Origin of the sequence: Bacillus sp. FSL R5-0286 (genome assembly GCF_038593245.1) — a bacterium.
GTDB lineage: Bacteria > Bacillota > Bacilli > Bacillales > Bacillaceae > Bacillus > Bacillus altitudinis.
Map to the genome: position 1 here is coordinate 2757001 of NZ_CP151977.1, position 56401 is coordinate 2813401.

Genomic DNA, 56401 nt, shown 5'->3' on the forward strand with positions numbered 1-56401 from the left:
ATCAAGGAATGGAACACGAAGCTCAAGAGAATTCGCCATTGTCATCTTATCTGCTTTCAGCAGGATATCCCCGCGCATCCACGTATGGATATCAACATATTGCATTTTGTTAATATCACTGTAGCCTGCACTTTCCTCGAAGTATGTTTTCGTCACGTCACGATACGTGATGTTCGGATCATACTGCTTTAAGAGGTTTTTCTTCACTGGCTCTTCAAAGATTTTCGCATTGCCGATATAACGTTCCTCCAATGGCGTACAGCCGCGAACGATAAAGCTTTTCCCTTTCATTCCTTCTGGCATTAAACGAGCCAGACGAAGAAGAAGCTTTTTCAGCATGGATGGTACAGATTCAAAAGGCTTTAGAGATAGCGGCTCACGGTAAATATTATATCCACCGAATAGCTCGTCTGCTCCCTCACCTGAAAGAACAACTGTGACTTGTTTTTTCGCTTCTTTTGCTACGAAATACAATGGAATCGCCGCTGGATCAGCCAAAGGATCATCTAAATGCCAGACGATCTTCGGAAGCTCATTCATATATTCCTCAGGAGAAATCACAGCACTAAAGTTTTGCAATCCCAGCTTATCAGCTGTTTCTTTTGCTACATCCACTTCACTGAATCCATCCTGCTGGAAACCAACAGAGAATGTCTTCAGTTCAGGGTGAAATTCCTTTGCGACTGACACGATGAAAGAAGAATCGATCCCGCCTGATAGGAATGAACCAACAGGCACATCACTTCTCATATGGACTTTTACAGAATCATAGATAGCATCACGTACTTCTTCTACTAATTTCTGCTCTTGTGTTTGTTCAGGTTTGAATTGAACTTTCCAGTAAGTCTTAAATGCAATGTCTTGGCCTGGACGCAGTGTAAACTGATGACCTGGCTCAACTTTGTGCACTTTTTGATCAAGTGTATTTGGCTCAGGAACGAACTGAAAAGACATGTACTGCTGCAAAGCAGTCTCATCAAATAAAATGTTCTCATTCACAGCCATTAAGCTTTTGCGTTCAGAAGCAAAGTACACTTGGTCATCCATTTGTGTAAAATAGAGCGGTTTAATGCCGAAAGGATCTCTTGCGCCATATAATAACTGCGCTTCTTTATCCCAAATTAAAAATGCAAACATCCCCCGAAGCTTCGATGCCGCTTCTTCTTTATAGTGGCGATATGTGGCAAGAAGGACTTCCGTATCAGAATCTGTGCTGAACGTATAGCCTTTTTTCACAAGCTCTTCTTTCAGCTCCACATAGTTATAAATTTCTCCGTTGAAAATAATCCAATATTTTTCATCTTCATAAGAAAGCGGCTGCTTTCCGTGTTCAACATCTATAATACTTAAACGTCTAAATCCAAATCCTACATGCTCATCATGAAAGTACCCCTCATCATCCGGACCTCGATGAACGATGAGACGATTCATTTGCTTAATTAACTCTTCCTGCTTAGTAGTTTCGGACAATGGACGGTGATTAAATACACCAACAAACCCACACATATTATTGCCTCCACGTTATGTTATTTCTTAAAAGTAGACCTATAATTAGACAGTATTTTGTCCAATTTTGTTTCACATTTTTACGCTTTTTGTAGAATTTTTTTTAATCAAAAGGAAAACCGCTTAAAATAAGCGGTTTTGTATGTTGTTATTCTCCTAATGCTTCCTTGCGAAGCGTGTCGGCTTTATCCGTTTTTTCCCATGGAAGATCCAAGTCATGACGGCCAAAGTGTCCGTATGCAGCGGTTTGTTTATAGATCGGACGACGTAAGTCAAGCATTTTAATAATGCCAGCTGGACGAAGATCAAAGTTTGCACGTACCACTTCAATTAATTTCTCTTCAGAGGCTTTTCCTGTTCCAAATGTATCAATTGAAATGGAGACAGGCTGTGCAACACCAATTGCATAAGCAAGCTGCACTTCACATGAATCTGCAAGACCAGCTGCTACGATGTTTTTCGCTACATAGCGAGCCGCATATGCTGCCGAACGGTCAACCTTCGTTGCATCCTTACCAGAGAAAGCACCGCCACCGTGACGAGCATACCCGCCATAAGTATCAACGATGATTTTACGTCCAGTTAAACCAGCATCCCCTTGAGGTCCACCGATAACAAAGCGGCCTGTTGGGTTGATGAAGTATTTTGTTTCTTCATCGATCAGTTCACTTGGAACGACAGGGCGGATGACATGCTCTTTTAAGTCGCTTTGAATTTGTTCAAGCGTCACTTCTGGTGCATGCTGTGTAGAAATAACCACCGTATCAATACGAACTGGTTTGTTTTGTTCATCATATTCAACTGTTACTTGAGTTTTTCCGTCTGGACGAAGGTATGCAAGTGTTTCATTCTTGCGTACTTCTGTTAAACGGCGAGATAATTTATGTGCAAGAGAAATCGGCAGTGGCATAAGCTCTTCAGTTTCGTTGTTTGCAAAACCAAACATCAAACCTTGGTCACCTGCACCGATCGCATCAATTTCTTCTTCAGTCATTGTTCCTTCACGTGCTTCAAGCGCTTTGTCTACACCTTGCGCAATATCAGCAGACTGTTCATCAATTGATGTAAGAACCGCACATGTTTCCGCATCAAAACCATATTTCGCACGTGTGTAGCCAATTTCCTTAATCGTGTCACGCACCGTCTTTGGAATGTCGACATAAGTAGACGTTGTAATCTCACCGCTTACTAATACGAGACCGGTTGTTACAGAAGTTTCACAGGCAACACGTGCATTTGGATCTTTCTTTAAAATTTCATCCAAAATGCTGTCTGAAATTTGATCACAGATTTTATCTGGATGTCCTTCGGTCACTGATTCTGAAGTAAATAAACGACGATTTTGACTCATAATGGCTATTTCCTCCTGTACAAGACCACATCATCCCAAGATGAGGCCTCCAATATGATACGGAACTCGTTCCCTCTTATATTTCAACATGTTTATATTAGAGATGTTATTGGCAATTTGTTCATATGATATCCCAAAAATAAAAAAACCATTTCCTTCATTGCGAGGAAAGGGTCTGAGATCGCATGCCTTTCACTCTTATCGCTCAAGGTGTTCTTGTACCTTGCATCAGGTTAGCACCTTGGTTTCTCAGCATGTTCATGCCTTTTTCATAAGAAACCGGTTGCTGGGCTTCATCGGGCCTGTCCCTCCACCAACTCGGGATAAGAGTATCCGTTCAATAAGATATCTTATCTTAAACCCTTGCGTCATGTCAATGGTTCATAGGAATTATCTCCCCTTTTTTTCACCTCATCATTAGCATCACCAAAAAGCATATTTTCATAGCAGAAATGAAAAAACACACACAAAAATGTTTAAATAGTATAGACTATTATTATCAATGTGTTATACTAATCAAAACAAACAAATTCAACGGTAAAGGAAGGGTTTTTTTATGAACTCAGTGGATTTAAAAGAAGATTTGCAGTCATTGCTCTCATTAGAAAATACGCACCAAAATTTATCTGTTCCGAAACTTGTTGAAAAGATTTTGGCACGTAATGAAGGCGTTTTAACTTCAACTGGTGCTGTGCGCGCCACAACGGGTGCCTACACTGGACGTTCGCCTAAAGATAAATTCATCGTAAAAGAAGAAAGCTCTGAACATAAAATTGATTGGGGTCAAGTCAATCAGCCGATCTCGAAAGAGGCATTTGATCGTTTATATACAAAGGTTGTGTCATACTTAAAAGAACGTGATGAACTATTTGTCTTTGATGGTTTTGCCGGTGCTGACGAAAAATACCGTATGCCAATTACAGTTGTAAATGAATTCGCTTGGCACAATCTTTTTGCAAAGCAGCTATTCATCAGACCTGATGGATCAACACCATCATCAAACGAAAAACCTTTCACCATCTTATCTGCACCTCACTTTAAAGCAGATCCTGAAACAGATGGCACAAACTCTGAAACGTTTATTATCGTTTCTTTTGAAAAACGGACGATTCTGATCGGTGGAACAGAATATGCAGGAGAGATGAAAAAATCCATTTTCTCTGTTATGAACTACCTGCTTCCTGAACAAGATATTTTATCAATGCACTGCTCTGCTAACGTCGGTCAAGAAGGCGATGTTGCTTTATTTTTCGGCCTTTCAGGTACTGGAAAAACGACGCTTTCTGCAAGTGCAAGCCGCAAGCTGATTGGAGACGATGAGCACGGTTGGTCTAACACAGGTGTCTTCAATATTGAAGGCGGATGCTATGCAAAATGTGTGAACTTAAGTGAAGAAAAAGAACCACAAATTTACAAAGCTATCAGCTTCGGATCAGTGCTTGAAAATGTAGTACTTGATGAAGAAACACGTGAAGCAGATTATGATGACACATTCTTTACTGAAAATACACGTGCGGCTTACCCAATCGAAATGATTGATAACATCGTGAAACCAAGTATTGCAGGTCACCCATCTGCCATCGTCTTTTTAACAGCTGATGCATTCGGCGTTTTACCTCCAATCAGCCGTTTAACGAAAGAACAAGCCATGTACCACTTCTTGAGCGGTTACACAAGTAAATTAGCGGGAACTGAGCGTGGCGTGACGTCACCAGAAACAACGTTCTCTACTTGCTTTGGTTCACCATTCTTGCCACTTCCTGCTCATGTCTATGCTGAAATGCTTGGTAAAAAAATCGATGAGCACGGCGCAAAAGTATTCCTTGTGAATACAGGCTGGACTGGCGGCGGCTACGGTACGGGCAAACGAATGAATCTTGCTCATACAAGAGCAATGGTGCAGGCAGCGATCGAAGGAGATCTTGACAACGCTGAAATGATCACTGACGACATCTTCGGATTACACATCCCGCTTCATATTCCAGGAGTGCCAGATGAAGTGCTTCAGCCTGCTAAAACATGGGACGATCAAGAGGCTTACAAAGAAAAAGCAAACTTCCTTGCAAATGAATTTAAAAAGAACTTTAAAAAATTCAGCCATGCAGCAAGTGATATTGAAACAAAAGGCGGACCACTCGTCTAACAAAAGGAAAAAGCTGAGGGATTCATTCCCTCAGCTTTTTTAGTTCGTTGAATGCAATGACACAAGACGGTACGTCACCTTCGTGATATTGTCTGTGAGCTCCAGCTTTTCAACATGTGCTGTTCCCGTTTTTTCTCCGTCTTTCGTTTTACGCACCTCAAGCGGAATATTTAATGGATAAATGCGGTACCCTTCCTTCATGAGCTCAAACACATTTTCTTCAATTCTTGTCTCTTTTCCTTTTGTGACAATCATTGTATTAAATTCAACAGGCATTCCCATAATGAAAATCCCCCTACTTTCTATATTTCTTTCTACCGTTTATTTTACCACATTTCCGCCTTTTCGGCTGTGCATCCATGTCGTCAGCCGTCTGACAATCTCCCGGTTATGCTGTGGCGGGAAATAATGATGATATCCGTGAAAATACCATGTTTCCACAGATTTGCCATGCTGACGCAGTGCATCTTCTAATAAATAGGCATGCTCAATGGATACATTCTCATCCAGCTCCCCATGAATGATTAGGACAGGTGCTTCAATTTGGTGCACATGATTCAAAGGCGTTCTAGCCTCATATGCTTCTGGTACCTTATGCGGAGGACCTCCTATCACACGCTTCATCATTCTTCTCATATCCACACGTTCTTCATAGGTGAGCTTCATATCACTTACGCCTCCCCATGTCACAAAGGAAGCGGCCTCATGCTTCATTTCAACAGCGGTCCATATGCCCATAATTCCGCCGCGGGAAAAACCAAAGATATGAATGCGCTCCTGCTTCACCTTTTGATGATGTTTCAACAGCTGAAATGCAGCAAATGCATCTTTCCGGTCTTCTCCGGCAAAATCCTCGTTCCCTTCGCCTCCTTGATTCCCTCGGTAGAAGGGCGCAAAGACGACAAACCCTTGCGCAGCAAATTGCACAATTCGGCCAGGTCTAACCATTCCCACATTTTTAATGCCGCCCCGTAAATATAAAAAACCGTCATAGAGACCTTCTCCGGCCGGTTCAGCGAGCAGCCCCTTCATCCGAAGTCCATCGGCCTCATATGTCACTGTATATAAGTGAATATGCGGATGTGGCGACGGGAACCTTCTCTTTTCCACAATCACTTGAATTCTCTCCTTTTCATTCGGTGTTACGTCAAATGCTTGATAATGGCCTCTGCGACGAGCTGTCCTGATTTTGTCACCATCGGAGTGCCGCCGCCTGGATGACTTGTGCCGCCAACAAACCAAAGTCCTTCAATATCCTTTGATTGATTATTGATGCGAAAAAACGCCTGCTTGAATGAGTTTGACGACATGCCATAAATGGCCCCATGATACGCTCCCGTTTTTTGCTGCAAATCAAGCGGGGTTTGTACCGCTTCAAATTCTACAAGCTGGTCAAGATCAAAGAGACCCTTTTCCTTTAGTTTTGTTTTCATATGCTGGCCATATGTCTCCTTTAGCATGTCCCAATTTTGCTCTTTTGTCACATATGGCGCATTGGCCAATACAAACAAGTTACTTCTTCCTGGTCCTCCGCTTAAAGCTGGCTCTGAATGACCTGAATAACAGATGTAAAGCGTCGGATCATGAGGAAGCTGTTTTTTCTGAAAAATATCCTTGAATTCTTGTTCATAATTCTCTGGAAAAAACACGTTGTGATGAGACAGTTGTTCATAGACTTTAGGGACGCCCAACAAAAGAACAAAACCTGATAACGATGGCTCAATGTTTGCCAGTTTTTGATTTCCAAAGCTCGGGCGGTCTTCTTCATCAATTAATTGGCGATAAACAGTCAGTGCATCTGCCCCCGCAATGACTTGATCTGCTTCATATAACTGCTGATCCGTTTCAACTCCTTGGATTCGCTTATTCTTTACATGAATCTTTTTGACTGATTCATTGAGATGAATTTGGACACCCAATTCCTTTGCCAATGTCTCAAATGCCTCAACTAAACGATACGTACCGCCCTTAATACCATAAATGCCTTTTTCTCCTTCTAAATAAGCCATCATATTAAAAATAGCAGGTGCCTCGTATGGAGAAGAGCCAATGTAAGTCGCATACCGGCCAAACATCGCCAATGTATGAGGATGACGAAAATATTGACGCAGCAAGCGCTGAACAGATGTAAAAGGTTTGACAGCAAGAAGGGCTTTCATTAGCTTGACATCCGCTTTATCCTTCCAGGTCAATAATAAACGATTTAAAAACTGATCCTCTGCCATTTGAAAAAGCTTCTTCGATTCCTGTAAAAATGCCCGGTATTGCTGTGCATCCTCTGGACTAAAAACTGCAATTTGTGATTCCATTTGCTCAATATCTGGCGTAAACTCGACCGTATGTCCATCTGAAAAAACGTTTTTAGTAAGGGGGAAAATCGGATAAAACGTCACATAATCCTCCATTCGTCTATGACAGGAGGTAAATACTTCCTCAAAATACGCCTTCATTGTAATGGTACTCGGTCCTAAATCAAAAGAGTAGCCAGACGCTTGATGGCGTTGTAATTTCCCGCCTAAAGAAGCTTCTTTTTCTAAAATGGTGACCTGGAAACCGCGTGACTGTAAGCGAATCGCAGCCGATAACCCGCCAAGTCCGCCGCCAATAATGATCACTTTTTTCATTCGTACCTTCTTCCTTTCCATTCATAGCCTTCTTTTTTCAGCCCAATTTTCATAGAAGCAAAACCAATGGCAATCAGGCTCATGATACTGACAGGCAATAAAAAGGCCATCGTAGACGTTCTTCCATTTTCGATATCAATGACCGCTTTAATGGATACACCCAGCCCGTAGCAAAGAAGGGCTAAACAGAGATTGACCACATCAAAATGAATCAGTGCGATCATAAAGCAAATAACAGGAACTACATAAAGGACGGAGTATAAACAAAAGACACTGCTTAACAAAGCAATGTTTCGATTCACTCCCGGGAACAAATTTTTCCGATATCCTTCCCATACTTCCTGTCCACTCTCATACATTCTCATGTAGACAAAAGAATGAATACTTGCCAGTGTGAACGGAAAGCCCTTCGCTTTCACTCGTTTAGCCAAAGCCATATCATCCACAAGAGAATCCTTGATCGCTTCATGACCACCTATTTCGTGATAACAGTTCTTTTCAATGGCAATAAAGCCGCCATGTGCTGCGGCAAAAGCAGGATGTTGAGATGTTTTGACCCACTTCACTGGCAGATGACAGCCAATCGTAAACATCATCATAGGAACAACAAGATGCTCAAAAGGCGTTCCCGTTTTTTGCTCTGGGAAACCTGAAAGCATGCCCGTTTTTTGTATGCATAACTGCTTGTACACCGCTTCAATAGCTCCTTGTTTTAAGCGGACATCTGCATCTAAAAATAACAACCAATCAGAAGATGCTGCCTCAGCAAGCTGGGAACAAGCATATGATTTTCCAAGCCACCCGCGCTTCAATACTTGACCTGACTGCACACGAATCCATGGATATGTCTCTGCGAAGCCCTCTGCAATCATTCTCGTCTGATCTGTCGAGTGATCATCCAGCACGATCAACTCTTTCGGATGGAGACGCTGATCAACAATCGACTGAAGGCAGGCTTCCAGCCGTTTTTCTTCATTTCTCGCTGGAATGAGGATCGATAATGAAATGGGTTCATCAGGTGAAAGAGATGCTGGCTTGAGTACAGGAAATTGCTTCATATTCCAAATCGTAAACATCAATTGGCAGAGCAGCAAAACACTGATGACAATTAAGAAGACCGCCATGTTTTCACCCACTTTTTAAAGGAATCAAACGCATCACTAGTTGACCGGCTTGTCCTTGTCACCTGCCTAAATTGTTCGTTTGTTGAAAAATCTGGATCAGCAATAACCTGTGCTTGATGTGCGTTTAACTGTGTTTCAAGCAGGTCTCCAAGTAAACTTGTTACTTCCTTACTGCGAAGTGATCCGCCAGCTACCAGGACATCTTCTCCAAATTCAACCGATACCGTTGGTTTTTGAAATTGATTAAATGTATAATGCAGCGTCACAGGTTTGATGACGACCTGCTCAAATTGCCTGACTAAAAAAGAAGCTCCGCCTTCCAGTTCAAGCGGCCTTATGTCTTGGTGCATAATTTTCCCCTGCGGGAAGAGCCACACAGCCCCGCCAGCCTCCATCTTCTCCTTTGCGGTCATTAATGCCTGCTTGACACTTTTCAGCTTCTCTTTATGAACTGGAAATGCACCAAGTTTTTGAAAAAAAGCATATTGCTTCAACTGCTTCTCTTCCATCATCATGGCATGATCCAGCTCAGACATTTGTTCTATTAAAAGAAAAATGATCAGTCCATCCCACCATGAACTGTGATTAGCAAGATAAAGAACAGGATGCTTCTCCTTTGGGTCAACCGTACCTTTCATCATGACACAGCGAAAATGTTTGTTCAGTAAATATCGTTCAAGATAAAAATAAAAGAGTCGTCTAAACGATCGGTTTTTGTCGCTTTCTTTCAAATCGAACCCTTCCTTCACACAAGATGACAATGATCAGTGCTAAATAAAAAATGACATCCAGCCCGCCCTTTAATGCTAAAAGACCAAAGAAGAACACCATGGCCTGATAAATACGCCCATTCCAGCGCAATGCCTGCTGATCAATTGATATAAGCGGGAACAGAAATGAAAGTCCTGCTCCAATGATACCCCAGCTGACAAAATTCTCAAAAGGGATACCAAAGAAACCTCCGCCGTCATACCACACCCAAAACTTTCGTTCAGCCGCTACCGGATCTAATATGAGATCAAGCAGTACAATCCATATACCCGTTTCGACGGCTCGTTTCCACTTCGATTGTTGTCTTGATAAAAAAAGACTATTTAAAAACACACCAACCCATGCAAAAGCGATCGTCAAAGGCACTCCCGCCACAAGAAATCCAAGTGTCGGATAATAATCATAGGCCCCAAATGGAAAATCAGTTGTGATCCCCACCCATTCAACTGTAAACGTCAACACACCCACAATGGCTGCTCTTACGATCACAAAGCTCCATGCCCCGTAAATATTTCGGCCAATCTCAATGACGCAGCAGGCGTAAAGCACAAGAAAGATACCATTCGCAAACTGAAGCCATGCCGGCACTTCAAAAAAGACCATTAAAATAAGACCTACTACATACCAACCAACAAATACCCAACTCAATCTATACATGAAACCGCTCCTTTTATTTCTGCCAAATTCAAGAAAGCATTCATGCTTCTAGTATAGAAAAAAAGACACGTTCTATAAATAAACAATGCGCTTCTTATTTCATCTAGGCACTCACCAAAAATCCCTTTTGACATACTTTAATTAGTGATCTAGAACAAAGGAGGCGAATTACTCTTGAATCGTTCCATTAAAGTCAGACTGGCATTCATATTCGTTGTCCTGCTCTTTATTCCATTTGTCGCCTGTAAAAAAGACCAAGAGCAGACCGTACAAGTAGCCGAGGTGACCCATTCGGTCTTTTATGCACCGCTTTATGTCGCCCTATCCGAAGGATTTTTCAAAGATGAAGGCTTAGAGGTTGAATTAAAAACCACTTGGGGCGGCGATAAAACAATGACAGCTCTCTTATCCGGCGGCGCTGATATCGCTCTGACCGGATCTGAATCTTCTATTTATGTGGAAGCACAAGACACGAAAGACTCTGTCATGAACTTTGCACAGCTGACACAAACAGACGGTACATTTCTTGTTTCAAGGGAAAAAATCAATCAATTTTCTTGGGATCAATTGAAAGGAAAAGACTTTCTCGGACAACGGAAAGGCGGCATGCCGCAAATGGTCGGTGAATATGTCCTGAAAAAAGAAGGCATTGATTTGAAACAAGATCTTCGCATGATTCAAAATATTGATTTTGCCAACATTTCAGGTGCTTTTTCCTCTGGAACTGGCGATTTTGTGCAGTTATTCGAACCGACAGCTTCCTTAATTGAAAAAGAAGGCAAAGGGTACATTACCGCCTCCTTTGGTGAGGCTTCCGGCAAGGTGCCTTATACCACCTTTATGGCAAAGAAGAGTTACTTAGAAGAAAACAAAGAGACAGCTGAAGCCTTTACCCGTGCCATTTACAAAGCGCAAAAATGGGTCAAAACAAAGAGCCCAGAGGAGATTGCCAAGACAATCCAATCTCAATTTCCTGATACAGACCTTGATGTCTTATCAACAGCTATCAAACGTTACAAACAGCAGAACTCCTATGCAACAGATCCCCTTCTAAATGAAGAGGAATGGAACAAATTACAGGAAATCATGAAGGCAAGTGGTGAACTGCCGGAATTTATCCCGTACAAACAACTTGTCGATTCATCCATTGCCAAGAAGGTCACAGATCACAAATAGAACAGGAGGTAGCACATGTCTTTCCTTCAAATTGACCATGTGACCCACACATACTTCTCTTTAAAAGAAAAAACAACGGCCATACAGCACATCAATATGGAGATCACTCAAGGTGAATTCATCTCATTTATTGGTCCTAGCGGCTGCGGGAAAACAACCTTGCTTTCCATCATCGCAGGCATTACGCCACCCTCTGAAGGTCGAATTTTAATCGAAGGAAAAGAACCGAATCAACAGGAGCATCAAATCGGTTATATGCTCCAGCAAGATTATTTGTTCCCATGGAAAACGATCAAGGAAAATGTCATTCTCGGGTTAAAAATTGCAAAACAAGATTCACATGAAGCCACCTCAGCTGCCCTTAGCTTACTGCCAAAGCTTGGACTCAATGATGTCGAAGAAAAATACCCGAAGGAGCTGTCAGGCGGGATGAGGCAGCGTGCGGCTCTCGCCCGAACGCTTGCAGTTGATCCCGGTCTGCTTCTGCTAGATGAGCCATTTTCAGCACTAGATTACCAGACGAAACTGACATTAGAAGATCTCGTCTTTCACACATTAAAAAACTACCAAAAAACGGCTGTTCTTGTCACGCATGACATCGGCGAAGCCATTGCGATGAGTGATCGTATTTTCTTATTCTCAAAGCATCCCGGCTCTATCCAGCGAATGTTTACCGTTCCCGATGATCTGAGGACGCTCTCTCCTTTTGAAGCGAGACAGACAGCAAGTTTCCAAGAGCTCTTTCAAACGATTTGGAAGGAGCTGAAGACAGTTGAAACACAGTGATCTTTTACATGAAGCCTATCGAAAAAAAGTTCGAATGGAAAAACGCATGACGCGAGTCTACCAGTTGATCATTTTCGCCAGTTTCTTTTCGCTTTGGGAGCTTGCGAGCCATTTCAGACTGATTGACCCGCTCATTTTCAGTTCACCATCTGCCGTCTGCCAATTGTTTGTACAAAAATTATCAGATGGTTCATTAATTAATCATATGAGCATTACGCTATTTGAAACAGTGCTCGGCTTTCTACTTGGTACTTTTTGCGGCATTTTATTAGCCGCCGCCTTATGGTGGTCCACCCGTCTTGCAAATGTACTTGATCCTTATTTGGTTATTTTAAATGCGATGCCGAAAGTCGCTCTCGCCCCCATTTTAATTGTTGCCCTTGGACCAGGCATGATCAGCATTGTCGCGATGGGTGCCATTATCAGTGTGATCATTACCACCATCGTCATTTATACAGCCTTTCAAGAAGTCGATGAGAATTATTTAAAAGTCATGAAAACCTTTGGCGCGAAAAAAAGAACGGTCTTCCGTGAGGTCATTTTACCAGCAAGTATTCCAACGATGATCTCTGCCATTAAGGTCAATGTTGGTCTTTCTTGGGTTGGGGTCATTGTGGGAGAATTCCTTGTTTCCTCAAAAGGACTCGGCTATATGATCATCTATGGCTTTCAAGTCTTCAACTTTACACTCGTGTTCTTAAGTCTTTTCATTATCGCCGTCTTCGCCACCATCATGTATCAGCTTGTTGAATGGCTGGAACGCCGTTTTCTGCAAAAATAAAAAGCGCAGGGTCATTTCCCTACGCTTTTTTTAACGAATCAAACCGTTCTTTTCTAAATAAGCCATACTTTTCCTTAAGACATCATCTTTCATAATAAAACTGAAATTTTTATTTTTTGCGATGGATCTTGGTAAGTCTGCGAAAAGAACGGGTCCTTTCGTTTCAAAATACGTGTCCTGCTTGACGAGCCTTTCAATATCGGCGAAATAAATATTTTTGACAATGACTTTCTCTCTGCCAAGCACCTGATATTGACCAATATACGTTAATTCACGAACAACAGCACCCGTCTCTTCGTGAATCTCTCGTATAGCGGCTTGATCTGCTTCTTCATTTGGCTCTACTTTCCCTCCTGGAAACTCGTAGCCTCGATCCTCATGTTCTGTAAGTAGCCATTTTCCTTGATAGCGGCAAATAGCCCAAACATGCTTAGGATGACTTGAAAAAGGCTGCTCTTCAAAAGAGAGCTTGACCGTATTATGATAATAGTCTTTAAATACATGCATGTGAAATCCCTCATATCCTGTCCTTGCTTCTTGTAAAACATCATACCACAGATCACATTTCTCTGAAGAATTTTTATGAAAAGTGAAACAAACAAGTGCTTCTATCTCGTCTGTATGTAAAATAAGTATTCTTGCTAAAACCTTTTTATCATCTCCATCCTCATCCCATTTTAATCATGAAACCTTTTGCCCATGATGACGTAAATCAATAAGTGTTTGTCCTACACAGACGAGGAGGAAACCAACATGAGCATCACAAATGGATCAAAACAAGAAAATAACAAAGCATGGCCAATGAGGCAACATGAGAAAGAAGACGCTTCTCTTGAGGCAGTGAAGAAACACCTCATGAAAGGACAAAAGTTAGATTTAACAAAAGACAATCCAAATGTAGATCAAATTCATATCGGACTTGGCTGGGACTTATCTGGTCAGCCAATTGATTTAGATACGCAAGTGTTTCTCTTAAATGAAGAGGACAAGCTTCTGTCTCCAAAACACCTGATCTATTATCATCAGCAGCAAAGCTTAGATGGAGCTGTTCGCCATCTAGGTGATCATCAGGTCGGCGGAGGCCATCGGGACAATGAGATCATCATTATGCAGCTGAGCAGAGTCTCACCCGATATTCAGAAAATCGTCGTAACAGCCACGATACATGATGCACACGAGCGGGCACATCATTTTGGACAGGTGACCAATGCCTACTTGCGCCTTTCAGATCAAATCACACAACAGGAGATTTGTACCTTTCAGTTAACAGAGGATTATTCATTTTGTACATCCATCATTTGTGCTGAACTAACGAGAGTTGAGAACGAATGGAAAATCACCGCTACCGGACAAGGTACGACCCTTGATTTAAACGACCTATGCCGCATCTACGGATTCACATCTTGACAAAGAAAAGGAGCTGGCACAAATGGGATTTCATTTCAACACGATCGAAGAACTGACCTTACAAGCAGAAGGCAACGGGATCTTTTTTGCCAAAAAAGGCGCGATGATTGCCGATCAAGGCACATTTCAATACCGTAAACGATTACTTGGGACGAATAAAGGAAATATGGTCAGCCAAGTATTTAATCATATTAGCAGAAAATTAACAGGTGAAAACCTTGAGATGATGGAAGTGAGTGGACAAGGCACTTGCTACTTGGCTGATTCTAGCGAGCATGTGACCGTCATCAATCTTGAGCCGAACGGTCCTTGGCAACATGTTAGCGTGGAAAGTGAAGATTTACTTGCCTTTACTGAAGAATGTCACTATGGCGTGACACCAGTAGGCGTTGGGATTATATCACAGAAAGGGCTATTTACTTCAAAGCTCTCGTATCAAGGTCACGGGGCGCAGGTTGCCATCAAAACAAATGGAAACCCGCTGATTTTAAAAGCACCTTGCCGTGTAGATCCTGACGCCATTGTCGCTTGGACGGGCAAAGCACCGAAAGTCAAATTAGATGTGAACTGGAAAACGTTCATTGGACAAACATCAGGCGAATCCTACTTGTTTGAATTTCATGAACAGGACCAAATTGTGATTATCCAGCCATCTGAACGAACATCTGGAATGCGGATCGGGATAGATGATAACCGGTACAAACCCCAGAGTCAGAGTACCTCACACGAAATCACCAACTCACAGCAGGAAAATAGAGGCGGAATCAGTGATCTAATCGGCGGTATCTTACAGCCTCGAAAATAAAAGCATGTAGAATGTCTCTACATACTTTCAGATCGTTGACAAAAGGCTAAAATGAACTTTCTTTTAGCCTTTTGTCTTCTTTTCAGCGTGATAGAAAACCTTTGCAGTCTAGGAAAAACGAGTACTGGCGCGGAGCGAATTTGACATTCATGAGCACCTGACAAAGAATGCGAGGGTTTGTCTACATGCTTTTTCAATTCATCAGTCCATTGGTCTCAATAAAGTTCTTTGTCTCTTCGTTACCGAGATCATGAATCATGGAGTAAATTTCTTTTCTTTTCCTATCCATTTCGTCGTTTGGACTATCATAATGATATTCAAGAAATGGAACATGCGCCCGAAAAAAACCTTTCCAATCTGTCATATACTGTTCATCAAAATACTCTCTTAACTGCAAGATTTGGTCATCATCTGCCTCTATCTGAAATTGCCAAGCAGCCGCGTCTCTGTGCTGTGAGATTGATCCGTCTTGAACGGATACATAGTATGTGTGTCTCGCCATCTGATTCATCCTTTTTCCTTTAGTATGACCAGATATGAAGAAATTACGGCTTTTTGCGCAATTTATTTTTAATCATGTCTAACACATCAATAAACAACTGTGGAATGGGAATTCCGAGAGCTCTGGCTGTTGAGACAATCTGGTACGATTCATAAATAATATAAAAGATGAGCGCTAAATCCTTAATTGTCCCCCCAGTCTTCAGCATGACATCGAAGAAATGTGCCATGGATATTAAAGAGATCGTCACAACCTTTCGAACAAGCCTGGTCAAAAAACGCTTCATCGTAAGTTGTCCAGTCACAGATTCTCTTAGGCTTGAACAAATTAATTCTATAGCCATGAGTGTCACTAATATCATGAGTAAATATCCTGCTCCACCAAACAGAAAGCCCATTGCCGACAAACTGACTGTAAACAACGAAAAGATGCCTAAATCCTTGCTCACTTGGCATCAACATCCTTTCATAGTGGAACTTCTTACCTCAATAGTATATGCCGCATTTGATGAATAGCTTGGACGACAAAAAATAAAGGCATGGTTAGCTGTTCAAAAAATTCGTGAAGCGCATAAAAAGAGCCGCCGGTGACGGCGGCTTTCTTGGTTAAACTCTGACATCAATAAACGTAGCGTCTGAATCTTTGGGCTGAACAGCTTGAGGCTGCTGCTGCACTTGATCGAGCATCACCATGGCTTGGGCTGTGTTCGTGGCAAGCTGTGAATTCAATAAACTGATATTAAGTGTTTTTTGAATACTCGCCACTTGCTGGCTCATCATTCCTGCAATTGAGGACATCTTCTCCCCTCCCTTCCCTTTTCTCTTCGGCTGAAAGCCCCATCAATTCAATGGGCTGTCTGTCACAAATCCACAAAAAAAGAATGCCGATCTGTTTGATGATCGACATTCCTTTCACATTCGCTTATCCTAAGTATGCTTTTAGCATCCAGTTGTGTTTTTCAATGGATTGATGAATCGCAAGCAGCATATCACCTGTTGTTTCATCGCCAACTTCTGCAGCCAGCTCCATGCCTCGCTTAAGTTCTTCTGCAATATTAGAGAAATCATCATACAGATTTTTCACCATTTGCTCGGCTGATTCATTGCCTTCCGCTTCTTGAATGCTAGAAATTTCTAAGCACTCTTTCATTGTCGCAACAGGTTGTCCATTTAATGCGAGCATACGCTCAGCCAAATCATCGATATAAGTGGCTGTTTCTGTATATAATTCCTCGAATTTTTCATGGAGTGTAAAGAAGTCTTTTCCCTTTACATACCAGTGATAGTTATGTAATTTTACGTAAAGCACAGTCCAATCTGCTACTTGTTTATTGACGACGTTTAATAATTTTTCAGACATGTTGATTCCTCCTTATGTAGTTGCGTTTAGTATGGGATTACCCTTTTTTTATTATACTGAAACCTGCCATCATTTTCTTCTATTTTGACCGCATGAAATATATGTTAATATGGAAATAAGGAGGGAGTTAGATGCTGTTACTTGGGATTATCAGCTTTATCATTATCTCAATCGTTGTCTTTTTATCACTGTGGACGACATCAAAGGCTTATGATTACAAGCATAAAGTCGATTCACCACAGGATGCTGAACCAAACCAACGTCCTAACCCAAAATAAAACCGCTTTCAATGATGTGAGGTATCTTCTTCTTCAGTAGATGAACTCTCTTTTTTCACATCACCTACATGGATGTTTGTCTTCGGCATATTATGCTGCTGTTTAGCTGTCACATGGACTTGTATGATATAAAGGCCATCTTGTTTGAAAGCTGTATGCAATTCATATACACCTTTCTCCTTTTTCTTTGGCTGAATCATCTTGCTGTTATCCTTGTCGCCATCTTTCCACACTTCAAATTCAACATCATCTGCATCATCAACAGGCGTATCACCATATGTGACAGCTGCTTTTACGATAACGTTTTCATTTTTCTCTACTTGCTCCGGCCCTGTTAGTTTGACTTCTAATAGCTCAGGCACTTCTCCCTTGTCATTGCTCGCTGCCGAGTTTCCACATGCACTAAGTAATGCGAGCATCAAAATGATTCCTACCATTTTCCGCATTCGTGTATCCCCCTTTTTTTACTGACATGTCCATTTTAACAAATATCCCCTATTTTAACAGCTCTCGTTTCATTTCATATAAAAAACCGGACATTCAATATGTCCGGTTCATCATCTTACTGATTATCCAAATACTTTTAATAGCTCTTCTTGATCCTGAGACAGCCAGAAACGCATTAAACGTTTTGCTCCTTCAAGATCATGAAGCTTCGCTTGACCGCACTGCTCTTCATTTGCAGCAGGAATTTCTGTTACTTCCACTGCATCTTTGAATGTTGCATCAAGCAGTTCAACGATCTCTCTTGGTGTCGGTGCACCGCTGACAACTAAATAGTAGCCAGTCTGGCAGCCCATTGGAGAAATATCGATGATATCAAAATGATCGTATTTCTCTGAGTGTGTTCTAATATTAAACGCAAGTAAATGCTCTAATGTATGAATCGTATCAGGTTTCATTGCCTGCTTGTTTGGCTGACAAAAACGGATATCAAATTTGTTCACTTCCCCATCTGATCCCACTTTATGAACGCCGCAATGACGAACGTAAGGTGCTTTTACAGCATTATGGTCAAGTTCAAAGCTTTCGACTGAAGGCATTAATCACCACTCCTATAATTGCAATTTCCTATATTATAACATATTGTTCCGACCAGTTTAGTTTATAAAACTTCCCTTCCTTGTCCTTTTTTCTTATACTGTGAAAAGACAGACAAGGAGGAACCTCTATGAAACAAATTTTTATCGGCATCATTCGCTTTTATCAAAAATGCATTTCCCCTCTAACACCACCGAGCTGCAGGTTTTACCCCACTTGCTCAAACTACGGGCTAGAGGCGATCAAAACGCATGGCGCTTTAAAAGGCGGCTGGCTCACGATTAAACGAATTTTAAAATGTCACCCGCTGCATCCTGGAGGCATGGATCCGGTCCCGCCTAAAAAGGAAAAATAACTTACTTTTCTTCATAACCATTGACAACTAAGTCAAGCTTACCTGTTCCAGGATCAATGACAAGACCATGTACAGGCACATCAGATGGAAGAAGCGGATGATTTTTAACGACAGATACACTGTCTTTCACACTTTCTTCAACTGAGCTAAAGCTTTTGAGCCACTGTTGAAAATCGATTCCTGAGTATTCCAGTACTTCAATCCGTTTTTCTGGAATACCACGCTCAATGGCTTTATTTAAGAGTGTTTCGCTGTCTATTTTACTCATACCACAATCGTGATGCCCAATGACGTACACCTCGTCAGCATTCAATTCATAAACAGCCACTAAAATGCTTCGCATAATACTTCCAAATGGGTGAGAAACAAGAGCGCCAGCACTTTTGACAATTTTAATATCGCCATTTTTCATGTTCATGGCGCGTGGAAGCAGTTCAACAAGTCTTGTATCCATACATGATAGAATGACAGCTTTTTTCTGTGGAAACTTCGTTGTTGTAAACTCTTCATATCGCTTCTCTTCAATAAATTGTTGGTTATATTCGATGATTTCGTCTAAAAGTTTCATAAGTTTGTCCATTCCTTTTTCTTTTTTTAAAAATAAATATAGCACAATGTTTTAAATTTCGTCACGTTTTGACGTCTATTTTTTTAGAGGAAACATCTTCTGATGAAAATTTTTTATTTTCCTCTTTTCAAATCGTAATTATTACGATACAATAACTCAGGACATTAAATCGTAATCATTTCTATCTAATAGGTTGAGAGGAGACATTCTTAGATGAAAAAAATCTTTTTTATTTTAACAGCTGCTTTATTAGCGGTCGGTCTTGCCGCTTGCTCAAGCAGTGCGGGGACAAATGCTTCAAAAGGAAAAGCAGATGGGAAATTAACCATTTACACGACGATCTTCCCTATTCAAGATTTCACTGAAAAAATTGGCGGCTCTCACGTGAACGCTCAAAGTGTGTACCCTGCCAATGCAGATGCACACAGCTTTGAACCAAGTTCAAAAACGATGGTTGAAATGGCCGAAGGAGATGCCTTTATTTACAGCGGAACAGGTGCTGAAGCATTTGCTGATAAAACGGCTTCTACGTTAAAAGACCAAGGCGTGAAAACAGTGAAAGCAGCCGAAGGCATCAAGCTATTATCAACACAAGAAGAACATGCTCATGAAGAAGGTGAGGACCATGATCACGATCATGAAGGTGAAGATCATGACCATGATGGACACGACCACGGAGATAAAGATCCCCATGCATGGCTAGACCCTGTTTATGCACAGCAAATGGCAAAAAATATTAAAGACACACTCGTTTCACTAGATCCAGATCATAAAGACGAATACACAAAAAACTATGAATCACTAAAAAAAGAATTACAATCGTTAGATCAGGAATTCAAAACAACGTTATCTAAAGCAGAACATAAAGAAATTCTCGTTTCCCACGCTGCATACGGCTACTGGGAAAAACGCTATGGCATTGAGCAAATCAGTGTACTAGGACTCTCTGCTTCTGAAGAGCCTTCCCAAAAACAGCTTGAAAATATCGTACAACAGGCAGAAAAGCATCACATCAAGTATGTCATTTTTGAAAATAACGTCAGCAGTAAAGTATCAGATACGATTCGCAGTGAAATTGGGGCAAAAAGCCTTACACTGAAAAATCTAGAATCCATTACAGAAGATGATGCTAAAAATGGCGAAAGCTATGTCAGCTTAATGAAACAAAATTTAAACACATTAAAAACAGCTTTAAATGTTGAATGAATTCATGAACCCCGTGCGATCAGCCGGGGTTTTTTACTGCACAAAAAAACACACCATGATCAGGTGTGTTTCTTTGTCTACATTTGATATTTTTTCTTAAACTGCTCCGCTCTGCCGCCTTTTTCTCCGAATTTCTGGCGTCCTGTATAAAATGGATGCGTATCAGAGCTTGTCTCTACTTTAATGACAGGATAAGTCTTCCCATCTTCCCACTCTACGGTCTCATGTGATGTCTTTGTTGATCTACTTAAGAAGCGGTAACCGCTGTTTACGTCCATAAATACAACTTCATGTGAGGTTGGATGAATATCTCTTTTCAATGTCAAAACTCCCTTCATCATTAAAACGTAATGATTACGTTTTATAATTATATTCTACTCCCTCTTTTACAACTTGTCAAAGAACAAGCTTTCTTAGTCAGGAAGAATAATCTAAAAATGGTGGAGAATAATAAACACCATCAAAAGAGATGCGATAAGAAAGGCGGAGAAAAAATTGACTGATCTCGTTTTAGCTAGAAGTCTGTTCGGCACAACAATGGGCTTCCATATTATTTATGCCTCGCTTGGCGTAGGCATCCCGCTAATGATTTTGTTAGCTGAACTCATCTTTCAAAAAACGAAGGACCCGCATTATGCCATCATGGCCAAACGATGGACAAAAGCGCAGGCTGTTCTGTTAGGTGTTGCCATTCCAACCGGTACCATTGCTGGTACGCAGCTTGCCCTTCTATGGCCTGGTTTTATGGAGGTCATCGGAAAAGTCATGTCACTGCCATTTCAAATAGAAATTTATGCTTTCTTTATTGAAGCATTATTTATGTCTATTTATGTGTACGCAGCAGATCGTTTATCACCAGCCATGCGCATCATTACCGTTATTTTCGTTGTCATTGGTGCAGCAGCTTCAGCGATTCTCATTACAAACGTACATGCTTTTGAAGGAACACCCGCTGGCTTTCAAATGGTCAATGGAGAAATAACGAATATCGAACCTTGGAAGGCATTTTTCAATCCTAGTTTTGTTGTAACTGCTACTCACGTAGTACTGTCTGCTTTTACAACAGGCGCTTTTGTCATTGCTTCTGTCGCTGCATTTAAAATGTTGAAAACAAGAAAAAACGAAAAGCTCTATACCTTTCATCGAAAAGCCCTTTTTCTTGGACTGATTGTTGGTGGACTTTTCTCTTTTCTCACAGCCTTAAACGGTCACGAATCAGCTCAGCTTCTATATGAATATCAGCCTGAAAAATTAGCGGGTGCTGAAGGATTATTTGAAACGCAATCACATGCGCCTCTAGCCATTGGCGGTTTTACTGATGCCAATACGCAAGAAATCAAAGGAGCTATCGAAATCCCTTGGGCACTTAGTTTTCTTGCAGGAAATAGCTTTGATACTGTGGTTAAAGGGTTAAATGATTTTCCTAGGGACGAGTGGCCGCCTTTATTTATTCACACATTATTTAACGGAATGGTCATTATCGGCTCATTGCTCATTTTCTTTGCTGTGTTAGCACTGTTTTACCGCAAAATTTTAAAACGCGAACATTATCCAAAATGGCTGCTTGTCCTTTATTTATTTGGCGGGCCCCTTAGTCTCTTGGCGATTGAATTTGGCTGGATCTTTGCCTGTACAGGCCGTCAGCCATGGGTGATTTATCGAATGCTCAAAACCTCTGAAGTCGTCACATCATCAGGATCTATCGGTACACTTTTCATCCTTTTTGCCATTGTCTATCTCATTTTAGGCATCGCAACTGTGATTGTACTGACGTACTACTTTAGAAAACATTCAATTGAAGAAGACTTACGGTTAACAGAATCTTAAAAAAGGAGCGATCTTGATGCAAATGGATGTAACAACTGATGCACTCATTGCAATCACCATCTTATGGGGATTCGTGTTTATCTATGCAGTGATGGCATCAATGGATTTCGGTGCAGGATTTTGGTCAATGATTTACATGAACAAAGAGCAGACAAAGGCCGCAAATATCGCAAATAAGTATCTTTCTCCAACTTGGGAAGTAACAAACGTCTTCATTGTGGCCATCGTCGTTGCCTTGTTTAGCCTGTTTCCAGGTGCAACATTTGTGCTAGGCACTGTTCTATTAATACCTGGCAGCATTATTTTGTTACTCCTTGCACTGCGAAGCGGATTTCTCGTCTTCTCTCATTCACTGCCTAAAAAATATAGAAAAGCCGTGACATATATTTCAGGAATTAGCGGCTTTATTATTCCGTCCATCCTCATCATGGTTCTCCCCATTACACATGGTGGATTCATCTTTCAGGAGAATAATGTCTACTCATTAGATTTAGGATTGGTCTTTACAAGCGCAAATGTCTATTCTTTCGTAGGTTTTGCGATTTTCAGTACCCTTTTCCTCTCATCTTTGCTTTTAGCTGATTTTTCTAATGTTGCAAACGAAGATGAGGCTTATAACATTTATAGAAGAGGAGCACTGATTACAGGTCCACTTTCTCTCATGATGGCTTTCTTTATCATGCTCACACTGAGAAGTGAGGCCAATTGGCTGTTCACAAAAATGATGCAGAACATCCCGATCCTGCTTGTTTCTCTGCTCATGTTTTTGCTTGCAGGTTTGGCTCTATTTTTACCAAACAGCCTCTTTAAACATCGGAAAGGGAGACCACGTTTAGCGGTTATCGCCATTACAATTCAATATTTCTTAGCAAGCTATGTGTATGGACATGCGCATTTGCCCTATATGGCCTATCCTGATATTACCATCATGTCTGGGTTTACAGATCCCGTCACATTTAGGGCATTATTTATTACGTATATTGTAGGGTTTATCATCCTATTCCCTGGGTTCTACTTCTTCTGGAAATTGTTTATGAAAGATAAGCGTTATATTCGTCAGGAAGATTAACATGAATGAACGCCCCTTACTTCGGTTACATTATAGATGAAAGACATACTCAAAAGGAGGTCATCTGTATGAGTCAAAAAATCCTTTGTGAAGTAAACAACTGTTCCTACTGGAATGCTGGAAATCGTTGTGGTGCAGATGCAATTTATGTCGTCAGCCATACAGGAAATACGGCTGAGAAAAGTGAAGAAACTGACTGTAAAACGTTTAAACCTCAAGACCTTTAAGTCTCATTAAAGGAGGCGCTTCGCTTTGAAAAACGATCGGCTTACTCAAACGTTTCTTGAAGAAATTCAGGACGCGGACGAGGCTGCATTTTATCAAGCAGCTCACTCCTTTTTAAATCTTTGGGATTATGAATACGGACATGTTTCCGACATGCCCAATGACATGCATCAGTATATTGGACAGCTTGCTTACGACAGCGGGCTTGTAGAAGAGTAAGAAAGAGCGGATGACCGCTCTTTCTTTTTGTTCAGACAGGAAGGAAAAACTTTCCTCAACTATACAGTGGTTCTATTGATGGTGCAAATGGCGATTCATTCGTTTTCATTTCACAAAATCATGTTTTGTAAACACATCAATTTTATCTGAGAAAGAACGAAGCGCTTGATAATCAACTTCTACACCCATACCTGGAGAACGCGGTACTTCAATAAACCCATTTTCAACTTTAATTTCAGGAAAAATGATATCCTGCTCCCAATATTTCGACGATGCTGAAATATCCCCAGGAATCGTAAATTGCGGAAGTGATGCAAGTGCCACGTTTTGCGCGCGGGAAATGCCTGTTTCAATCATTCCACCGCACCATAACGGAATCTGCTGCTCCTTGCAGAACGCATGAATTTTAAGTGCTTCAGTCAGCCCTCCAACTCGTGAAGGCTTCACATTAATAATCTGACAGCTTCCAAGTTCTACAGCTTTTCTCGCATCATCTAAAGAACAAATACTTTCATCCAAACAGATTGGTGTTTTTAAATGCTTTTGCAAATGCCGATGATCGACAATGTCATCTGCGGCTAAAGGCTGTTCAATCATTAATAAACGAATATCGTCGAGCTGCTTCAGTTTGCTAATATCTTTTAATTCATAAGCAGAGTTTGCATCCGCCATTAACGGGAGGTGAGGGAAAGACTCCCTTATCTTTTGTAGAAGTCCAATATCTTGTCCCGGCTTAATCTTCACTTTCACACGCTGATAGCCTTGATCAACAAATTGCTCGATTTGCTGAATCATATCATCTATTGGTCCTAACCCCGCAACGACACCAGATGGAATTCTATCTCTAGTACCGCCTAAGACGTCACGTAAGGACTTATTTTCTCGCTTCGCATAAATATCCCACACAGCTGCCTCAATTCCCGCTTTGGCCATTCTATTGCCTTTAAAATGGTACAAGCTGTCTGGTATGTCCGAAGGATGTGTAAAAGATCGGGTCAGCACGTTCGGGATAAAGAAAGCCCTGAGCATGTGATAGCAGGTCTCGATGGTTTCTTCTGTATACCACGGAGAAGAGAAGGCAGATACCTCTCCCCATCCAGTTAATCCTGTTTGATCTTTGACCTCGACAATAATAAACTCACGCTCTGAAATGGTCCCAAGGCTCGTTGTAAATGGCTGTTTGAGTTTCATCGTGACATGATATAAGATCACACGTTCAATTTGAATCATCTAAAAACCCCTTTGATTTGAGTCTGTGCCTCTGCAATTTATTCGACGCATTCCTTGGCAGCTCATCCACAAAGTGAAAAGCGGCGGGCCATTTATACTTGGCTAATTGCGACTGACATAAAGCATAGAGCTCATTCTCCGGAATCTGCTCATCTGTCACAAGGAAGGCAGCAGGTACCTCTCCCCATTTTTTATCATATATACCCGTCACTCCGGCTTCCTTTACATTTGGATGTGTTAAAAGAACTGCTTCAATTTCTGCTGGATAAATATTTTCTCCGCCAGAAATAATTAAGTCTGACCGCCGATCAAGCACAAATAAGAATCCGTCCTCATCTACATAGCCAATATCACCCGTTTTCAGCCAGCCCTGCTCAAATGCAGCAGCTGTTGCCTCTTGACGATAAAGGTAGCCTTTCATGACATTTGCACCTTTCACCATGATTTCACCATGCTCAAAAGGACGACACGGACGGTCCTCATCTTGAATCTTTAATTCACACCCAAAAAGGGGTTTTCCCGCTGATCCAAGCTTTTCCACACTAAATTCTGGCGCAAGTGTCACAATTTGCGAGCAGGTCTCCGTCATACCGTACGATTGAAACACAGGAAATCCTTTCTCCTTACTCTCTTGAAGCATCGCATAAGGTGCAGGGCCTCCGCCTAACAGCAGACAGCGCAAAGAAGACGGACATTCTTCAAGTCCACTTAATAAACGGGACAGCATGGTTTGAACAACTGACAACATCGTCACTCGATGCTGTTCAATAGCATTCTTGACTTCATCAACATCAAACTTTTGATGAAGCACGACAGTCATACCGTATATGACAGATTTAAATATAGCGGATAAACCGCTTATATGAAAAAGAGGCAAGGCAATGAGCCAGCGGTCGTCCTCCCTGATCCCTAAATTCAATGCCGAGGAAACAGCACTATGAAAATGATTACCAAACGTTTGCTCCACCCCTTTAGGGCGTCCTGTCGTTCCAGATGTATACATAATCGTCGCCGTCTCATTTAAATCAATATCATGTACGACCTTCTTTTCCATATCATGATCTGCATCAGGTAAAGTCTCTATTGTATAAACAGGTAAATCACCATGATGCTCATTTGCATATGCAGGCTCTGTTAATAAAGCCATGACTTTCGCATCTTCCAGCTGAAAACGTCTCTCTGCTTTTGTTAACCTATTGTTCAATAACACAATCTTGAAGCCTAATAAAAAACAAGCGTGAACAAGCATGACCATATGAGGATGGTTGTTCATTAAAATCGCAACCGTATCCCCTTTTTTAAAAGATGCACGTGTCAGTCGATTCGCAAGTTGGTCTACATCATTCGCTAAATCACGAAATGTCCACTCTTTGTCTTGATAAATGAGTGCGACCCGGTCTGGCGTTAAATACGCACGGTGCAGCAGCCAATTCGGTTGCTTCATCATGACACCTCCTTTTCATAAAAGAAAACAGCTCAGTCTGATGCACTAAGCTGTTTTCATCCATATCATTGAATCAAGGGAAACGAGGGAACTGACCGAAGTCTGGCTTCCGTTTTTCCTTAAAGGAATCGCGTCCTTCTTTTGCTTCATCTGTTGTGTAATAAAGAAGGGTCGCATCTCCTGCAAATTGCTGAATACCAGCTAATCCATCTGTGTCCGCATTAAATGCAGCTTTCAAGAATCGTAAAGCAGTAGGGCTCTTTTCTAGCATGTCCTCACACCACTTCACTGTTTCTTCTTCCAGCTGCTCCAATGGTACAACTGTGTTGACCAGTCCCATATCAAGCGCTTCTTGTGCATTGTATTGACGGCATAAGTACCAGATTTCTCTTGCTTTCTTATGACCCACAATACGTGCAAGATAGCCAGATCCATAACCAGCATCAAAGCTGCCCACTTTTGGTCCTGTTTGTCCAAAAATTGCATTGTCTGCTGCAATGGTCAGGTCACACACGACATGAAGCACATGCCCGCCGCCAATCGCATAGCCCGCAACCATCGCAATAACTGGTTTTGGAATGACACGAATTAAACGCTGTAAGTCTAAGACGTTTAGACGCGGAATTTGATCGTCTCCTACATAGCCGCCATGACCGCGTACTTTTTGGTCTCCACCAGAACAGAATGCTTTACCTCCAGCACCTGCAAGGACAATGACACCAACTTCTGAATTGTCACGAGCACGTGAGAATGCATCAATTAATTCACTTACGGTCTTTGGTGTAAAGGCATTATGTACGTGCGGACGGTTAATGGTGATTTTTGCAATCCCATTATATGTTTCATATAAAATTTCGTCATACTGACGCTCAGTTTGCCATTCAATAGCCATCAATATTTCCTCCTCTAATCTTGCGATAAAATAAACTCACTTACTATTTTACCAAAAAAATGTGGTTGTTCCACATGAACTGTATGCCCGGCATGCTTTGCTACTGTGAATTGACTGTATTCAAGCGCCTGCTGCATACGTTTGGCGATGTGACAAAACTTTTTATCAAGTGTTCCGCAAATGAGTAAAACAGGCTGTTTTATCTGCTTTAATGCTTGCCACATAGACGGCTGTGAACCGGTTCCTATACCTTCTAAGCTGCGAGCCAGCCCGTTAGGATCGGCTTTTAGCCTTCCCTCTCTCAGTTGCGTTAGCCTGTCCGCTGGCAAGGATTTCTGCGAAGCAAACAGCGGAATGTTCTCCCAAAAATCCACAAACTGCGCTAACCCTTCATGTCTGATCTTTTGAGCTAACTGATGATCATGATTCAGCCTCGCCATCCGCTCTTTAAAAGAGTTCAGCCCTGGAGATGTACTCTCAAGAATCAGTTTGTTTACACGTTCTGGATAACGGGAGGCAAATGATAAAGCAATACGCCCTCCCATAGAATATCCGAGAATGTTCACTTTGTGAAGCTTTAATTGATCTAAAATCTCAGCAAGATCTGCCAGCTGTTGGGACATTGCATATCTTCTTATACTCTTTGGTGAGTCTGTGCGACCATGTCCAAGCAAGCTGACCTGAATCAATCTCGTATGTTTTTCTGTATAAGTATTCAAAAAAGCCCAAGAAGCTGCACTCCCTGTAAAGCCATGTAAACATAACGTGGCATTTTCAGCAGATGGATTATGGTCTATCACCTCATACGCCACTCCATCGTGCATTCGTATTATGAGTGAAGGCATTCTTTTTTCACTTCCCTCAATATCTCGTCCATCATTTGGCGATGTTTGCCCACGCGAGAATGCCGGTCAGTTTCAATCTCAATTAAATGAAGCCCTGGTTCTTGGATATGCGCCAAGTACACATCTTTTAACTCTTCTTTCGTTGTTGGCTTCGAATAGGTTCCCCCATATAGCTTTGATGCATACTCAAAATTCAACCCAGTCGGCGTACCAAAGAGCTTTTCATAATACGGTTCATCGGATGCCTGCGGAAGGAAAGAAAAGATTCCTCCACCATCATTGTTTAACAATACAACCGTGAGCGGAATGTCCATTAGCTTAGCTGCAAGAAGACCGTTCATATCATGGTAAAAAGATAAATCGCCGATGACTAAAGTGATGGGTTGTTTCAAGGCTGCATATGTTCCAAGAGCTGTGGACACAACACCATCAATACCATTTGTTCCGCGATTCGCCATCATCCGAAACGGTTTTGACTGCGTTTCAAAAAAGGTATCGACATCTCGAATAGGCATACTATTTCCGATAAAGAGCACACTCTCTTTTGGCAAAAGGTGCTGCAGCTGACGATACACATTTCCCTCAAATGTCAGGTCCTCATCATTGTATTGATTTACATGCATTCTAAAAGAAGAATTGACACTCTGCCAGCGTCGTAAATAAGATGTATCCTGACGCTTTTCCGCTCTCATCAAGACTTCTTCTACAAAAGAGGCTGCATGACTTTCAATCATGTATGATGCGCTTAAACCAGGATCTCGATAACCACCCGCAGCATCGACGACAATCTGCTTCACTTCCGCATGCTTTTCTAGCCACTTAAATAATGGCTTAGACACAGGCATCGGTCCAAAACGAATGACCATTTCAGGCAAGAGATGCTGCTGCAATGCCTCATCTTTTAACAAAGAATCGTATGCATCTATGATGTATTCTTCACTTTCATGTCCATTTCGCAAAAGAGAAAGCGGGTCAGCTAAAATAGGCAGATGCAAAGCTTTTGCAAGACGTAACACTGACGCCTGCTCTTCCGGCGAGTGAAGTTCACCAGCAACAATGATTCCTTTTGCCGCTTTGTTCATGATAGACACTAATTCTGACATAACCCGATCATCCGGACGAGCTTGACCTGCTGCTAAAACTTTGTTCGCAGCTTCTTCTTCTCTATCAAAAGGATCAATAGACAAGTCAGGTAGCAATGGTTCTCTCAGCGGCACATTCACCTGAACTGGTCCCTTTGGCTGCTGCATAGACACATGACTTGCCCTAGCAGCAGTAGTTTGGACATACCGCAGCATCGTTTGGCTTTCTTCTGGCAAGGCTAAGTCTGTGAACCATTTAACAAACTTACCGAATAAGAATTGCTGATCAATCGCTTGAGGTGCCCCAACCTCCCTCAATTCGTGCGGCCGATCAGCAGTTAAAACAATCAATGGTACCCGAGAATAATGTGCCTCGACAACAGCTGGGTAAAAGTTAGCTGCTGCCGTACCTGATGTACAAATGAGTAGCACTGGTGTTTGGCTCGCTTTCGCAAGACCCAGTGCATAAAAAGCAGCAGACCGTTCATCTACTAACACATGGACATTGATTTCTTGATGAGCAAGAGCGAGCATCGCAAGCGGTGTTGAACGGGAGCCAGGACAAACAACTGCCTCATTCACACCACTTTGCACAAATTCATCCATTAATCTGCCAATATATCTTGTCATGATTTGATTATTCAATAGGACGACCTCCAAGAGCAGACAGCATTGGTCTTAATTTCACTTGCGTTTCTTCATACTCTTGTTTTGCAAGGGAATCCTCTACAATTCCACATCCAGCAAACAAACGAACTTGGTCTTCCTCAATAAGACCTGATCGAATGGCGACAGCAAATTCTCCATTGTCCTTAGAATCAATCCATCCCACTGGCGCCGCATACCAACCACGTTTCAACGGTTCGATTTCACGAATCACCTCTACCGCTTTTTCCTTAGGATATCCTCCAAGCGCTGGTGTTGGATGAAGCTGTTCAATTAATGAAAAGAGTGAACAGCTGCTTTTAATTTCTCCCACAATGGGTGTAAATAAATGCTGAATGTTTTTCGTTTTATAAAGACTTGGTTGATTTGGCTTATGCACATGATGGCAGTTTGCTTCAAATGCCTGCTCAATCATATTCACGACAATTTGATGTTCAATCAAATTTTTCTCATCATGAAGCAGTTCCTCACCTAGTGCCTGATCTTCTACTTCATCTTGACCACGTACAATGGAACCTGCCAAACACGATGAAAACACTTCACCACCGCTTTTTTTCACTAAACGTTCAGGCGTCGCCCCGACAAATGCTTGTCTTCCCTGCTCTATAGCAAATACATAACTCGTTGTTTGATGTTTTAGTAATTCTGCTAATAGTGGAGCGAGTTCTATTTGATATTTATAGTGAAGCAAGACTTCTCTTGCTAAAACAACCTTTTCATATTCGTTCACACGAATGTGTTCTGTCGCTTCATGGATTGCTTTCATCCATTCCTGGACATCTAACTCTTCCATATGAACAAGCTCAGCTTGTCCATGATTTCTGACAGGCAATGCATCAAAATTAGAAGCTTTCTGTTCTAACTCTTGAATGAGCTGATGAACATTCCCGTCCACCTCGTTCCATTCATTGATCGTTAGAAACGTGCCTTCTTTTGAAACAGTCAGCATCATCGATGGCACAAAAAAATGAGCCTCGCCAAATGCTTCCCAGTGACGCGCCTTCTCTTCGTATGGATCAAATGAAAATCCTCCAAATAAAAGCGGACCAACTGCCGCTTGCTTTAACTCCTTCTCATCATGAAAATGGAACATATGCTGTTTCAGCTGCTCCCATTCTTGATGGACGATATTGAATCGTTCTTTGCCTTGCTCTGATGATTTAATCACGGCCGCTCTGCCAAGTCCAGAAAATATCATTTGGCTTTCTGGATCAGACCAAAAAAACCGCTCGCCTAAAAAATCCGCTTCGCCGCTTTGGAAAAAGGCAAGAGGATCCAGATCGTCAACTCTTCTGGAGTAGCTTATCAAAACAGCATGGTTGACGTTATTCGCTTCTTCTAATGTCGCAAGCGCTTCCTGCCGGAAAGTACTTTGCACTGTTGTCACCATGATACATTCCTCCAAAATCCATGAAATAACATATAAAAATAAAACCATCATGTAAAAAAATACATGAACATTCGAGTATGTCGAATGACCTGCTTTTCTATTATAAACCTTAACAGATGAACTTAGTAAAGAAAACAGCTTTTAAAACCTCGAATCCTTATTATATCACGCTTTCAAGATTTTTTCGCTCCCGCATATTGAAATGAGAACATCCCTTAAAAAATGGTAAGACCTGTTCGAAGATCAAGCTTTCTCTCTAGATGGGAACGATTAGCAAACATCTTTTTCTTGTTTCATCGCATCAATATATTGACACCTTTTTGAACTTTGCTAAACTGGAATTTGGACGTGTACGTATTTTTTTATTTAAAGGAGTATATTTTATGCAGCATCAATCGATATCAGATCAGCTTTCACCAATTAAGCCTGATAAGAACTGGCGGATTTGGTGGAATTTACTACGACCGCATACATTAACAGCGGCATTTATTCCCGTTACTTTAGGAACTGTCCTAGCACTTCCGAGTGGTCAAATACATGTTGGGCTATTTTTAGCTATGCTATTTGCATCGATGTTTATCCAAATTGCAACGAACATGTTTAATGAGTACTTTGATTATGTTCGCGGATTGGACAATGAGAAATCTGTCGGTATCGGCGGAGCGATCGTGAGAAACGGTGTAAAACCAAAAACAGTTTTAGGCCTCGCTTATGCCTTATTTGCGCTTTCTTTATTACTTGGGATCTATATTTGCATGATGTCTAGCTGGTGGATTGCACTCATAGGACTAATTTGTATGGCAGCAGGCTATTTTTATACCGGTGGCCCTGTACCAATTGCTTATACACCATTTGGAGAACTTGTATCAGGTGCTTTTATGGGACTAGGCATCATTTTAATTAGTTTCTATATCCAAACAGGAACATTGACATCAAAAGCTGTGCTCATTTCAATACCCATCTCTATTTTAGTTGGTGCCATCTTACTGTCGAACAATATCCGTGATTTAGACGGTGATAAAGAGAATGGACGAAAGACACTTGCTATCCTAGCTGGACGTAAAGCGGCAGTCAACATCCTACTTTCCATGTTTGTGATCTCATATGTACTCATTTTTGTTTATATCTTTATGGATATCGTGGGTCTTTGGAGTCTTCTTGTCTTACTCAGTGTGCCAAAAGCTTATACAGCCATTAAAGAATTTAAGCAAAAAGAAAAACCAATTGAATTAATGAATGCCATGAAGTCGACAGCACAAACCAATACGTTTTTTGGTTTCCTGTTAACGATCGCATTGATCTTACAATATTATCTCGCATAATACGACGAAACGCCTGCAGCCGCAGGCGTTTTTTATTGAAGAATTGCTTCAAATTGGCACAAGTCTTACATAAAAATTTGCTCATACTAACAATATGTTTGATATGAAAGGGTGATCGCTTTGTTGTCTAAAAACGAATTACATCAGTTGAAGCAGCGACTTCTCGATGAAAAACAAGAAATTGAAGCCAAAAGCCATGATGATGAACAGAAAGTATCATTTCCTTATGATTCAGTGGGCGAACTGTCAGCCTATGATAACCACCCTGGCGACCAAGGGACAGAACTATTCGAACGCGGAAAAGACATTGCCTTAAACAGTTTGGAACATGAGCATCTTTCCGATATCAATGAAGCACTCCAAGCAATGGCAGACGGCTCTTATGGTTTGTGTAAAGTGTGTAAAGCCCCTATTCCTAAAGAACGCTTAGAAGCCCTTCCCACCGCCGTCACATGCACAGAGCATTCAAAAGAACAGACCGTTTCACAAAACCGTCCCATTGAAGAGGACTTATTAAGTCCGCCCTCAGGGCAATTTGAAAATGAAGATAGTGCTGCATATGATGGAGAAGATGCCTACCAAGACGTAGAACGCTATGGGAACTCTGATACCCCATCCGATATGGAATTTCCTCCATTGACATACGATGATGTGTATACACAATCAGAAGATGAAGATTATGTGGAAGACTATGAAGGGTTTGCAGCTGCTGATATTGAAGGAAAAGCAAGCAAGGTCTATCCAAATAAAGCACACGAAGCTTATGAAGAAGCATTAGATGAAGAAGGCGTCATGACGGTGTTTGGTGACTTGAAGCCGTACGAAGAAGATCCTTATACTAAAAAAAATCATTAGTCCCCACATATTGGGGGCTTGATGTTTATATCATGTAATAATTGGGAAATAAGTTGAAGAATGAATTGATTGGGAGGAGATTTCTGGATGGCTAAAAAAAGTATCATTTGGGCGGTTATCGTCTTCTTTATTACATACGCATTATTTTCTATTGCAGGGTTCCTGTTCCCTATCGACAGAGAATGGTATGACGCACTAAATAAACCTGAATGGACACCTAGTGGTGGTGTCATCGGTGCGGTCTGGGCTGTCTTATTCGCCCTCATTTCGTTATCTGCCGCCATCATTTATGCAAAGTACGGTTTTCAAAAAATCACATTACCATTTTGGATTCTGTTTCTTTTAAATTATGTATTCAATCAAGCCTTTAGCTTTTTTCAATTTACACAAAAAGATTTATTTGCAGCTACGATCGACTGCCTGCTTGTAGCACTGACAGCACTCGCGCTTGTCATCGTCTCACGTAAACTAAGCAATGTTGTCCCAATTTTATTGATTCCTTATGTTTTATGGGGATTCTTTGCGACATACTTGTCTTATACGATCTATTCCATGAATATGTAAGAAAAGACCGCTATGATGGCGGTCTTTCGTTTTGTGGAAAATAAAAAAGAGGTCTTTATTAGACCTCTTTAAAAAATGACCCGTACGGGATTCGAACCCGTGTTACCGCCGTGAAAGGGCGGTGTCTTAACCGCTTGACCAACGGGCCAGAAAAATGGCGGAGAAGGAGGGATTTGAACCCTCGCGCCGCTTGCGCGACCTACACCCTTAGCAGGGGCGCCTCTTCAGCCACTTGAGTACTTCTCCATTTGGCTCCGCAGGTAGGATTCGAACCTACGACCGATCGGTTAACAGCCGATAGCTCTACCACTGAGCTACTGCGGAAAGTCATGGTGGGCCTGAGTGGACTCGAACCACCGACCTCACGCTTATCAGGCGTGCGCTCTAACCAGCTGAGCTACAGGCCCATGAACGATATGCAAATGGAGCGGGTGATGGGAATCGAACCCACGACATCAGCTTGGAAGGCTGAGGTTTTACCACTAAACTACACCCGCAAAATATGTATGGGGCGATTGATGGGAATCGAACCCACGAGTGCCAGAGCCACAATCTGGTGCGTTAACCACTTCGCCACAACCGCCATACTGATATTTATTTGTAAAAGTGGCTCGGGACGGAATCGAACCGCCGACACACGGATTTTCAGTCCGTTGCTCTACCAACTGAGCTACCGAGCCAAGTATTCATTTGAAAATGGCGGTCCGGACGGGACTCGAACCCGCGACCTCCTGCGTGACAGGCAGGCATTCTAACCAACTGAACTACCGGACCAATAGAGAAAAAATTTGGTTGCGGGGGCAGGATTTGAACCTGCGACCTTCGGGTTATGAGCCCGACGAGCTACCGAACTGCTCCACCCCGCGATGATATCATTTTTTAAAAATATGGCGGAGGAAGAGGGATTCGAACCCCCGCGGGCTTTGACACCCCTGTCGGTTTTCAAGACCGATCCCTTCAGCCGGACTTGGGTATTCCTCCGTATAGATGGTGGACCTTGTAGGACTCGAACCTACGACCGGACGGTTATGAGCCGTCTGCTCTAACCAACTGAGCTAAAGGTCCTTTATAGCGGCGGAGGGGATCGAACCCCCGACCTCACGGGTATGAACCGTACGCTCTAGCCAGCTGAGCTACACCGCCATGATATAAAATAATCTTTTGAAAAGTGGAGCCTAGCGGGATCGAACCGCTGACCTCCTGCGTGCAAGGCAGGCGCTCTCCCAGCTGAGCTAAGGCCCCATAAAAGATGGTCGGGAAGACAGGATTCGAACCTGCGACCCCTTGGTCCCAAACCAAGTGCTCTACCAAGCTGAGCTACTTCCCGATCTTAATGGCGCGCCCGAGAGGAGTCGAACCCCTAACCTTTTGATCCGTAGTCAAACGCTCTATCCAATTGAGCTACGGGCGCTTATTTTATAATGCCGAGGGCCGGACTTGAACCGGCACGGTAGTCACCTACCGCAGGATTTTAAGTCCTGTGTGTCTGCCAATTCCACCACCCCGGCGTGGATGGTATAAGCGGAAGACGGGATTCGAACCCGCGACCCCCACCTTGGCAAGGTGGTGTTCTACCACTGAACTACTTCCGCATTACAGGATTTCTTTATGTTGTTTGGCAATGCGGGTGAAGGGACTTGAACCCCCACGTCATAAAGACACTAGATCCTAAGTCTAGCGCGTCTGCCAATTCCGCCACACCCGCATGAAAATGGTGAGCCATGAAGGACTCGAACCTTCGACCCTCTGATTAAAAGTCAGATGCTCTACCAACTGAGCTAATGGCTCGCTTTTAAAGCGACTTGTCTATCTTACCATATGAAAGTGGTGCCGGCAAGAGGACTTGAACCCCCAACCTACTGATTACAAGTCAGTTGCTCTACCAGTTGAGCTACACCGGCTTTATCTATCCTAACATTATGTAAGAATAAATATGGTGGAGGATGACGGGCTCGAACCGCCGACCCTCTGCTTGTAAGGCAGATGCTCTCCCAGCTGAGCTAATCCTCCACTATGTAGGAATCTCTCGATCCGACAAAGATTATTATATACAGGTTTCACTCATTTGTAAAGGCTATATTAAAAAAATTTTATTTCATTTTTCATGACGTATTTCTTTTAACAGATGATGTTTATGTTACCAGTCAAAACAGCTTCAATTCAACGATTAACAGCTGTATTTCTCTTCTCTATATTCTCTTTAAAAACGAGTAAATCCTTTAAAAATATCAGCAGCCTTTCAATTTTTATACTTTAATGATATAGATATTTCTTTATTTCAACTGTTAAACGCAATGAATGTTTTGATTTCAATAAAATAGACTTATACAACTCCATTTAAATGAATGAATTTGTATCAGGCATCTATACACCTGCTATTCTTTCTCTCTATTACTTTTCTCCATACTTAAAAGTGAACATGCTTCACAGACTTTCACGTTAATTTAGAGCATCTCCACGCTTATAGTGAATTAAAACAACCTGATTTATACCACATCTGTATCAAGGTGATCTTCTTTCAAACAGCACAAAAAAGACCAGTTCCGATTGGAACTGATCCTTTGAAAAGCTTGGCGGCGTCCTACTCTCACAGGGGGAAACCCCCAACTACCATCGGCGCTGAAGAGCTTAACTTCCGTGTTCGGTATGGGAACGGGTGTGACCTCTTCGCTATCGCCACCAAACCTGATGGAGAGAATGTTCTCTCAAAACTAGATAACAATGTTCATTTTTCACATTAGAATATAGGTTAAGTCCTCGATCTATTAGTATCTGTCAGCTCCACGTGTCACCACGCTTCCACCTCAGACCTATCAACCTGATCATCTTTCAGGGATCTTACTTCCTTGCGGAATGGGAAATCTCATCTTGAGGGGGGCTTCATGCTTAGATGCTTTCAGCACTTATCCCGTCCGCACATAGCTACCCAGCGATGCCCTTGGCAGAACAACTGGTACACCAGCGGTGCGTCCATCCCGGTCCTCTCGTACTAAGGACAGCTCCTCTCAAATTTCCTGCGCCCGCGACGGATAGGGACCGAACTGTCTCACGACGTTCTGAACCCAGCTCGCGTACCGCTTTAATGGGCGAACAGCCCAACCCTTGGGACCGACTACAGCCCCAGGATGCGATGAGCCGACATCGAGGTGCCAAACCTCCCCGTCGATGTGGACTCTTGGGGGAGATAAGCCTGTTATCCCCGGGGTAGCTTTTATCCGTTGAGCGATGGCCCTTCCATGCGGAACCACCGGATCACTAAGCCCGACTTTCGTCCCTGCTCGACTTGTAGGTCTCGCAGTCAAGCTCCCTTGTGCCTTTACACTCTGCGAATGATTTCCAACCATTCTGAGGGAACCTTTGGGCGCCTCCGTTACATTTTAGGAGGCGACCGCCCCAGTCAAACTGCCCACCTGACACTGTCTCCCTGCCCGATAAGGGCAGCGGGTTAGAAGGTCAATACAGCCAGGGTAGTATCCCACCGATGCCTCCACCGAAGCTAGCGCTCCGGTTTCCAAGGCTCCTACCTATCCTGTACAAGCTGTACCAACATTCAATATCAGGCTGCAGTAAAGCTCCACGGGGTCTTTCCGTCCTGTCGCGGGTAACCTGCATCTTCACAGGTACTATAATTTCACCGAGTCTCTCGTTGAGACAGTGCCCAGATCGTTGCGCCTTTCGTGCGGGTCGGAACTTACCCGACAAGGAATTTCGCTACCTTAGGACCGTTATAGTTACGGCCGCCGTTTACTGGGGCTTCAATTCGCACCTTCGCTTACGCTAAGCGCTCCTCTTAACCTTCCAGCACCGGGCAGGCGTCAGCCCCTATACTTCGCCTTACGGCTTCGCAGAGACCTGTGTTTTTGCTAAACAGTCGCCTGGGCCTATTCACTGCGGCTTCTCGGGGCTTTAACACCCTAAGAAGCACCCCTTCTCCCGAAGTTACGGGGTCATTTTGCCGAGTTCCTTAACGAGAGTTCTCTCGATCACCTTAGGATTCTCTCCTCGCCTACCTGTGTCGGTTTGCGGTACGGGCACCTCTCACCTCGCTAGAGGCTTTTCTTGGCAGTGTGGAATCAGGAACTTCGCTACTAAATTTCGCTCGCCATCACAGCTCAGCCTTCACGGGAAACGGATTTGCCTATTTCCCAGCCTAACTGCTTGGACGCGGATATCCAATACCGCGCTTACCCTATCCTCCTGCGTCCCCCCATTGCTCAAATGGTGAGGAGGTGGTACAGGAATATCAACCTGTTGTCCATCGCCTACGCCTTTCGGCCTCGGCTTAGGTCCCGACTAACCCTGAGCGGACGAGCCTTCCTCAGGAAACCTTAGGCATTCGGTGGACGGGATTCTCACCCGTCTTTCGCTACTCATACCGGCATTCTCACTTCTAAGCGCTCCACCAGTCCTTCCGGTCTGACTTCACTGCACTTAGAACGCTCTCCTACCACTGTTCGTAAGAACAGTCCGCAGCTTCGGTGATACGTTTAGCCCCGGTACATTTTCGGCGCAGAGTCACTCGACCAGTGAGCTATTACGCACTCTTTAAATGGTGGCTGCTTCTAAGCCAACATCCTGGTTGTCTAAGCAACTCCACATCCTTTTCCACTTAACGTATACTTTGGGACCTTAGCTGGCGGTCTGGGCTGTTTCCCTTTCGACTACGGATCTTATCACTCGCAGTCTGACTCCCAAGGATAAGTCATCGGCATTCGGAGTTTGACTGAATTCGGTAACCCGGTAGGGGCCCCTAGTCCAATCAGTGCTCTACCTCCGAGACTCTTACCTTGAGGCTAGCCCTAAAGCTATTTCGGAGAGAACCAGCTATCTCCAGGTTCGATTGGCATTTCACCCCTACCCACACCTCATCCCCGCACTTTTCAACGTGCGTGGGTTCGGGCCTCCATTCAGTGTTACCTGAACTTCACCCTGGACATGGGTAGATCACCTGGTTTCGGGTCTACGACCACGTACTCATGCGCCCTATTCAGACTCGCTTTCGCTGCGGCTCCGCATCTTCTGCTTAACCTTGCACGGGATCGTAACTCGCCGGTTCATTCTACAAAAGGCACGCCATCACCCGTTAACGGGCTCTGACTACTTGTAGGCACACGGTTTCAGGATCTATTTCACTCCCCTTCCGGGGTGCTTTTCACCTTTCCCTCACGGTACTGGTTCACTATCGGTCACTAGGGAGTATTTAGCCTTGGGAGATGGTCCTCCCGGATTCCGACGGAATTTCACGTGTTCCGCCGTACTCAGGATCCACTCTGGAGAGAACAACATTTCAGTTACAGGGCTGTTACCTTCTTTGGCGGGCCTTTCCAGACCTCTTCGCTTATATCGTTCCTTTGTAACTCCGTATAGAGTGTCCTACAACCCCAAGAGGCAAGCCTCTTGGTTTGGGCTGTTCCCGTTTCGCTCGCCGCTACTCAGGGAATCGCATTTGCTTTCTCTTCCTCCGGGTACTTAGATGTTTCAGTTCCCCGGGTATGCCTTCTCATACTCTATGTATTCAAGTATGGATACTACTCCATTACGAGCAGTGGGTTTCCCCATTCGGAAATCTCCGGATCAAAGCTTGCTTACAGCTCCCCGAAGCATATCGGTGTTCGTCCCGTCCTTCATCGGCTCCTAGTGCCAAGGCATCCACCGTGCGCCCTTTCTAACTTAACCATTTCTTACTTTAGAAAGAATCACTATGTGTGATGAACTTTGCATTGCATTCAATGTGAATGTATTACTTATTGTTATCTAGTTTTCAAAGAACAATCCTGTCTCGCTAGAGACATGTTTTGAAGGAATGATCCTTCAAAACTAAACAAGACGAAAAACGTACGCTGCTCCATATATCCTTAGAAAGGAGGTGATCCAGCCGCACCTTCCGATACGGCTACCTTGTTACGACTTCACCCCAATCATCTGCCCCACCTTCGGCGGCTGGCTCCATAAAGGTTACCTCACCGACTTCGGGTGTTGCAAACTCTCGTGGTGTGACGGGCGGTGTGTACAAGGCCCGGGAACGTATTCACCGCGGCATGCTGATCCGCGATTACTAGCGATTCCAGCTTCACGCAGTCGAGTTGCAGACTGCGATCCGAACTGAGAACAGATTTGTGGGATTGGCTAAACCTTGCGGTCTCGCAGCCCTTTGTTCTGTCCATTGTAGCACGTGTGTAGCCCAGGTCATAAGGGGCATGATGATTTGACGTCATCCCCACCTTCCTCCGGTTTGTCACCGGCAGTCACCTTAGAGTGCCCAACTGAATGCTGGCAACTAAGATCAAGGGTTGCGCTCGTTGCGGGACTTAACCCAACATCTCACGACACGAGCTGACGACAACCATGCACCACCTGTCACTCTGTCCCCGAAGGGAAAGCCCTATCTCTAGGGTTGTCAGAGGATGTCAAGACCTGGTAAGGTTCTTCGCGTTGCTTCGAATTAAACCACATGCTCCACCGCTTGTGCGGGCCCCCGTCAATTCCTTTGAGTTTCAGTCTTGCGACCGTACTCCCCAGGCGGAGTGCTTAATGCGTTAGCTGCAGCACTAAGGGGCGGAAACCCCCTAACACTTAGCACTCATCGTTTACGGCGTGGACTACCAGGGTATCTAATCCTGTTCGCTCCCCACGCTTTCGCTCCTCAGCGTCAGTTACAGACCAGAGAGTCGCCTTCGCCACTGGTGTTCCTCCACATCTCTACGCATTTCACCGCTACACGTGGAATTCCACTCTCCTCTTCTGCACTCAAGTTTCCCAGTTTCCAATGACCCTCCCCGGTTGAGCCGGGGGCTTTCACATCAGACTTAAGAAACCGCCTGCGAGCCCTTTACGCCCAATAATTCCGGACAACGCTTGCCACCTACGTATTACCGCGGCTGCTGGCACGTAGTTAGCCGTGGCTTTCTGGTTAGGTACCGTCAAGGTGCAAGCAGTTACTCTTGCACTTGTTCTTCCCTAACAACAGAGCTTTACGATCCGAAAACCTTCATCACTCACGCGGCGTTGCTCCGTCAGACTTTCGTCCATTGCGGAAGATTCCCTACTGCTGCCTCCCGTAGGAGTCTGGGCCGTGTCTCAGTCCCAGTGTGGCCGATCACCCTCTCAGGTCGGCTACGCATCGTCGCCTTGGTGAGCCGTTACCTCACCAACTAGCTAATGCGCCGCGGGTCCATCTGTAAGTGACAGCCGAAACCGTCTTTCATCCTTGAACCATGCGGTTCAAGGAACTATCCGGTATTAGCTCCGGTTTCCCGGAGTTATCCCAGTCTTACAGGCAGGTTACCCACGTGTTACTCACCCGTACGCCGCTAACATCCGGGAGCAAGCTCCCTTCTGTCCGCTCGACTTGCATGTATTAGGCACGCCGCCAGCGTTCGTCCTGAGCCAGGATCAAACTCTCCGAGGTATGCAGGATGCATATCACACATGCGTTGCTACACGATGTAGCGAACTTAGCATGTGATCATTTCCTGCCTCGTCAGCGTTTGACTGACTACCTATGATGTATCATAGGATTTTTTTATAAAAACTCGAATTAACAGGTACGTTTTGTCTTGTTTAGTTTTCAAAGATCATCTTCGTTATCGCTCAGAGGCGACTTTATTAATATAACATTCTATCAAGATGAAGTCAACAACCTTTTTCTTGAATGTTATTTCTCAACCGCGCTGTTTCAGCGGCGAATACAAATATAACACCTTTTAAAAGAAGAAACAAGTATTTTTTCTAAATAATTTATTTTTCCTGATCTCTTCCTATATATTCGTACAAAAAGGGCTTAACTCCGTAATTCACTATTGTTGATCCTGTAGGTCTTTAGTATATTTATAATAGATTGAAATTTAATAACCGCAGGGGGAGCTTCGTGCTGAGAGTGAACAATTCGTTGTTCTGACCCTTTGAACCTGTCAGTTAATACTGAAGTAGGAATGTGGAATCACTTGCATACATGCATGTATGCAAGCCGATATGTTTTTCTATGAATCACATACTCATCCTGACATGGTCTCTCCTTGCACAATTCGTGAAAAGGGGATTTTTTTATGCAACAATCAAATCAATTAGTACGACTGATGGAGATCGCCATCATGACTTCTCTTGCACTTGTTTTAGATTATTTATCAGGTCTCTTTTTAAGAATGCCAAACGGCGGGTCAATTGCACTGATCATGATTCCTGTCATTCTCATGTCCATTAGATGGGGCGTGTCTGCTGGATTTATCATCGGTGTGTTAATCGCAGGACTGCAGCTGATGAACAATCCTATTATTGCTACACCTGTACAAGGGTTTCTCGATTACTTTGTCGCATCTGTTGTGATTTGTTTAAGCGGGCTATTCTCAGGATCAATTAAAAAAGCCATTCAGGATAAAAAGCGAAAGAAACAATTCTTCTATATTATCCTAGCTGTATTTGTCGCCAGTTTCTTCAGACTGCTGACGTTCTTTATTTCAGGTGTTGTTTTCTTTTCTCATTATGCACCAAAAGGAACACCAGGATGGGTGTATTCATTAGTTTATAACAGCACATATATGATTCCTTCATTTATCATTTGTAGTATTGTTCTTTGTTTACTCATCCCTAGTGCGTCTCGTTTGGTTTTTCCTCGACAAAAATAACCCAGCTGTTTCAGCGGGTTATTTTTTTATGCATAATTTGCTGCTCTATTGAATCTATTAATAGTAGAAGATTTCATGCTGGAGGTACGACAATGAATCCTTACTCCATTATGCTGTGCTGTTACATCCTCAGTCTCGCCTACTTTTTGGCCAGTTTCTATGAGGCATTAAAAATAGCAGGTGTGAAAGGTAAAGTAGAGGCTTCTCCTTTTATATCTTATATTTTACTCGCCACCCTTTTTACTTTTTTCTCTCATTATTACTGGAAGCTGACGATATAATCTGTTGAACATGATCACTTAGGACAGACAGTTCCCATCCATACCCTATTTCTTCATGGTTCTCACCAGCCAGCTCAAACTGGCTGGTGACGGCAAAACTAGGTTGAAGTTTTTGATAAAATTGCTTCGCTGAATTTTGCTCAAATACCCAGAGCAGCATATTCTGATAGCCTTTCTCTATTAAATAATCCACACCTTTTGCAATCAAAGCCATACCCGCTCCTGATTTCTGTTTTCTCTGCAACAAATAGATGGCATAAAGCTCGCCATCATATATTGAATATCTCTCATCACGCTGTTTTCCGAAGGAAGCAAAACCAAATACTCCGTCAGCATCCTCTGCGACAAACGTGCCTTCAAGCGACCTGCTTCTCCAGCTCTCTTCCCGCTCCTCTACATTCAAAGCATCTAAATACTCTTGTGAAATAATGCCATGATAAGTCGTTTGCCAGCTCTTCACATGAATTTCGGCAATTTTAGGAATATCATTATGTACTGCATGTCTAACCTTCATCTGCACACCCCTTTTAGCCATTTCTTACTCTATGTTTCATATGATAAGTTGCTATTTTATAAAATTCAATCCTTAATGGATATTCGTTGACATTTTGTCAACACCCCTATATATTGGGTACGACTTCTTCTATTGAAGAGTTGAACTTTACGAAAAGGGTGAAGAAAGAGATGGAATTTAAAACAACTGAGCTTCGGCAGTTTTTAAAAGAACAACTGCAAATACGTTCTCTTTCATTAAGAGAACTCAGTACACAAACAGAAATTGATAAAGCCACACTGTCTAGAATCATGAACGGAAAAAGAAAACCGACTTTGAACCATTTACAGCGGCTTTCAGATGCTCTCCACATTTCTTTAGATCATCTATTGGCCACGGCTGGATTTTCAATTAAAAACGAAAGAGTTCACGGTAATACGTTCATTCAAGCAGTAGAAGAGATTGAGCGAACGCTGAAAGATCATGATGTCTATGACGGGAAATTCAGCGAGAATGAACTGAAACAGAAGCTAAATGAATATGAGACCTATAGTCAATCAGACGAGGGAAAAGAAACGATCTCAGCAAAGTTTGAAAAAAAGATAGATACGATAAGTGGTGTTGGGCCATTTCTTGATCAATTGAAAAGCATGTACTGCTCGTTCATGAGCGGACGGGGGACTTCTCGAGAATTGATGTTGATGGGAGGCGCATTACTTTACTTCATTATGCCCGTTGATTTAATACCAGATTATATTTTTCCGATCGGCTATATTGATGACGCTGCAGCGGTGCAGGTCGTATTAAACCAGCTGACAAATAGGTCATAGCAGGTGACGGAGACATGAAAAAACAGAACAGCATTGACTTCGCACTATTATTCACTGTCATTTGCTTCTTTGTGATCAGCCTGCTGGCTGTGTATAGCGGATCGGGACAGTATGAAACGCAAGATATGTTTTATTTCGTCAAAAGACAAGTTTTCTGGTATATCGTCGGCTTTGGCCTTATGGCGGCAGTTGCTTACTTTGATTATGAACTGCTTGAGCGGTTATCTTTTCGATTATTTGCAGGTGGTCTCTTCCTCATCATTCTCGTTCATTTTTTTGGCACGAATCAAAATGGCTCCCAAAGATGGATCAGCTTGGGGCCCATGAAAGTGCAACCATCAGAATTTATGAAAATTTTTGTCATTCTTCTGTTAGCGGCTATTTTAAATCGATACAAACATCAGCGCTTTTCGTTTAAAGAAAGCATGATTCCTACAATGAACATCATATGCTGGACCGCCGTTCCTTTTTTCCTGATTTTAATTCAGCCAGATTTGGGGACGGCACTTGTGATCTTGTCTATTGCTTTTACACTGATGCTTGTGTCAGGCATTTCAAGTAAGATGATCGCTGCATTAATCGCTTCTTTTCTCGCGCTTCTTGCATTTTTGACCTACTTGCACAATGAACATTTTGAGCACTTTACAAAAGTGATTAAACCTCATCAGCTTGATCGCATTTATGGGTGGCTCTCCCCAGATGAATTTGATTCGACATATGGGTATCAACTGAAACAAGCAATGCTTGGCATTGGGTCAGGACAATTATCAGGAAGCGGGTATACAAAAGGAAATCAAGTACAAGGGGGAAATATCCCTGAAGCCCATACAGATTTTATATTTGCAGTCATTGGCGAGGAGTTTGGTTTTATCGGCGCCTCCCTATTGATCTGTTTATATCTTATGATGGTCTATCGAATGATTCATGTGGCTATGCATGCGAATACCCTTTATGGGCTTTATATATGTGCTGGAGTGGTTGGGCTGATCGTCTTTCAAGTCTTCCAAAACGTTGGGATGACAGTAGGGCTAATGCCTGTGACTGGTCTTGCCCTTCCTTTTATCAGCTATGGAGGCAGTGCGCTTTTAACCAATATGATTGCCATTGGCCTTGTGTTTAGTGTCAATTTGAGGTCCTCATCCTACATGTTTGGACGTAACTGGGTTTGAAGGTGATGTCATTGATTCTTTCTCACCTAAAAAAAATCGACCACATTCTTGCTGGGACGATTGTTTGTCTTTGTTTCTTTGGATTACTAATGGTGTACAGTGCGAGTTATCCTTTAGGCGAAATAAAATATGGAAAGGGCAGCTACTTCTTCATGAAACAGTGGCAATGGCTTTTGATTGGATTCTTCTTTTTCATCGCTGCGGCCCTTGTTCCATATCAAGCTTACCGTAAATGGATTCGGTGGCTTGTGATGCTGTCATTGTTATGTCTTCTCCTTGTCCTGCTTCCTGGAATCGGTGTTGTCAAAAACAATTCACAACGATGGATTCAATTGGGCTCTTTGATCATCCAGCCTTCTGAGGCTGTGAAATTAGTGATGATCATCTATTTCGCCTATGTATATGCAAGGAAACAAGCGTACATTACATCCTTTAAAAAAGGAGTACTACCTCCACTTCTTCTTTTAAGTCTAGCCTTTTTATTGATTTTAAAACAGCCAGATTTAGGTACAGCAGTTTCTATTTTATTGAGCTGCGGTATCGTCTTATTATGTGCTGGACTTAAAACACGCCACCTCATTCTACTAGGTTCGACGGCTGCGGCAGGGATCACTTTTTTTGCTGTGACCGCTCCTTATCGTTTGAAACGGATCACTTCTTTTCGTGATCCTTTCATGTATGAAGATGGAGATGGTTATCAGCTGATCCATTCCTATCTCGCCATGGATTCAGGAGGACTGACCGGGAATGGTTTAGGCAGAAGCATTCAAAAACTAGGATTTCTTCCTGAAGCCCATACAGATTTTATTATGGCCATCATTAGTGAAGAGCTGGGAATCATGGGGCTGTTGTTTGTGATGGGTGCCTACCTACTCATCATGTATCGCGCCGTTCGAATCGTTCAAGGTTTACAAGATCCATTTGGAAAGCTATTAACGATCGGGCTTACTTTTCAAATTATGATTCAAGCAGCCTTTAATCTAGGAGCTGTCTTTGGGCTTCTCCCCATTACAGGCATTCCTCTTCCCTTTATTAGCTACGGCGGATCTTCATTGGTGTTCATGATGATATCTGCAGGCATTCTTGTGAATCTCTCTTCATCTATCAAAAGACACCGGCATGTGCCCCAAGTAAAATAGACACCCTCTATCAGAAGGTGTCTTTTGATTTTTATTCTTCTATTTGACGATCAGCGATTTCTTTTTTTCTTGGCTGTTTGATTTCATTCGTCAGTTCTTGGATGCTTTGTTTCACATTGCCTTTGCCAGAGAAATTCTCAATAATTTCTTTAACATCAATTCCAGAGGAAGCTTTCAGACTTTCTTGAAGACTGGACATAAGGTTTGTCGCATAGCCGGTCACTTTGTTGGCGCCGCTGCCTTCCCCGTTACCACCTGTATCAACAACTGTAATTTTATCAATGTTAGAAAGTGGAGCAGATACTTGTTTCGCATATTCAGGTAGCATTTTCACAATCATATCAAGAATCGCCGCTTGACCATACTGTTCGAATGCTTCTGCAATTTTCTCTTTCGCTTCTGCTTCCGCAAGTCCTTTCAACCTAATGACTTCTGCTTCTGTTTCCCCTTTTGCACGATCGGCTTCTGCTTTGGCAAGCCCGTCAATCCGAACTTTCTCTGCTTCTGCTTTTGCCATTGCTTCAATGCTGTATTTCTTCGCATCTGCTTCTGCAAGACGCTTCGCTTTTTCCGCCGCAGCCGACTGCTCAACAGCATAACGGTCCGCATCTGCTTTCTTTTTCACTTCAGAATCGTATTGACGCTCACGACGCTGGATCTCTTTTTCTTCTAATTCAATTTGCTTCTGACGTTCAATGATTTTGACTTGCATTTCTTGTTCAGTTACGTGCTGACGATTACGAGCTGTTTCAAGATCGTACGCTTGGTCAGCGCTTGCTTTTGCTGTATCTTGTTCACGTCTGAATTCTGCTCTTTTCAGCTCATTGATTTTTTCTGCTTCAGCGATTTCAGTGGCACGCTCAAGCTCAGATTTCTTCGCATCTTTATCTGCTTCTGCACGTTTGATACGTGTTTCTTTATCTGCTTCTGCTGTCGCAATATCTGCATCGCGTTTCACTTGAGCAATTCTAGGTTTACCTAGTGATTCTAAATAGCCATTTTTATCACGGACATCTTTGATTGTAAACGATACAATGACAAGACCCATTTTCGCTAGATCTTGAGAAGCGACACGCTGTACTTCTTGAGAAAATTTCTCTCTGTTTTTATAAATCTCTTCAACTGTCATTGACCCTAAAATGGAGCGAAGGTGTCCTTCTAGTACTTCTCTTGCTTCATTTTCACGATCTTCTTTTGTTTTCCCTAAAAACTGCTCTGCAGCAGTGGCGATTTCTTCAATTGATCCGCCAATTTTAATGATGGCCGTTCCATCCGCCATGACCGGTACACCCTGTTCAGTATAGACTTCAGGCGTTGAAACATCTAGCTTGCTAGATAGTAAGCTGAGCGGCTCTGCTTGTTGAAAAACAGGGAGTACAAAGGTACCTCCACCTCTTACAATCTTAATCTTGTTTCCACCTTCATCCACGTGGACATTTTTACTTCCGAGGTAACTTCCTGTGACGATTAATGCTTCATCTGGACCAGCAGTCCGGTATTTCGAAACAAATACACCAATAAGTGCAATGAGAATCACAAGCACAATTCCAATAATAATTAATATGGTTGTTCCTGGCATAGCATTCCCTCCTAGATTTCTTCATTTGGTATAACAGATAACACGCCTTTGTTCACTTCGACGACCAGCACCCGGGTTCCATATGGAATCTCCTCTTCATCGAAACTGACGGCAGGCTTTGAGATTTTTCCGCTGTTACTAATTAACAGCACTTCTCCAAACCCATCTTTTGGTACAGATACAATGATCTCCCCAGTTCTTCCTTTTAGGTCGGCCTCCGTATATGAAAGAGATTCTTCAGCAGAGGAAAGCGGGACTAAGACAAATACATGTAAACAAGTAACGAGAACCACTGCGAGGATGGCAGATAATACGGCGCCAAGTCCACTTCCTACAATTGCTGTTTTTTCAGAGATAAATCCTCCAGCCGAGAAAAAGGTAAGAAATGCGAGGATCAATGTTGGTTGAAGGAACGGGACAGGAATCGCTTCAAACAATCCATCAAATACATCGCCAAAAAAGACGAAAACAAGCGTCAGGATTCCTGATACCATCAATATGTATAAGTACAGCGTCTGAAGAGGCAGCCCAAACACATCCATCTTCCTCACCCTTTCTTTATGAAATGAGCAGCCTTTCATTCATTTAGACTATGCTCACATCCAAGTGTATTCCTTCTAACAGGTAATACGAACCACTTTTGTAAAGGTTTCATTTTTCATCACAATTCATTAAAGGATTTCTCGGATAGCTAAAGAATGATTGTCTTGTACCAGTATGATAAAATTTGATCTTGAGGTGAGAGAAATGAGTTTATTACATGAAGCAAGACAAGAATTGTGGCAGGAGCTGCAAGGATTGAGCGAAGAACAATTAAATCAAAAATTATCTGATGATACTTGGAGTATTCAAGAAGTTGCAGATCATTTAAAGAAGATGGACCTAGTTGCAGCAAAACATCTAGCTGCCGAGGGGAAAAAAGCACCGATTAAAGAATATGAGCCAAAGCCGGTGGAAATGGCAGAGGTTCGTTCAAAAAAAGCCACCGCGCCTAGTATTGTTGAGCCAGAGCGCAAGCATGTGACACCTACACATTTAAAAGATGAGCTTGATACAGCTCGTGAGAAATTAAATCAAATTTTATCAACGTTTACAGAGGAAGATTTCAAACGCGTGATTGCACATCCTGTGTTTGAAGAGCTTTCATTAAAGCAATACCTTGATTTTATCGGCGCACATGAAAAGCGCCATATTCATCAAATTAAAGAAATTAAAGAACAGCTATAAGATGTAAAAAAGACTCCCTTTTGGGAGCCTTTTTTCATTGTTACACTGTTTTAGGTGTTAAATCAAAGCAGCGAGCGTAAATCCAGTTGTATGCTTTTTCGTTCAGGTCTCTTGGGTTTCCAACTGTTTGCGGATCTTTCATTGCTTCTTTAGATAAACGGTCGATCATATCTTTTCGTACACCTTGTTCTTCTAATGAAGGAACTTCTAGGTCTTCCACTAAATCATACATCCAATTCACTGCTGCTTTTGCAGCTTCCTCTGTTGTCATTCTGCTTGTATCAATCCCGAATGCTTGCGCAATTCGAGCGAATTTCTCTGGGTACCCTTTCCAGTTATATTCCATGACAGGTCCCATCATTGCCGCTACACATTGACCATGTGCGACTGGAATAATGCCTCCAAGCGTTTGGCTCATCGCATGGGCTGCGCCAGCTGATTCACTGCCATAGGAAAGTCCGGCAAGCATCGCAGCTTGTGCCATGCCATATCTTGCTTCCAAATCCTCTCCATCGGCAAAGGCACGGCGAATATAATGAGCAGCATATTCAATGGCCATGAGCGCTACCGCATCTGTAATTGGCTGAGCAAACTTCATCGTATAGCATTCGATCGCGTGCGCAAGCGCATCGATACCCGTCATTGCCGTCACATGCGGCGGCATTGATACATGAAGCTCAGGATCAATCACTGTTAGGTGAGCTGCAATGAGCGGTCCACCTGTGTTGAATTTGAATTCCCTTTCTTCATCAGTGATCACTGCCCACTGCGTGACCTCTGAACCTGTACCAGCCGTTGTCGGAATTGTGGTTAACGGAGGGATTCTATTTTCAAGCGGTTTTTTCCCCTCAGCCGCTTCGTAATCAAGAACTGATCCTTCATGAGTCGCTTCCACACCGATAGCCTTCGCTGTATCCATTGAGCTTCCGCCGCCTACTGCGACTAAACCATTACAGCCTTCTTTTTCATATAACGCAGATCCTTCACTCACTAAACGGACTGGCGGGTTTGGTTCTACTTTATTAAATAGAACCACATCAACTTGCGCTTCTTTTAATGAAGCAATCACTGGATCTACAACACCTGCTTGATAAATACCAGGATCTGTCACAAGCAATACCTTTGAAACGCCGTATATTTTCACTTCTTCCCCAACATGTTTCACTGCCCCAATGCCATGCTTGATGACAGTCGGAATTTCAAACGTATGGAATTTTTGCATGCTTTCAATTTTCATATTTAAAGTCATATAGAATCTCCTCCAGATAAGTGATATTTATTTAAACCAATGAACCGCTTCTGGTTTTGTATTTCGATATAAATGTTTTAGTTCCGTATATTCTTCAAGGCCCGTACGTCCTAATTCACGTCCAAGACCTGATTGTTTATATCCGCCCCACGGTGCTTGGGCAAAATAAGGATGGAAGTCGTTGATCCATACCGTGCCTAATCTTAATTGAAGAGCCACTCGTTCGGCTTTGCCGATATCAGAAGACCAAACTGCTCCTGCTAAACCATAAATCGTGTCATTTGCCAGCTCGATGACTTCTTCCTCTGATCGGAAGGATTCGACAGTGAGGACTGGTCCAAACACTTCTTCCTGAACAATTCGCATGTCTGATGTACAGCCTGAGAAAATCGTCGGCAAGTAGAAGAATCCTTTTTGAAGCTCCTCTGCATCAGGTCGTTTCCCACCTGTTTCTAATGTTGCGCCTTCGTCTAAACCGATGCTGACGTATTTTTCTACTTTTTCTCGATGCTCAGCTGAGATGAGCGGTCCGCTCTGGGTTCCTTCATCAAAGCCGTTGCCTAGCTTGATTTTTTTCGTACGCTTCACCAGTTCTTCTAAAAATTCATCGTGAATGGATTCTTCCACTAACAAGCGTGAACCTGCTGAACACACTTGCCCTGCATGGAAAAACACAGCATTCATTGCCTGGTCAACCGCTACGTCTAAATCAGCATCTTGAAAGACGATATTCGGGTTTTTCCCGCCGAGCTCTAGGGCGATTTTCTTCACATTCCCGCTGGCTCCCTGCATGATTTTCTTACCTGTTTCAATACCGCCTGTGAATGAAATTAAATCGACTTGGTCATTGACAGCCAGCTCATCTCCAACAGTTGCTCCAGGTCCAAGCACTAAGTTGGCAACGCCTGCTGGAACACCCGCTTCTTCCATAAGTTTGAATACTTTGATCGTGGTTAATGGTGTAATTTCACTTGGCTTTAGTACGATTGTATTTCCAGCTGCAAGGGCAGGAGCGATTTTCCAGCTCGCTTGAAGCAATGGATAGTTCCAAGGAGTGATTTGACCGCATACACCGACAGGTTCTCGGACTAATTCGCTTTTTGAGTTTGGAATAGGCGATGCAATGATTTCCCCACCATCCTTATCAGCAATCCCCGCATAATATTGGAACACGTTCGCAATATCGTCCATATCCGCTTTGCTTTCTTCTAATGTTTTGCCCGTATCAAGTGATTCTAATTTGGCTAATTCATCTAGGTCTCGCCTAATCAATTCCGCAATTTTGAACACAATATTTCCTCTTTCAAGTCCAGGCATGTTTGCCCAATCACCTTGATCGAAGGTTTTTCTTGCTGCCTTAATGGCTAACTGCGCGTCATTTCTTGATCCTTCACTGACTGTCGCGATCACTTCTTGATTAAATGGATTGATGATATCTCTTGTGTCGCCACTCTTAGCGCCAACCCATTGTCCATCGATAAATAGTGTTTGACTCATAGAAGGAACCTCCTCTGATTCTCTTTGGTAAGTTTGTTAAATAAAAATTTAACGTTTTGAACATAATTAACTTAACATGTTCAAATTTTTCTGTCAAAGGGTGGATATGCTTCTTTTATTTTGACATTTTGCATTCTTTCGTTAACATATAGTCCATAAAGATTTTTTTGAACGTATTGAATTCACTTAATAGAAAGCAGGGACAAGATGAAAAAGCAGGAACAGCCACAAGCAGAGGAACGCATTTTAGCTGCTAAAGATCTCGTCATTGATTCCATCGCTGAAACAATGGATCTCTATGGCATTACTAGAAGTGCGGGTATTCTATATGGGACGATGTATTTAAACGAGGAAATGACGCTGGATGAAATGCGTGAAGAGCTGCAAATGAGTAAGCCTAGTATGAGTACGGGTGTGAAAAAACTGCAAGACATGAATATTGTCAAAAAGACCTTTCACCGTGGCCGAAGAAAACACAGCTTTGTTGCTGAGAAAGACTTTTTTAAGTTTTTCATGAACTTCTTCCCGCAAAAATGGGAACGAGAGGTTGAGGTCAATCTAGCAGCGATTGAAGAAGCGCAAGAACGCCTTCAAGATGTAGCTCGTGATGAGCAGGCGGCGGAACATGAAAGAGAGGAAGCGAAACAGCTCATTGAACAGCTTGAAAGCTCAAAAGCCTATTATGATTGGCTTAGACGATTAGCCCACTCGGTTCATTCGGGAGAAATCTTTGACTATATTCCGATTGATCAGAAAGAAAAATAGCCGGGGTGTTTGTGTTTTACAGCTTGAATTTTACAGGAGGATTGATTATAATAAGTTATGTCGTAATACTTCGGGGCATTAGCTCAGCTGGGAGAGCGCTACGCTGGCAGCGTAGAGGTCAGCGGTTCGATCCCGCTATGCTCCATACACAAAACCCTTACTGCTGTAAGGGTTTTTCTTATTTTCAACATTTTTATTTTGCGTCTTTTTTTCAAGTTGGGGCCATCTTGGGGCCATTTGATTAAAAACACTCAAATAAAATAAAAAGGCCGTCCTTCTAGGCGGCCAATAATTTCATTTTTTAATGTTTTTCTTTAAATCCTCAATTTCATTTTTGAGGATTTTATTTTCTCGTTTGATCTTTGAAACCTCTACGACGGTTAGTAACAAAGTTGCAACTATAAGTAAAATCAAAATATACTCAAACATGTTAAATATCCATATAGTAGTCATCAAAGCCAAATGTCGCAGCAATACCTATTACCGGTACTAATGCAGCTCTGAAACCCCATCTGTGTTTTTTGTAAGTTGATTTCGTTAACTGCTTGCGCTTATAAAGTTGATTGGCGATATAGCGACCGGCAGCATATCCACTCCCCACAATTGCGGTCATCCCAGTAATTATACCGATCACAACAAGTATAGGATTATGTACTGTGGCTTTATCTTCTTTGTCGAAAAGACTGTCGATTTTGAAGATGTCATTGTCAGTTAGACCAAGATCTAACGCGCCTTGATATAATTCAGCATCGTTTTTTGTAAATGATTCAGACGGTGTTTTTTGTTCATATTGTGGCTGATTAGCTTTTGCATCTGCAAACTCTCCAAGCGTACAGGAGATACCCAACGCAGCTACAATGGATAATGAAACTCTTGTTATCCATTTTTTATTCAAATCAAACCCTCCCCTTTTTAATCCCATCAAGCATAACTTAAAATATACAGTAATTTCCATAGTTACAAATGACCGAATGTCAAATGGTGTATTAGTAGTAAAGTATGTAATTTAAGACAAATAAAAAAGCCCCAATCCACTAAGGAAAGGGGTTTAATATTTTCATGCACTTCACATTGCATAATTCTTATTTATTAATCTGTTTGACGTATTGAGTTTGAATTGCATTTGTTTATCTCTCTTCAATTTGAAGAAGAATTTTAACATAAGTATTTTCGTAACCATCTACTGTCATCTCATCTAACATATATTCTTCATATGCATTCTTACCGATCTTTAATCCCTTATTTTCAACGAATTCCATTATTCTACGGTACGCATCTTCAATTTCACCACCAATCTCATAACCTACAGCATACATACCTTTTGGGCGTATAAAATAATTTATTTTCTCTGAATAACCCTTTATTTTCATATAGAAATGGCTGTAATTATAAAAGTCTTGTCCTAGAATTTGATCTTGCGAAAGGATACCTCCTATCGGATATCCTTCATCTAGCTCATAGTGTTGAGCAAGATGGATGAGCTCTGAAATTGCTGCCACGTATTTTCGTTCAGATAAATTTAATGTTTTTCTACTTAACATAAATTCTTCTTCGGGTAAAAATTTTAAAGAAATCGATGAAAAATCAGTTTCAAGTGCCTGTTCAATTAATTGCATTTTAGTTTTTAGAATTTTTTGCAACTGATTAAATTTATGAATTTTCTTTTCAATATCAATAGACTTTTCTTTAAGAACTTCCAATATCTTTGCTGGTGTTCTTTGCTTTATTAATCGTTTTATTTCTTTTAATGGAACACCAAGTTCTTTGAATAGACTAATGACTTGAAAAATTTCAAATTGATGATATGAATAATATCTGTAACCGTTTTCCCTTTTAATTTCTGGTGAGAATAAGCCTATCTCATCATAATGAAAAAGAGTTTGCTTTTTTATGCCGCAAAGCTTTGAAAACTCTCCTGTTGTGAAATACTTCTTTAAATCTTTATTCAAAAATAACATCCTCCTTGACTATATGGTAACAGTATACTTTATGATTTATGTACTTGGATAAGAAAATTTTAAGAGTCGCTAGTCGATACTAAACACAACAACATTGGAGGAATATGTAATGAATATAGAAATAAAGCCGGTAACTGATCATAATCGTGCGGCAGTATTGGATTTAAAAGTAAGTGGACAACAAAAATCTTATGTCGAGTCATCAAAAGTTTGTTTAGAAGATGCTGTAAAATGTGAATATTATCAACCAGCAGCACTTTACTATCAAGGTGATCTAATCGGTTTTGCGATGTATGGTTTATTTCCAGGGGATTCAAAAACAAACGAAGATGGGAGAGTTTGGCTTGATCGGTTCTTTATTGATGAACGTTTTCAAGGAAGAGGTTTGGGTAAGAAAATGCTTGATGCCCTGATTCGACACCTTACTAAAATTTATAAATGCAATAAAATTTACTTAAGTATATATGAAGAAAATAAACCTGCTAAAAATCTATATTTAAAATTCGGATTTCAATTTAATGGTGAACTGGACTTTAACGGCGAGAAAGTAATGGTAAAAAAGATATAAAACTTTTTGGAAATGAGCAGGCATAACCGCCTGCCCTTTTTATTTTAATAACTTTTCGAGCTTCGCTTTAGTCTTTGGACCATAGATGCCATCGGCAGCAAGTCCATGCATCAATTGGAACCGTTTGACCGCATCCGCTGTTTTCGGTCCGTAATAGCCATCAACACCGTTGTTTTTCGCTCCTTTGTCCGGGTAGTAGTAAACCGCCGCTAGGGCTTGCTGTACGGCTTTTACTGCTGACCCTTTTGTAAGAGGCTTCGTCACTTTTAAAATACCTGCAGGCAAACTGTATGTTTTTTTGACCTTGTTGGTTTTAGATGTTGATCTCGTTGATATGGTTTTGATAGATGTTTCTTTCACCGGTTTAGCTGTTGTCATTTGACTTGATGCTGATGCAATACCAGCCTTGAAGCCATCCCAACGATTTAACAGCTTACGCGGACACTCTTTCCCGCTCCAATGCTTATGCGGCACCACGTTTGATAAAGGAATTCCTAAATCCCCCATCAGTTTTCGAATGAGCCATTGGGCGTTTTTAACGGCTTGTTCAAAGTCACCGCCTGCATTTTCACAAATTTCAATTCCAATTGATTTCATATTGCCGGTTCCCCTGCCATCTCCTGCATGCCAGCCATTTTCGTTTAAAGGTAAATGCTGATAAATGACCTGATCATCGACCGTGTAGTGCCAGCTAACCCCGGTACTTGCCCGAGCAACAAATGCTGCATGATTTGCCGCATCAGCCCCCCGTCCAGTGTTCGATGTATTATGCACCGTAATATAGAGCGGCTTCATCCTGTTTCCTGGTCTGTTGCGATTTTGTTTTGGGATGAGTGCTTGAATGATCTTCACCATATTGTTTCTCCTTCAAAAATTATTTTGTTAACCCTCTTTGTTTCAGGGCATCTTTTTGCAATTGACCTTTATAGGTCACATAATTATTTTTAAACCAAGC

General features: G+C 42.3%; 55 protein-coding genes, 22 tRNA genes, 3 rRNA genes and 2 riboswitches (2 of these 82 running past the window's edge). Of the genes, 24 read left to right on the top strand and 56 right to left on the bottom strand.

Translation table 11 applies throughout. The features are described from left to right. Together asnB and metK are read right to left on the bottom strand one after the other, a co-directional pair. A protein-coding gene (gene asnB, locus NST24_RS14155; RefSeq protein WP_342461913.1) for an asparagine synthase (glutamine-hydrolyzing) crosses the window boundary here: on the bottom strand, window positions 1–1506 show its 5' portion. It extends 393 nt beyond the left edge of the window; the window shows 1506 of its 1899 coding nt (coding positions 1–1506); it begins with the start codon at window positions 1504–1506; the stop codon falls past the left edge of the window. Window positions 1507–1654: 148 nt separating this feature from the next. After that, window positions 1655–2857: a methionine adenosyltransferase gene (metK, locus tag NST24_RS14160; RefSeq protein WP_008342973.1), complete on the bottom strand. Its 1203-nt coding sequence runs from the start codon at window positions 2855–2857 to the stop codon at window positions 1655–1657. A 195-nt stretch (window positions 2858–3052) separates the two neighbouring features. Next, window positions 3053–3187, bottom strand: a riboswitch (SAM riboswitch). 226 nt (window positions 3188–3413) lie between these two features. Between metK and pckA the strand changes: the two genes are divergently transcribed. Next, a complete protein-coding gene (pckA, locus tag NST24_RS14165) occupies window positions 3414–5000 on the top strand; it encodes a phosphoenolpyruvate carboxykinase (ATP) (RefSeq protein ID WP_342461914.1) in 1587 nt (528 codons plus the stop codon). A 39-nt stretch (window positions 5001–5039) separates the two neighbouring features. Here pckA and NST24_RS14170 read toward each other — a convergent pair whose 3' ends face one another. The 6 genes from NST24_RS14170 to NST24_RS14195 are packed head-to-tail and all read right to left on the bottom strand — an operon-like array spanning window position 5040 to window position 10176. Further along, the gene (locus NST24_RS14170) at window positions 5040–5282 is read right to left on the bottom strand and encodes a DUF2584 domain-containing protein (protein ID WP_017358362.1); all 243 of its coding nucleotides are present in this window, start codon (window positions 5280–5282) and stop codon (window positions 5040–5042) included. A 39-nt stretch (window positions 5283–5321) separates the two neighbouring features. After that, on the bottom strand, window positions 5322–6116 hold the full coding sequence (locus NST24_RS14175; protein WP_017367901.1) for a prolyl oligopeptidase family serine peptidase: 795 nt from the start codon (window positions 6114–6116) through the stop codon (window positions 5322–5324). 26 nt (window positions 6117–6142) lie between these two features. Further along, window positions 6143–7624, bottom strand: coding sequence for a phytoene desaturase family protein (crtI, locus tag NST24_RS14180; protein WP_096881765.1), 1482 nt, complete (start codon window positions 7622–7624; stop codon window positions 6143–6145). Beyond that, entirely contained in the window at window positions 7621–8748 is a 1128-nt protein-coding gene (locus NST24_RS14185) for a glycosyltransferase (RefSeq protein WP_342461915.1), read from the bottom strand. Before NST24_RS14185 ends, crtI begins: the two co-directional genes overlap by 4 nt. Then, window positions 8733–9479, bottom strand: a complete 747-nt coding sequence (locus tag NST24_RS14190; protein WP_008342962.1) for a lysophospholipid acyltransferase family protein — start codon at window positions 9477–9479, stop codon at window positions 8733–8735. Before NST24_RS14190 ends, NST24_RS14185 begins: the two co-directional genes overlap by 16 nt. After that, a complete protein-coding gene (locus NST24_RS14195; RefSeq protein WP_138278910.1) occupies window positions 9448–10176 on the bottom strand; it encodes a carotenoid biosynthesis protein in 729 nt (242 codons plus the stop codon). Before NST24_RS14195 ends, NST24_RS14190 begins: the two co-directional genes overlap by 32 nt. A 174-nt stretch (window positions 10177–10350) precedes the next feature. Between NST24_RS14195 and NST24_RS14200 the strand changes: the two genes are divergently transcribed. The 3 genes from NST24_RS14200 to NST24_RS14210 are packed head-to-tail and all read left to right on the top strand — an operon-like array spanning window position 10351 to window position 12919. After that, window positions 10351–11352, top strand: a complete 1002-nt coding sequence (locus tag NST24_RS14200) for an ABC transporter substrate-binding protein (RefSeq protein WP_041093363.1) — start codon at window positions 10351–10353, stop codon at window positions 11350–11352. A 15-nt stretch (window positions 11353–11367) separates the two neighbouring features. Then, the gene (locus tag NST24_RS14205; protein ID WP_008342956.1) at window positions 11368–12138 is read left to right on the top strand and encodes an ABC transporter ATP-binding protein; all 771 of its coding nucleotides are present in this window, start codon (window positions 11368–11370) and stop codon (window positions 12136–12138) included. Next, window positions 12125–12919 carry an ABC transporter permease gene (locus NST24_RS14210; protein ID WP_007501924.1) on the top strand — a complete coding sequence of 265 codons (795 nt, stop codon included), beginning with the start codon at window positions 12125–12127 and terminating at the stop codon, window positions 12917–12919. The genes NST24_RS14205 and NST24_RS14210 overlap by 14 nt, the downstream gene beginning before the upstream one ends. A gap of 30 nt (window positions 12920–12949) precedes the next feature. On the opposite strand, the gene ytkD is transcribed toward NST24_RS14210, so the two are convergent. Then, the gene (ytkD, locus tag NST24_RS14215) at window positions 12950–13426 is read right to left on the bottom strand and encodes an RNA deprotection pyrophosphohydrolase (protein WP_041093357.1); all 477 of its coding nucleotides are present in this window, start codon (window positions 13424–13426) and stop codon (window positions 12950–12952) included. A 246-nt stretch (window positions 13427–13672) separates the two neighbouring features. Between ytkD and NST24_RS14220 the strand changes: the two genes are divergently transcribed. Further along, window positions 13673–14326, top strand: a complete 654-nt coding sequence (locus NST24_RS14220) for a TerD family protein (protein WP_039168327.1) — start codon at window positions 13673–13675, stop codon at window positions 14324–14326. 22 nt (window positions 14327–14348) lie between these two features. Next, entirely contained in the window at window positions 14349–15131 is a 783-nt protein-coding gene (locus NST24_RS14225; RefSeq protein ID WP_039168326.1) for an AIM24 family protein, read from the top strand. 193 nt (window positions 15132–15324) lie between these two features. Here NST24_RS14225 and NST24_RS14230 read toward each other — a convergent pair whose 3' ends face one another. From NST24_RS14230 to NST24_RS14245, 4 genes are all read right to left on the bottom strand, one after another. Further along, window positions 15325–15633, bottom strand: a complete 309-nt coding sequence (locus tag NST24_RS14230; protein ID WP_008342945.1) for a hypothetical protein — start codon at window positions 15631–15633, stop codon at window positions 15325–15327. Between the two features lie 43 nt (window positions 15634–15676). Then, the gene (locus tag NST24_RS14235; protein WP_008342944.1) at window positions 15677–16081 is read right to left on the bottom strand and encodes a phage holin family protein; all 405 of its coding nucleotides are present in this window, start codon (window positions 16079–16081) and stop codon (window positions 15677–15679) included. Window positions 16082–16238: 157 nt separating this feature from the next. Beyond that, entirely contained in the window at window positions 16239–16430 is a 192-nt protein-coding gene (locus NST24_RS14240; protein ID WP_008342942.1) for a hypothetical protein, read from the bottom strand. A gap of 124 nt (window positions 16431–16554) precedes the next feature. After that, on the bottom strand, window positions 16555–16992 hold the full coding sequence (locus NST24_RS14245) for a Dps family protein (protein ID WP_007501934.1): 438 nt from the start codon (window positions 16990–16992) through the stop codon (window positions 16555–16557). A 131-nt stretch (window positions 16993–17123) separates the two neighbouring features. On the opposite strand from NST24_RS14245, the gene ytzI reads away from it, so the two are divergent. Next, window positions 17124–17270 carry a YtzI protein gene (ytzI, locus tag NST24_RS14250; RefSeq protein WP_017358370.1) on the top strand — a complete coding sequence of 49 codons (147 nt, stop codon included), beginning with the start codon at window positions 17124–17126 and terminating at the stop codon, window positions 17268–17270. A gap of 8 nt (window positions 17271–17278) precedes the next feature. On the opposite strand, the gene NST24_RS14255 is transcribed toward ytzI, so the two are convergent. Continuing rightward, window positions 17279–17716 (bottom strand): FixH family protein, encoded by a 438-nt coding sequence (locus NST24_RS14255; protein WP_008342936.1) that lies wholly within the window; start codon window positions 17714–17716, stop codon window positions 17279–17281. A gap of 123 nt (window positions 17717–17839) precedes the next feature. Beyond that, window positions 17840–18313: an S-ribosylhomocysteine lyase gene (locus NST24_RS14260; RefSeq protein WP_008342935.1), complete on the bottom strand. Its 474-nt coding sequence runs from the start codon at window positions 18311–18313 to the stop codon at window positions 17840–17842. A gap of 128 nt (window positions 18314–18441) precedes the next feature. Here NST24_RS14260 and yidD point away from each other — a divergent pair, with 128 nt between their 5' ends. Beyond that, window positions 18442–18666, top strand: coding sequence for a membrane protein insertion efficiency factor YidD (gene yidD / locus NST24_RS14265; RefSeq protein WP_008342933.1), 225 nt, complete (start codon window positions 18442–18444; stop codon window positions 18664–18666). Window position 18667: 1 nt separating this feature from the next. Here the strand turns inward: yidD and NST24_RS14270 are convergent, their stop codons facing one another. Further along, window positions 18668–19234: a carbonic anhydrase gene (locus NST24_RS14270; protein WP_017358372.1), complete on the bottom strand. Its 567-nt coding sequence runs from the start codon at window positions 19232–19234 to the stop codon at window positions 18668–18670. Window positions 19235–19447: 213 nt separating this feature from the next. Here NST24_RS14270 and NST24_RS14275 point away from each other — a divergent pair, with 213 nt between their 5' ends. Further along, the gene (locus NST24_RS14275) at window positions 19448–20440 is read left to right on the top strand and encodes a zinc ABC transporter substrate-binding protein (protein ID WP_024719324.1); all 993 of its coding nucleotides are present in this window, start codon (window positions 19448–19450) and stop codon (window positions 20438–20440) included. A gap of 77 nt (window positions 20441–20517) precedes the next feature. Here NST24_RS14275 and NST24_RS14280 read toward each other — a convergent pair whose 3' ends face one another. Continuing rightward, window positions 20518–20760 (bottom strand): type B 50S ribosomal protein L31, encoded by a 243-nt coding sequence (locus tag NST24_RS14280; RefSeq protein WP_017358374.1) that lies wholly within the window; start codon window positions 20758–20760, stop codon window positions 20518–20520. Between the two features lie 175 nt (window positions 20761–20935). Here NST24_RS14280 and NST24_RS14285 point away from each other — a divergent pair, with 175 nt between their 5' ends. The 4 genes from NST24_RS14285 (at window position 20936) to NST24_RS14300 (ending at window position 23780) form a co-directional block, all read left to right on the top strand. Beyond that, a complete protein-coding gene (locus tag NST24_RS14285) occupies window positions 20936–22267 on the top strand; it encodes a cytochrome ubiquinol oxidase subunit I (RefSeq protein ID WP_035391038.1) in 1332 nt (443 codons plus the stop codon). A gap of 22 nt (window positions 22268–22289) precedes the next feature. Next, complete coding sequence (locus NST24_RS14290) at window positions 22290–23336, top strand: cytochrome d ubiquinol oxidase subunit II (protein ID WP_342462635.1); 1047 nt, start codon at window positions 22290–22292, stop codon at window positions 23334–23336. A 68-nt stretch (window positions 23337–23404) separates the two neighbouring features. Beyond that, the gene (locus tag NST24_RS14295; RefSeq protein WP_008360682.1) at window positions 23405–23563 is read left to right on the top strand and encodes a DUF1540 domain-containing protein; all 159 of its coding nucleotides are present in this window, start codon (window positions 23405–23407) and stop codon (window positions 23561–23563) included. Window positions 23564–23588: 25 nt separating this feature from the next. Then, complete coding sequence (locus NST24_RS14300) at window positions 23589–23780, top strand: hypothetical protein (RefSeq protein ID WP_024720421.1); 192 nt, start codon at window positions 23589–23591, stop codon at window positions 23778–23780. 105 nt (window positions 23781–23885) lie between these two features. On the opposite strand, the gene menC is transcribed toward NST24_RS14300, so the two are convergent. From menC to NST24_RS14330, 6 genes are all read right to left on the bottom strand, one after another. Beyond that, on the bottom strand, window positions 23886–25010 hold the full coding sequence (gene menC, locus NST24_RS14305) for an o-succinylbenzoate synthase (RefSeq protein WP_008342917.1): 1125 nt from the start codon (window positions 25008–25010) through the stop codon (window positions 23886–23888). Next, complete coding sequence (locus tag NST24_RS14310) at window positions 24997–26457, bottom strand: o-succinylbenzoate--CoA ligase (RefSeq protein WP_342461916.1); 1461 nt, start codon at window positions 26455–26457, stop codon at window positions 24997–24999. Before NST24_RS14310 ends, menC begins: the two co-directional genes overlap by 14 nt. Before the next feature lie 70 nt (window positions 26458–26527). Beyond that, the gene (gene menB / locus NST24_RS14315) at window positions 26528–27346 is read right to left on the bottom strand and encodes a 1,4-dihydroxy-2-naphthoyl-CoA synthase (RefSeq protein WP_039168312.1); all 819 of its coding nucleotides are present in this window, start codon (window positions 27344–27346) and stop codon (window positions 26528–26530) included. 14 nt (window positions 27347–27360) lie between these two features. Beyond that, window positions 27361–28191 carry a 2-succinyl-6-hydroxy-2,4-cyclohexadiene-1-carboxylate synthase gene (gene menH / locus NST24_RS14320; RefSeq protein WP_342461917.1) on the bottom strand — a complete coding sequence of 277 codons (831 nt, stop codon included), beginning with the start codon at window positions 28189–28191 and terminating at the stop codon, window positions 27361–27363. After that, a complete protein-coding gene (gene menD, locus NST24_RS14325; protein WP_342461918.1) occupies window positions 28176–29918 on the bottom strand; it encodes a 2-succinyl-5-enolpyruvyl-6-hydroxy-3-cyclohexene-1-carboxylic-acid synthase in 1743 nt (580 codons plus the stop codon). The genes menH and menD overlap by 16 nt, the downstream gene beginning before the upstream one ends. Then, entirely contained in the window at window positions 29911–31329 is a 1419-nt protein-coding gene (locus tag NST24_RS14330) for an isochorismate synthase MenF (protein ID WP_342461919.1), read from the bottom strand. Before NST24_RS14330 ends, menD begins: the two co-directional genes overlap by 8 nt. 383 nt (window positions 31330–31712) lie before the next feature. On the opposite strand from NST24_RS14330, the gene NST24_RS14335 reads away from it, so the two are divergent. From NST24_RS14335 to NST24_RS14345, 3 genes are all read left to right on the top strand, one after another. Then, a complete protein-coding gene (locus tag NST24_RS14335; RefSeq protein WP_125590933.1) occupies window positions 31713–32651 on the top strand; it encodes a 1,4-dihydroxy-2-naphthoate polyprenyltransferase in 939 nt (312 codons plus the stop codon). 120 nt (window positions 32652–32771) lie between these two features. Beyond that, a complete protein-coding gene (locus NST24_RS14340) occupies window positions 32772–33506 on the top strand; it encodes a TraR/DksA C4-type zinc finger protein (RefSeq protein ID WP_100325619.1) in 735 nt (244 codons plus the stop codon). An 87-nt stretch (window positions 33507–33593) separates the two neighbouring features. After that, complete coding sequence (locus NST24_RS14345) at window positions 33594–34070, top strand: tryptophan-rich sensory protein (RefSeq protein WP_008342900.1); 477 nt, start codon at window positions 33594–33596, stop codon at window positions 34068–34070. A gap of 76 nt (window positions 34071–34146) precedes the next feature. Here the strand turns inward: NST24_RS14345 and NST24_RS14350 are convergent. The 24 genes from NST24_RS14350 to NST24_RS14465 all read right to left on the bottom strand — a co-directional run bounded on the left by NST24_RS14350 (window position 34147) and on the right by NST24_RS14465 (window position 41478). Then, window positions 34147–34218 (bottom strand) — tRNA-Glu (locus NST24_RS14350). A gap of 7 nt (window positions 34219–34225) precedes the next feature. Continuing rightward, a tRNA-Ser gene (locus tag NST24_RS14355) sits at window positions 34226–34316 on the bottom strand. Window positions 34317–34319: 3 nt separating this feature from the next. After that, window positions 34320–34394, bottom strand: a tRNA-Asn gene (locus NST24_RS14360). A gap of 6 nt (window positions 34395–34400) precedes the next feature. Further along, window positions 34401–34477: transfer RNA gene (locus NST24_RS14365), tRNA-Ile, on the bottom strand. Window positions 34478–34493: 16 nt separating this feature from the next. Further along, window positions 34494–34567: transfer RNA gene (locus NST24_RS14370), tRNA-Gly, on the bottom strand. Window positions 34568–34577: 10 nt separating this feature from the next. Further along, window positions 34578–34653: transfer RNA gene (locus NST24_RS14375), tRNA-His, on the bottom strand. A 24-nt stretch (window positions 34654–34677) separates the two neighbouring features. Then, a tRNA-Phe gene (locus tag NST24_RS14380) sits at window positions 34678–34750 on the bottom strand. A gap of 17 nt (window positions 34751–34767) precedes the next feature. Next, window positions 34768–34844: transfer RNA gene (locus NST24_RS14385), tRNA-Asp, on the bottom strand. A 15-nt stretch (window positions 34845–34859) separates the two neighbouring features. Further along, window positions 34860–34936 (bottom strand) — tRNA-Met (locus NST24_RS14390). Window positions 34937–34958: 22 nt separating this feature from the next. Beyond that, window positions 34959–35051: transfer RNA gene (locus NST24_RS14395), tRNA-Ser, on the bottom strand. A 7-nt stretch (window positions 35052–35058) separates the two neighbouring features. Beyond that, window positions 35059–35135, bottom strand: a tRNA-Ile gene (locus NST24_RS14400). 4 nt (window positions 35136–35139) lie between these two features. Further along, window positions 35140–35213: transfer RNA gene (locus tag NST24_RS14405), tRNA-Met, on the bottom strand. Window positions 35214–35239: 26 nt separating this feature from the next. Next, a tRNA-Ala gene (locus NST24_RS14410) sits at window positions 35240–35312 on the bottom strand. Window positions 35313–35320: 8 nt separating this feature from the next. After that, window positions 35321–35397 (bottom strand) — tRNA-Pro (locus NST24_RS14415). 7 nt (window positions 35398–35404) lie between these two features. Further along, a tRNA-Arg gene (locus NST24_RS14420) sits at window positions 35405–35481 on the bottom strand. A gap of 11 nt (window positions 35482–35492) precedes the next feature. Next, window positions 35493–35578 (bottom strand) — tRNA-Leu (locus NST24_RS14425). Window positions 35579–35590: 12 nt separating this feature from the next. Next, window positions 35591–35662, bottom strand: a tRNA-Gly gene (locus NST24_RS14430). Between the two features lie 30 nt (window positions 35663–35692). Beyond that, window positions 35693–35775 (bottom strand) — tRNA-Leu (locus tag NST24_RS14435). 7 nt (window positions 35776–35782) lie between these two features. After that, a tRNA-Lys gene (locus tag NST24_RS14440) sits at window positions 35783–35858 on the bottom strand. A gap of 37 nt (window positions 35859–35895) precedes the next feature. Beyond that, window positions 35896–35971 (bottom strand) — tRNA-Thr (locus tag NST24_RS14445). A gap of 33 nt (window positions 35972–36004) precedes the next feature. After that, window positions 36005–36080: transfer RNA gene (locus NST24_RS14450), tRNA-Val, on the bottom strand. Between the two features lie 558 nt (window positions 36081–36638). Then, window positions 36639–36754 (bottom strand): 5S ribosomal RNA (gene rrf / locus NST24_RS14455). A gap of 61 nt (window positions 36755–36815) precedes the next feature. After that, window positions 36816–39746 (bottom strand): 23S ribosomal RNA (locus NST24_RS14460). A gap of 183 nt (window positions 39747–39929) precedes the next feature. Then, a 16S ribosomal RNA gene (locus tag NST24_RS14465) occupies window positions 39930–41478 on the bottom strand. Together the 16S, 23S and 5S rRNA genes form the textbook arrangement of a ribosomal RNA operon. Before the next feature lie 438 nt (window positions 41479–41916). Continuing rightward, window positions 41917–42019: riboswitch (TPP riboswitch) on the top strand. A 96-nt stretch (window positions 42020–42115) separates the two neighbouring features. On the opposite strand from NST24_RS14465, the gene thiT reads away from it, so the two are divergent. Next, window positions 42116–42691 carry an energy-coupled thiamine transporter ThiT gene (thiT, locus tag NST24_RS14470; protein WP_007500615.1) on the top strand — a complete coding sequence of 192 codons (576 nt, stop codon included), beginning with the start codon at window positions 42116–42118 and terminating at the stop codon, window positions 42689–42691. Window positions 42692–42931: 240 nt separating this feature from the next. On the opposite strand, the gene NST24_RS14475 is transcribed toward thiT, so the two are convergent. Continuing rightward, window positions 42932–43486 (bottom strand): GNAT family N-acetyltransferase, encoded by a 555-nt coding sequence (locus tag NST24_RS14475; RefSeq protein WP_024719667.1) that lies wholly within the window; start codon window positions 43484–43486, stop codon window positions 42932–42934. Window positions 43487–43656: 170 nt separating this feature from the next. Here NST24_RS14475 and NST24_RS14480 point away from each other — a divergent pair, with 170 nt between their 5' ends. Genes NST24_RS14480 through ftsW form a run of 3 tightly spaced genes read left to right on the top strand, consistent with a single transcriptional unit; the run spans window position 43657 to window position 46603 of the window. Beyond that, window positions 43657–44295 (top strand): DUF1232 domain-containing protein, encoded by a 639-nt coding sequence (locus NST24_RS14480; RefSeq protein WP_041507659.1) that lies wholly within the window; start codon window positions 43657–43659, stop codon window positions 44293–44295. A 14-nt stretch (window positions 44296–44309) separates the two neighbouring features. Further along, window positions 44310–45464, top strand: a complete 1155-nt coding sequence (gene rodA / locus NST24_RS14485; RefSeq protein ID WP_047946758.1) for a rod shape-determining protein RodA — start codon at window positions 44310–44312, stop codon at window positions 45462–45464. Continuing rightward, complete coding sequence (gene ftsW / locus NST24_RS14490) at window positions 45461–46603, top strand: putative lipid II flippase FtsW (protein ID WP_178929953.1); 1143 nt, start codon at window positions 45461–45463, stop codon at window positions 46601–46603. Before rodA ends, ftsW begins: the two co-directional genes overlap by 4 nt. Window positions 46604–46634: 31 nt before the next feature. On the opposite strand, the gene NST24_RS14495 is transcribed toward ftsW, so the two are convergent. Next, a complete protein-coding gene (locus NST24_RS14495) occupies window positions 46635–48182 on the bottom strand; it encodes a flotillin family protein (RefSeq protein ID WP_008344044.1) in 1548 nt (515 codons plus the stop codon). Window positions 48183–48193: 11 nt separating this feature from the next. Next, window positions 48194–48724 (bottom strand): hypothetical protein, encoded by a 531-nt coding sequence (locus NST24_RS14500; protein ID WP_017367919.1) that lies wholly within the window; start codon window positions 48722–48724, stop codon window positions 48194–48196. 205 nt (window positions 48725–48929) lie between these two features. Between NST24_RS14500 and NST24_RS14505 the strand changes: the two genes are divergently transcribed. Next, window positions 48930–49409: a DinB family protein gene (locus NST24_RS14505; RefSeq protein ID WP_178929952.1), complete on the top strand. Its 480-nt coding sequence runs from the start codon at window positions 48930–48932 to the stop codon at window positions 49407–49409. A gap of 40 nt (window positions 49410–49449) precedes the next feature. Here NST24_RS14505 and NST24_RS14510 read toward each other — a convergent pair whose 3' ends face one another. Continuing rightward, window positions 49450–50658 (bottom strand): iron-containing alcohol dehydrogenase, encoded by a 1209-nt coding sequence (locus NST24_RS14510; protein WP_178929951.1) that lies wholly within the window; start codon window positions 50656–50658, stop codon window positions 49450–49452. Between the two features lie 27 nt (window positions 50659–50685). Next, window positions 50686–52155, bottom strand: coding sequence for a betaine-aldehyde dehydrogenase (gene betB / locus NST24_RS14515; RefSeq protein WP_178929950.1), 1470 nt, complete (start codon window positions 52153–52155; stop codon window positions 50686–50688). Window positions 52156–52362: 207 nt separating this feature from the next. Between betB and NST24_RS14520 the strand changes: the two genes are divergently transcribed. Together NST24_RS14520 and NST24_RS14525 are read left to right on the top strand one after the other, a co-directional pair. Then, the gene (locus NST24_RS14520) at window positions 52363–52920 is read left to right on the top strand and encodes a GbsR/MarR family transcriptional regulator (RefSeq protein ID WP_024719673.1); all 558 of its coding nucleotides are present in this window, start codon (window positions 52363–52365) and stop codon (window positions 52918–52920) included. 72 nt (window positions 52921–52992) lie between these two features. Then, window positions 52993–53065, top strand: a tRNA-Ala gene (locus NST24_RS14525). A 285-nt stretch (window positions 53066–53350) separates the two neighbouring features. On the opposite strand, the gene NST24_RS14530 is transcribed toward NST24_RS14525, so the two are convergent. Continuing rightward, window positions 53351–53815: a hypothetical protein gene (locus NST24_RS14530; RefSeq protein ID WP_024719674.1), complete on the bottom strand. Its 465-nt coding sequence runs from the start codon at window positions 53813–53815 to the stop codon at window positions 53351–53353. Window positions 53816–54047: 232 nt separating this feature from the next. After that, window positions 54048–54869 (bottom strand): GyrI-like domain-containing protein, encoded by an 822-nt coding sequence (locus tag NST24_RS14535; RefSeq protein WP_024719675.1) that lies wholly within the window; start codon window positions 54867–54869, stop codon window positions 54048–54050. 118 nt (window positions 54870–54987) lie between these two features. Here NST24_RS14535 and NST24_RS14540 point away from each other — a divergent pair, with 118 nt between their 5' ends. After that, complete coding sequence (locus tag NST24_RS14540; protein WP_081124222.1) at window positions 54988–55446, top strand: GNAT family N-acetyltransferase; 459 nt, start codon at window positions 54988–54990, stop codon at window positions 55444–55446. 39 nt (window positions 55447–55485) lie between these two features. Here the strand turns inward: NST24_RS14540 and NST24_RS14545 are convergent, their stop codons facing one another. Both NST24_RS14545 and NST24_RS14550 read right to left on the bottom strand, forming a co-directional pair. Further along, on the bottom strand, window positions 55486–56301 hold the full coding sequence (locus tag NST24_RS14545) for an N-acetylmuramoyl-L-alanine amidase (protein WP_251210402.1): 816 nt from the start codon (window positions 56299–56301) through the stop codon (window positions 55486–55488). Window positions 56302–56320: 19 nt separating this feature from the next. Further along, window positions 56321–56401: the 3' portion of a phage holin gene (locus NST24_RS14550; RefSeq protein WP_019743388.1), read on the bottom strand. Its footprint extends 183 nt past the window's final position; the window shows 81 of its 264 coding nt (coding positions 184–264); its start codon lies beyond the right edge, outside the window; the stop codon is at window positions 56321–56323.

What these genes read in the sequence shown, in the direction of transcription:
- metK (WP_008342973.1), bottom strand. Translation starts at nt 2,857, where the DNA reads ATGAGTCAAAATCGTCGTTTATTTACTTCAGAATCAGTGACCGAAGGA.
- pckA (WP_342461914.1), top strand. Translation starts at nt 3,414, where the DNA reads ATGAACTCAGTGGATTTAAAAGAAGATTTGCAGTCATTGCTCTCATTA.
- NST24_RS14170 (WP_017358362.1), bottom strand. Translation starts at nt 5,282, where the DNA reads ATGGGAATGCCTGTTGAATTTAATACAATGATTGTCACAAAAGGAAAA.
- crtI (WP_096881765.1), bottom strand. Translation starts at nt 7,624, where the DNA reads ATGAAAAAAGTGATCATTATTGGCGGCGGACTTGGCGGGTTATCGGCT.
- NST24_RS14185 (WP_342461915.1), bottom strand. Translation starts at nt 8,748, where the DNA reads ATGGCGGTCTTCTTAATTGTCATCAGTGTTTTGCTGCTCTGCCAATTG.
- NST24_RS14195 (WP_138278910.1), bottom strand. Translation starts at nt 10,176, where the DNA reads ATGTATAGATTGAGTTGGGTATTTGTTGGTTGGTATGTAGTAGGTCTT.
- NST24_RS14205 (WP_008342956.1), top strand. Translation starts at nt 11,368, where the DNA reads ATGTCTTTCCTTCAAATTGACCATGTGACCCACACATACTTCTCTTTA.
- ytkD (WP_041093357.1), bottom strand. Translation starts at nt 13,426, where the DNA reads ATGCATGTATTTAAAGACTATTATCATAATACGGTCAAGCTCTCTTTT.
- NST24_RS14220 (WP_039168327.1), top strand. Translation starts at nt 13,673, where the DNA reads ATGAGCATCACAAATGGATCAAAACAAGAAAATAACAAAGCATGGCCA.
- NST24_RS14225 (WP_039168326.1), top strand. Translation starts at nt 14,349, where the DNA reads ATGGGATTTCATTTCAACACGATCGAAGAACTGACCTTACAAGCAGAA.
- NST24_RS14230 (WP_008342945.1), bottom strand. Translation starts at nt 15,633, where the DNA reads ATGGCGAGACACACATACTATGTATCCGTTCAAGACGGATCAATCTCA.
- NST24_RS14240 (WP_008342942.1), bottom strand. Translation starts at nt 16,430, where the DNA reads ATGTCCTCAATTGCAGGAATGATGAGCCAGCAAGTGGCGAGTATTCAA.
- NST24_RS14245 (WP_007501934.1), bottom strand. Translation starts at nt 16,992, where the DNA reads ATGTCTGAAAAATTATTAAACGTCGTCAATAAACAAGTAGCAGATTGG.
- ytzI (WP_017358370.1), top strand. Translation starts at nt 17,124, where the DNA reads ATGCTGTTACTTGGGATTATCAGCTTTATCATTATCTCAATCGTTGTC.
- NST24_RS14255 (WP_008342936.1), bottom strand. Translation starts at nt 17,716, where the DNA reads ATGCGGAAAATGGTAGGAATCATTTTGATGCTCGCATTACTTAGTGCA.
- NST24_RS14260 (WP_008342935.1), bottom strand. Translation starts at nt 18,313, where the DNA reads ATGCCTTCAGTCGAAAGCTTTGAACTTGACCATAATGCTGTAAAAGCA.
- yidD (WP_008342933.1), top strand. Translation starts at nt 18,442, where the DNA reads ATGAAACAAATTTTTATCGGCATCATTCGCTTTTATCAAAAATGCATT.
- NST24_RS14270 (WP_017358372.1), bottom strand. Translation starts at nt 19,234, where the DNA reads ATGAAACTTTTAGACGAAATCATCGAATATAACCAACAATTTATTGAA.
- NST24_RS14275 (WP_024719324.1), top strand. Translation starts at nt 19,448, where the DNA reads ATGAAAAAAATCTTTTTTATTTTAACAGCTGCTTTATTAGCGGTCGGT.
- NST24_RS14290 (WP_342462635.1), top strand. Translation starts at nt 22,290, where the DNA reads ATGGATGTAACAACTGATGCACTCATTGCAATCACCATCTTATGGGGA.
- NST24_RS14295 (WP_008360682.1), top strand. Translation starts at nt 23,405, where the DNA reads ATGAGTCAAAAAATCCTTTGTGAAGTAAACAACTGTTCCTACTGGAAT.
- menC (WP_008342917.1), bottom strand. Translation starts at nt 25,010, where the DNA reads ATGATTCAAATTGAACGTGTGATCTTATATCATGTCACGATGAAACTC.
- NST24_RS14310 (WP_342461916.1), bottom strand. Translation starts at nt 26,457, where the DNA reads ATGATGAAGCAACCGAATTGGCTGCTGCACCGTGCGTATTTAACGCCA.
- menB (WP_039168312.1), bottom strand. Translation starts at nt 27,346, where the DNA reads ATGGCTATTGAATGGCAAACTGAGCGTCAGTATGACGAAATTTTATAT.
- menH (WP_342461917.1), bottom strand. Translation starts at nt 28,191, where the DNA reads ATGCCTTCACTCATAATACGAATGCACGATGGAGTGGCGTATGAGGTG.
- NST24_RS14330 (WP_342461919.1), bottom strand. Translation starts at nt 31,329, where the DNA reads ATGGTGACAACAGTGCAAAGTACTTTCCGGCAGGAAGCGCTTGCGACA.
- NST24_RS14335 (WP_125590933.1), top strand. Translation starts at nt 31,713, where the DNA reads ATGCAGCATCAATCGATATCAGATCAGCTTTCACCAATTAAGCCTGAT.
- NST24_RS14345 (WP_008342900.1), top strand. Translation starts at nt 33,594, where the DNA reads ATGGCTAAAAAAAGTATCATTTGGGCGGTTATCGTCTTCTTTATTACA.
- thiT (WP_007500615.1), top strand. Translation starts at nt 42,116, where the DNA reads ATGCAACAATCAAATCAATTAGTACGACTGATGGAGATCGCCATCATG.
- NST24_RS14475 (WP_024719667.1), bottom strand. Translation starts at nt 43,486, where the DNA reads ATGAAGGTTAGACATGCAGTACATAATGATATTCCTAAAATTGCCGAA.
- NST24_RS14480 (WP_041507659.1), top strand. Translation starts at nt 43,657, where the DNA reads ATGGAATTTAAAACAACTGAGCTTCGGCAGTTTTTAAAAGAACAACTG.
- rodA (WP_047946758.1), top strand. Translation starts at nt 44,310, where the DNA reads ATGAAAAAACAGAACAGCATTGACTTCGCACTATTATTCACTGTCATT.
- NST24_RS14495 (WP_008344044.1), bottom strand. Translation starts at nt 48,182, where the DNA reads ATGCCAGGAACAACCATATTAATTATTATTGGAATTGTGCTTGTGATT.
- NST24_RS14500 (WP_017367919.1), bottom strand. Translation starts at nt 48,724, where the DNA reads ATGGATGTGTTTGGGCTGCCTCTTCAGACGCTGTACTTATACATATTG.
- NST24_RS14505 (WP_178929952.1), top strand. Translation starts at nt 48,930, where the DNA reads ATGAGTTTATTACATGAAGCAAGACAAGAATTGTGGCAGGAGCTGCAA.
- NST24_RS14510 (WP_178929951.1), bottom strand. Translation starts at nt 50,658, where the DNA reads ATGACTTTAAATATGAAAATTGAAAGCATGCAAAAATTCCATACGTTT.
- betB (WP_178929950.1), bottom strand. Translation starts at nt 52,155, where the DNA reads ATGAGTCAAACACTATTTATCGATGGACAATGGGTTGGCGCTAAGAGT.
- NST24_RS14520 (WP_024719673.1), top strand. Translation starts at nt 52,363, where the DNA reads ATGAAAAAGCAGGAACAGCCACAAGCAGAGGAACGCATTTTAGCTGCT.
- NST24_RS14540 (WP_081124222.1), top strand. Translation starts at nt 54,988, where the DNA reads ATGAATATAGAAATAAAGCCGGTAACTGATCATAATCGTGCGGCAGTA.
- NST24_RS14545 (WP_251210402.1), bottom strand. Translation starts at nt 56,301, where the DNA reads ATGGTGAAGATCATTCAAGCACTCATCCCAAAACAAAATCGCAACAGA.